This is a genomic window from Nocardia alni (genome assembly GCF_019038435.1).
Classification (GTDB): Bacteria; Actinomycetota; Actinomycetes; order Mycobacteriales; family Mycobacteriaceae; genus Nocardia; species Nocardia alni.
Window position 1 is genome coordinate 1 of record NZ_JAGPOX010000011.1, and the last position, 55,998, is coordinate 55,998.

The 55,998-nt window shown below is 65.5% G+C and carries 59 protein-coding genes, 1 tRNA gene and 2 pseudogenes (1 of these 62 only partly in view); 28 read left to right on the plus strand and 34 right to left on the minus strand.

What is annotated here, in order from left to right; genetic code table 11:
• Positions 1-227 precede the first annotated feature (227 nt).
• From JZ791_RS06640 to JZ791_RS06665, 6 genes are all read right to left on the minus strand, one after another.
• Complete coding sequence (locus tag JZ791_RS06640) at positions 228-1,271, minus strand: zinc-dependent alcohol dehydrogenase (RefSeq protein ID WP_216893292.1); 1,044 nt, start codon at positions 1,269-1,271, stop codon at positions 228-230.
• Between the two features lie 38 nt (positions 1,272-1,309).
• Positions 1,310-2,083, minus strand: coding sequence for an SDR family NAD(P)-dependent oxidoreductase (locus JZ791_RS06645; RefSeq protein ID WP_216893293.1), 774 nt, complete (start codon positions 2,081-2,083; stop codon positions 1,310-1,312).
• Positions 2,084-3,145, minus strand: a complete 1,062-nt coding sequence (locus tag JZ791_RS06650) for an NAD(P)-dependent alcohol dehydrogenase (protein WP_254205310.1) — start codon at positions 3,143-3,145, stop codon at positions 2,084-2,086. It abuts the gene before it with no gap.
• A 250-nt stretch (positions 3,146-3,395) separates the two neighbouring features.
• Positions 3,396-4,553, minus strand: coding sequence for an LLM class flavin-dependent oxidoreductase (locus JZ791_RS06655; RefSeq protein WP_216893294.1), 1,158 nt, complete (start codon positions 4,551-4,553; stop codon positions 3,396-3,398).
• 156 nt (positions 4,554-4,709) lie between these two features.
• Positions 4,710-5,939, minus strand: a complete 1,230-nt coding sequence (locus JZ791_RS06660) for an acyltransferase (protein WP_216893295.1) — start codon at positions 5,937-5,939, stop codon at positions 4,710-4,712.
• A 346-nt stretch (positions 5,940-6,285) separates the two neighbouring features.
• Positions 6,286-6,804 carry a helix-turn-helix domain-containing protein gene (locus JZ791_RS06665; protein WP_216893296.1) on the minus strand — a complete coding sequence of 173 codons (519 nt, stop codon included), beginning with the start codon at positions 6,802-6,804 and terminating at the stop codon, positions 6,286-6,288.
• A 64-nt stretch (positions 6,805-6,868) separates the two neighbouring features.
• Between JZ791_RS06665 and JZ791_RS06670 the strand changes: the two genes are divergently transcribed.
• On the plus strand, positions 6,869-8,179 hold the full coding sequence (locus JZ791_RS06670) for an alpha/beta hydrolase (protein ID WP_216893297.1): 1,311 nt from the start codon (positions 6,869-6,871) through the stop codon (positions 8,177-8,179).
• A gap of 158 nt (positions 8,180-8,337) precedes the next feature.
• Here the strand turns inward: JZ791_RS06670 and JZ791_RS06675 are convergent, their stop codons facing one another.
• From JZ791_RS06675 to JZ791_RS06685, 3 genes are all read right to left on the minus strand, one after another.
• Positions 8,338-8,664 carry a type II toxin-antitoxin system VapC family toxin gene (locus JZ791_RS06675; RefSeq protein WP_216893298.1) on the minus strand — a complete coding sequence of 109 codons (327 nt, stop codon included), beginning with the start codon at positions 8,662-8,664 and terminating at the stop codon, positions 8,338-8,340.
• Positions 8,661-8,933, minus strand: coding sequence for a type II toxin-antitoxin system VapB family antitoxin (locus JZ791_RS06680; protein WP_216893299.1), 273 nt, complete (start codon positions 8,931-8,933; stop codon positions 8,661-8,663). The genes JZ791_RS06675 and JZ791_RS06680 overlap by 4 nt, the downstream gene beginning before the upstream one ends.
• A 94-nt stretch (positions 8,934-9,027) precedes the next feature.
• Positions 9,028-9,975: an AraC family transcriptional regulator gene (locus tag JZ791_RS06685; protein ID WP_216893300.1), complete on the minus strand. Its 948-nt coding sequence runs from the start codon at positions 9,973-9,975 to the stop codon at positions 9,028-9,030.
• A gap of 88 nt (positions 9,976-10,063) precedes the next feature.
• On the opposite strand from JZ791_RS06685, the gene JZ791_RS06690 reads away from it, so the two are divergent.
• From JZ791_RS06690 to JZ791_RS06720, 7 genes are all read left to right on the plus strand, one after another.
• Positions 10,064-10,384 carry an EthD family reductase gene (locus tag JZ791_RS06690; RefSeq protein WP_216893301.1) on the plus strand — a complete coding sequence of 107 codons (321 nt, stop codon included), beginning with the start codon at positions 10,064-10,066 and terminating at the stop codon, positions 10,382-10,384.
• A gap of 146 nt (positions 10,385-10,530) precedes the next feature.
• Positions 10,531-10,794, plus strand: a complete 264-nt coding sequence (locus JZ791_RS06695) for a hypothetical protein (protein ID WP_216893302.1) — start codon at positions 10,531-10,533, stop codon at positions 10,792-10,794.
• Positions 10,794-11,741 (plus strand): FAD:protein FMN transferase, encoded by a 948-nt coding sequence (locus tag JZ791_RS06700; protein ID WP_216893303.1) that lies wholly within the window; start codon positions 10,794-10,796, stop codon positions 11,739-11,741. The genes JZ791_RS06695 and JZ791_RS06700 overlap by 1 nt, the downstream gene beginning before the upstream one ends.
• Positions 11,738-12,301, plus strand: coding sequence for a ferric reductase-like transmembrane domain-containing protein (locus JZ791_RS06705; RefSeq protein ID WP_216893304.1), 564 nt, complete (start codon positions 11,738-11,740; stop codon positions 12,299-12,301). The genes JZ791_RS06700 and JZ791_RS06705 overlap by 4 nt, the downstream gene beginning before the upstream one ends.
• Positions 12,298-13,539: an NADH-ubiquinone oxidoreductase-F iron-sulfur binding region domain-containing protein gene (locus JZ791_RS06710; protein ID WP_216893305.1), complete on the plus strand. Its 1,242-nt coding sequence runs from the start codon at positions 12,298-12,300 to the stop codon at positions 13,537-13,539. The genes JZ791_RS06705 and JZ791_RS06710 overlap by 4 nt, the downstream gene beginning before the upstream one ends.
• The gene (locus JZ791_RS06715; protein WP_216893306.1) at positions 13,536-13,787 is read left to right on the plus strand and encodes a ferredoxin; all 252 of its coding nucleotides are present in this window, start codon (positions 13,536-13,538) and stop codon (positions 13,785-13,787) included. Before JZ791_RS06710 ends, JZ791_RS06715 begins: the two co-directional genes overlap by 4 nt.
• Before the next feature lie 28 nt (positions 13,788-13,815).
• Entirely contained in the window at positions 13,816-14,448 is a 633-nt protein-coding gene (locus tag JZ791_RS06720) for a DUF6461 domain-containing protein (protein WP_216893307.1), read from the plus strand.
• Between the two features lie 7 nt (positions 14,449-14,455).
• On the opposite strand, the gene JZ791_RS06725 is transcribed toward JZ791_RS06720, so the two are convergent.
• Entirely contained in the window at positions 14,456-14,896 is a 441-nt protein-coding gene (locus JZ791_RS06725) for a nuclear transport factor 2 family protein (protein WP_216893308.1), read from the minus strand.
• A 61-nt stretch (positions 14,897-14,957) separates the two neighbouring features.
• Here JZ791_RS06725 and JZ791_RS06730 point away from each other — a divergent pair, with 61 nt between their 5' ends.
• Entirely contained in the window at positions 14,958-15,731 is a 774-nt protein-coding gene (locus JZ791_RS06730) for a TIGR03084 family metal-binding protein (RefSeq protein WP_254205311.1), read from the plus strand.
• A gap of 16 nt (positions 15,732-15,747) precedes the next feature.
• Here the strand turns inward: JZ791_RS06730 and JZ791_RS06735 are convergent, their stop codons facing one another.
• Together JZ791_RS06735 and JZ791_RS06740 are read right to left on the minus strand one after the other, a co-directional pair.
• Positions 15,748-16,188 (minus strand): DUF6924 domain-containing protein, encoded by a 441-nt coding sequence (locus tag JZ791_RS06735; RefSeq protein ID WP_216893309.1) that lies wholly within the window; start codon positions 16,186-16,188, stop codon positions 15,748-15,750.
• Between the two features lie 76 nt (positions 16,189-16,264).
• The gene (locus tag JZ791_RS06740) at positions 16,265-17,254 is read right to left on the minus strand and encodes a helix-turn-helix transcriptional regulator (protein ID WP_308162805.1); all 990 of its coding nucleotides are present in this window, start codon (positions 17,252-17,254) and stop codon (positions 16,265-16,267) included.
• A gap of 93 nt (positions 17,255-17,347) precedes the next feature.
• On the opposite strand from JZ791_RS06740, the gene JZ791_RS06745 reads away from it, so the two are divergent.
• Together JZ791_RS06745 and JZ791_RS06750 are read left to right on the plus strand one after the other, a co-directional pair.
• The gene (locus JZ791_RS06745; RefSeq protein ID WP_216893310.1) at positions 17,348-17,746 is read left to right on the plus strand and encodes a VOC family protein; all 399 of its coding nucleotides are present in this window, start codon (positions 17,348-17,350) and stop codon (positions 17,744-17,746) included.
• A 97-nt stretch (positions 17,747-17,843) separates the two neighbouring features.
• A complete protein-coding gene (locus tag JZ791_RS06750; protein ID WP_216893311.1) occupies positions 17,844-18,659 on the plus strand; it encodes an SAM-dependent methyltransferase in 816 nt (271 codons plus the stop codon).
• A gap of 11 nt (positions 18,660-18,670) precedes the next feature.
• Here JZ791_RS06750 and JZ791_RS06755 read toward each other — a convergent pair whose 3' ends face one another.
• The gene (locus JZ791_RS06755) at positions 18,671-19,474 is read right to left on the minus strand and encodes a S1 family peptidase (RefSeq protein ID WP_216893312.1); all 804 of its coding nucleotides are present in this window, start codon (positions 19,472-19,474) and stop codon (positions 18,671-18,673) included.
• Positions 19,475-19,581: 107 nt separating this feature from the next.
• Between JZ791_RS06755 and JZ791_RS06760 the strand changes: the two genes are divergently transcribed.
• Positions 19,582-21,357 carry an alpha/beta hydrolase domain-containing protein gene (locus JZ791_RS06760; protein ID WP_216893313.1) on the plus strand — a complete coding sequence of 592 codons (1,776 nt, stop codon included), beginning with the start codon at positions 19,582-19,584 and terminating at the stop codon, positions 21,355-21,357.
• A 231-nt stretch (positions 21,358-21,588) separates the two neighbouring features.
• On the opposite strand, the gene JZ791_RS06765 is transcribed toward JZ791_RS06760, so the two are convergent.
• The 4 genes from JZ791_RS06765 to JZ791_RS06780 form a co-directional block, all read right to left on the minus strand.
• Positions 21,589-22,140, minus strand: a complete 552-nt coding sequence (locus tag JZ791_RS06765) for a YbhB/YbcL family Raf kinase inhibitor-like protein (RefSeq protein ID WP_216893314.1) — start codon at positions 22,138-22,140, stop codon at positions 21,589-21,591.
• An 82-nt stretch (positions 22,141-22,222) separates the two neighbouring features.
• Positions 22,223-23,656, minus strand: coding sequence for an MFS transporter (locus JZ791_RS06770; protein WP_438804487.1), 1,434 nt, complete (start codon positions 23,654-23,656; stop codon positions 22,223-22,225).
• A gap of 7 nt (positions 23,657-23,663) precedes the next feature.
• Complete coding sequence (locus tag JZ791_RS06775) at positions 23,664-24,878, minus strand: cytochrome P450 family protein (RefSeq protein WP_216893316.1); 1,215 nt, start codon at positions 24,876-24,878, stop codon at positions 23,664-23,666.
• Between the two features lie 42 nt (positions 24,879-24,920).
• Positions 24,921-25,487 carry a YbhB/YbcL family Raf kinase inhibitor-like protein gene (locus JZ791_RS06780; RefSeq protein ID WP_216893317.1) on the minus strand — a complete coding sequence of 189 codons (567 nt, stop codon included), beginning with the start codon at positions 25,485-25,487 and terminating at the stop codon, positions 24,921-24,923.
• Positions 25,488-25,567: 80 nt separating this feature from the next.
• On the opposite strand from JZ791_RS06780, the gene JZ791_RS06785 reads away from it, so the two are divergent.
• Complete coding sequence (locus JZ791_RS06785) at positions 25,568-26,023, plus strand: MarR family winged helix-turn-helix transcriptional regulator (RefSeq protein ID WP_216893318.1); 456 nt, start codon at positions 25,568-25,570, stop codon at positions 26,021-26,023.
• A gap of 6 nt (positions 26,024-26,029) precedes the next feature.
• Here JZ791_RS06785 and JZ791_RS45980 read toward each other — a convergent pair whose 3' ends face one another.
• On the minus strand, positions 26,030-26,485 hold the full coding sequence (locus JZ791_RS45980; RefSeq protein ID WP_216893319.1) for a MarR family winged helix-turn-helix transcriptional regulator: 456 nt from the start codon (positions 26,483-26,485) through the stop codon (positions 26,030-26,032).
• Positions 26,486-26,547: 62 nt separating this feature from the next.
• Between JZ791_RS45980 and JZ791_RS06795 the strand changes: the two genes are divergently transcribed.
• A complete protein-coding gene (locus JZ791_RS06795; RefSeq protein ID WP_308162807.1) occupies positions 26,548-27,618 on the plus strand; it encodes a substrate-binding domain-containing protein in 1,071 nt (356 codons plus the stop codon).
• Between the two features lie 57 nt (positions 27,619-27,675).
• On the opposite strand, the gene JZ791_RS06800 is transcribed toward JZ791_RS06795, so the two are convergent.
• Positions 27,676-29,355, minus strand: coding sequence for a purine-cytosine permease family protein (locus JZ791_RS06800; protein ID WP_216893320.1), 1,680 nt, complete (start codon positions 29,353-29,355; stop codon positions 27,676-27,678).
• A 253-nt stretch (positions 29,356-29,608) separates the two neighbouring features.
• On the opposite strand from JZ791_RS06800, the gene JZ791_RS06805 reads away from it, so the two are divergent.
• Both JZ791_RS06805 and fmdA read left to right on the plus strand, forming a co-directional pair.
• Positions 29,609-29,887 (plus strand): FmdB family zinc ribbon protein, encoded by a 279-nt coding sequence (locus JZ791_RS06805; RefSeq protein WP_216893321.1) that lies wholly within the window; start codon positions 29,609-29,611, stop codon positions 29,885-29,887.
• A 17-nt stretch (positions 29,888-29,904) separates the two neighbouring features.
• A complete protein-coding gene (fmdA, locus tag JZ791_RS06810) occupies positions 29,905-31,158 on the plus strand; it encodes a formamidase (RefSeq protein WP_216893322.1) in 1,254 nt (417 codons plus the stop codon).
• Between the two features lie 21 nt (positions 31,159-31,179).
• On the opposite strand, the gene JZ791_RS06815 is transcribed toward fmdA, so the two are convergent.
• On the minus strand, positions 31,180-31,821 hold the full coding sequence (locus JZ791_RS06815; RefSeq protein WP_216893323.1) for a carboxymuconolactone decarboxylase family protein: 642 nt from the start codon (positions 31,819-31,821) through the stop codon (positions 31,180-31,182).
• A 69-nt stretch (positions 31,822-31,890) separates the two neighbouring features.
• Complete coding sequence (locus JZ791_RS06820) at positions 31,891-32,457, minus strand: VOC family protein (protein WP_216893324.1); 567 nt, start codon at positions 32,455-32,457, stop codon at positions 31,891-31,893.
• Positions 32,458-32,523: 66 nt separating this feature from the next.
• Between JZ791_RS06820 and JZ791_RS06825 the strand changes: the two genes are divergently transcribed.
• From JZ791_RS06825 to JZ791_RS06840, 4 genes are all read left to right on the plus strand, one after another.
• Complete coding sequence (locus JZ791_RS06825) at positions 32,524-33,162, plus strand: TetR/AcrR family transcriptional regulator (RefSeq protein WP_216893325.1); 639 nt, start codon at positions 32,524-32,526, stop codon at positions 33,160-33,162.
• A gap of 84 nt (positions 33,163-33,246) precedes the next feature.
• Positions 33,247-33,633 (plus strand): nuclear transport factor 2 family protein, encoded by a 387-nt coding sequence (locus JZ791_RS06830; RefSeq protein WP_216893326.1) that lies wholly within the window; start codon positions 33,247-33,249, stop codon positions 33,631-33,633.
• Positions 33,633-34,814, plus strand: coding sequence for an acyl-CoA dehydrogenase family protein (locus JZ791_RS06835; protein WP_216893327.1), 1,182 nt, complete (start codon positions 33,633-33,635; stop codon positions 34,812-34,814). Before JZ791_RS06830 ends, JZ791_RS06835 begins: the two co-directional genes overlap by 1 nt.
• Entirely contained in the window at positions 34,805-36,190 is a 1,386-nt protein-coding gene (locus JZ791_RS06840; RefSeq protein WP_308162808.1) for a phosphotransferase family protein, read from the plus strand. Before JZ791_RS06835 ends, JZ791_RS06840 begins: the two co-directional genes overlap by 10 nt.
• 317 nt (positions 36,191-36,507) lie before the next feature.
• On the opposite strand, the gene JZ791_RS06845 is transcribed toward JZ791_RS06840, so the two are convergent.
• Complete coding sequence (locus JZ791_RS06845; protein WP_216893328.1) at positions 36,508-38,028, minus strand: long-chain-fatty-acid--CoA ligase; 1,521 nt, start codon at positions 38,026-38,028, stop codon at positions 36,508-36,510.
• A 6-nt stretch (positions 38,029-38,034) separates the two neighbouring features.
• Positions 38,035-38,958 (minus strand): cyclase family protein, encoded by a 924-nt coding sequence (locus JZ791_RS06850; protein ID WP_254205313.1) that lies wholly within the window; start codon positions 38,956-38,958, stop codon positions 38,035-38,037.
• A 491-nt stretch (positions 38,959-39,449) separates the two neighbouring features.
• Here JZ791_RS06850 and JZ791_RS06855 point away from each other — a divergent pair, with 491 nt between their 5' ends.
• On the plus strand, positions 39,450-40,019 hold the full coding sequence (locus tag JZ791_RS06855; protein WP_216893329.1) for a TIGR03086 family metal-binding protein: 570 nt from the start codon (positions 39,450-39,452) through the stop codon (positions 40,017-40,019).
• A gap of 255 nt (positions 40,020-40,274) precedes the next feature.
• On the opposite strand, the gene JZ791_RS06860 is transcribed toward JZ791_RS06855, so the two are convergent.
• The gene (locus tag JZ791_RS06860) at positions 40,275-41,162 is read right to left on the minus strand and encodes a fructosamine kinase family protein (protein WP_216893330.1); all 888 of its coding nucleotides are present in this window, start codon (positions 41,160-41,162) and stop codon (positions 40,275-40,277) included.
• A 59-nt stretch (positions 41,163-41,221) separates the two neighbouring features.
• Positions 41,222-42,175: a glycoside hydrolase family 3 N-terminal domain-containing protein gene (locus JZ791_RS06865; protein ID WP_308162809.1), complete on the minus strand. Its 954-nt coding sequence runs from the start codon at positions 42,173-42,175 to the stop codon at positions 41,222-41,224.
• A 411-nt stretch (positions 42,176-42,586) separates the two neighbouring features.
• Between JZ791_RS06865 and JZ791_RS06870 the strand changes: the two genes are divergently transcribed.
• The 4 genes from JZ791_RS06870 to JZ791_RS06885 all read left to right on the plus strand — a co-directional run bounded on the left by JZ791_RS06870 (position 42,587) and on the right by JZ791_RS06885 (position 45,707).
• Positions 42,587-42,889 (plus strand): helix-turn-helix domain-containing protein, encoded by a 303-nt coding sequence (locus JZ791_RS06870; protein WP_216893332.1) that lies wholly within the window; start codon positions 42,587-42,589, stop codon positions 42,887-42,889.
• Positions 42,886-44,142 (plus strand): type II toxin-antitoxin system HipA family toxin, encoded by a 1,257-nt coding sequence (locus JZ791_RS06875; protein ID WP_308162810.1) that lies wholly within the window; start codon positions 42,886-42,888, stop codon positions 44,140-44,142. Before JZ791_RS06870 ends, JZ791_RS06875 begins: the two co-directional genes overlap by 4 nt.
• Positions 44,143-44,711: 569 nt before the next feature.
• Positions 44,712-44,806, plus strand: a tRNA-OTHER gene (locus tag JZ791_RS06880).
• A 277-nt stretch (positions 44,807-45,083) separates the two neighbouring features.
• Entirely contained in the window at positions 45,084-45,707 is a 624-nt protein-coding gene (locus JZ791_RS06885) for a hypothetical protein (protein WP_216893333.1), read from the plus strand.
• 80 nt (positions 45,708-45,787) lie between these two features.
• Here the strand turns inward: JZ791_RS06885 and JZ791_RS06890 are convergent, their stop codons facing one another.
• The 3 genes and pseudogenes from JZ791_RS06890 to JZ791_RS06900 all read right to left on the minus strand — a co-directional run bounded on the left by JZ791_RS06890 (position 45,788) and on the right by JZ791_RS06900 (position 48,046).
• Entirely contained in the window at positions 45,788-46,885 is a 1,098-nt protein-coding gene (locus JZ791_RS06890; protein WP_216893334.1) for a restriction endonuclease, read from the minus strand.
• Between the two features lie 129 nt (positions 46,886-47,014).
• Positions 47,015-47,204, minus strand: a pseudogene (locus JZ791_RS06895) (23S rRNA (adenine(2503)-C(2))-methyltransferase RlmN); the annotation flags it as partial.
• Between the two features lie 137 nt (positions 47,205-47,341).
• On the minus strand, positions 47,342-48,046 hold the full coding sequence (locus JZ791_RS06900) for a hypothetical protein (RefSeq protein ID WP_216893335.1): 705 nt from the start codon (positions 48,044-48,046) through the stop codon (positions 47,342-47,344).
• 163 nt (positions 48,047-48,209) lie between these two features.
• Here JZ791_RS06900 and JZ791_RS06905 point away from each other — a divergent pair, with 163 nt between their 5' ends.
• The 3 genes from JZ791_RS06905 to JZ791_RS06915 are packed head-to-tail and all read left to right on the plus strand — an operon-like array spanning position 48,210 to position 51,130.
• Positions 48,210-48,770, plus strand: a complete 561-nt coding sequence (locus tag JZ791_RS06905; protein WP_216893336.1) for a hypothetical protein — start codon at positions 48,210-48,212, stop codon at positions 48,768-48,770.
• Positions 48,767-50,101 (plus strand): Dyp-type peroxidase, encoded by a 1,335-nt coding sequence (locus tag JZ791_RS06910; RefSeq protein ID WP_216893337.1) that lies wholly within the window; start codon positions 48,767-48,769, stop codon positions 50,099-50,101. Before JZ791_RS06905 ends, JZ791_RS06910 begins: the two co-directional genes overlap by 4 nt.
• Before the next feature lie 15 nt (positions 50,102-50,116).
• Positions 50,117-51,130 carry a hypothetical protein gene (locus JZ791_RS06915; protein ID WP_216893338.1) on the plus strand — a complete coding sequence of 338 codons (1,014 nt, stop codon included), beginning with the start codon at positions 50,117-50,119 and terminating at the stop codon, positions 51,128-51,130.
• A gap of 31 nt (positions 51,131-51,161) precedes the next feature.
• On the opposite strand, the gene JZ791_RS06920 is transcribed toward JZ791_RS06915, so the two are convergent.
• The 6 genes and pseudogenes from JZ791_RS06920 to rlmN form a co-directional block, all read right to left on the minus strand.
• The gene (locus JZ791_RS06920) at positions 51,162-51,764 is read right to left on the minus strand and encodes a potassium channel family protein (RefSeq protein WP_216893339.1); all 603 of its coding nucleotides are present in this window, start codon (positions 51,762-51,764) and stop codon (positions 51,162-51,164) included.
• A 50-nt stretch (positions 51,765-51,814) separates the two neighbouring features.
• Positions 51,815-52,138 (minus strand): annotated as a pseudogene (locus JZ791_RS06925) (hypothetical protein); the annotation flags it as partial.
• Between the two features lie 117 nt (positions 52,139-52,255).
• The gene (locus JZ791_RS06930; RefSeq protein ID WP_216893340.1) at positions 52,256-53,032 is read right to left on the minus strand and encodes an alpha/beta fold hydrolase; all 777 of its coding nucleotides are present in this window, start codon (positions 53,030-53,032) and stop codon (positions 52,256-52,258) included.
• Between the two features lie 82 nt (positions 53,033-53,114).
• Positions 53,115-53,255, minus strand: coding sequence for a hypothetical protein (locus JZ791_RS06935; protein WP_216893341.1), 141 nt, complete (start codon positions 53,253-53,255; stop codon positions 53,115-53,117).
• A 59-nt stretch (positions 53,256-53,314) separates the two neighbouring features.
• Positions 53,315-55,369 carry an ATP-binding protein gene (locus tag JZ791_RS06940; protein ID WP_216893342.1) on the minus strand — a complete coding sequence of 685 codons (2,055 nt, stop codon included), beginning with the start codon at positions 55,367-55,369 and terminating at the stop codon, positions 53,315-53,317.
• Positions 55,370-55,754: 385 nt separating this feature from the next.
• On the minus strand, positions 55,755-55,998 hold the 3' portion of the coding sequence (gene rlmN, locus JZ791_RS06945; RefSeq protein WP_216893343.1) for a dual-specificity RNA methyltransferase RlmN. The gene runs 866 nt beyond the window's last position; the window shows 244 of its 1,110 coding nt (coding positions 867-1,110); the start codon falls outside the window, past its right edge — the gene reads right to left on this strand; the stop codon is at positions 55,755-55,757.

Consider the following 55,998-nt stretch of genomic DNA (forward strand, 5'->3'; position numbering starts at 1 on the left):
ACCTCGACATGGCCAGCCCGGCAATCGTGAAGGTATACCAGGACCGCCCCGGCCAGACCTATCCGGACATGAACTGGGAACCCAAGGCCGCCTTCACCACCGTCGCCGCCCACTACCGCGACGAGCATCCAGCTCCGATGCGATAGCGCCCCTCGGGCGTTCGGCCCTCGGGACGCGCGAGGCCCCGCGCCGGCGCGGTGGCGACGGGGCCACGGCGCGAGAGTCTTTCACGGAACGGTGATCAGGACCTTGACCTGCTCCGGATCACCGCACGCCGCGAAGGCCCGGTCCGCCTGATCCAGCGGGAAGGTCGCGGTGACCATGTCGGCTACATCCACTGCACCCGATCGGATCAGCTCGAGCGCGGCGCGGAAGTCCTCGCCCACGTACATCAATGCGCCTTCGATGCGAATCTCCCTGTCCTGCACCAGATCCATGCGCACCGAGGTGCCACCCGACGCACCCACGCCGACCACTACGATCTGCCCGCCCTTGGTCACCAGGTCGATCGCCTGGGCCAGCGAGCGTTCGCGGGTCACGCAATCGAATACGACGTCGGCGGGGCCGTCCAGTGCGGCGTGCGCGGCCGCCACCAGGTCCGGATCGTCGGCGGGCAGTGCGGCGTCGGCGCCCATGCGCAGCGCGCGCTCGCGCTTGGTCGCGAGCAGGTCCGTGATCACGATCCGGCTCGCGCCGGCCCGGCGGGCCGCGACCAGCACCAGCAGGCCGATCGGGCCCGCGCCGAGCACCGCGACGGTGCGGCCGGTCAGCGGGCCGGCCTTGCGTACCGCGTGGACGGGGGTGGCCAGCGGTTCGACCAGTGCGGCGGCCGCGTCGGAGACCTCGTCCGGGAGCGGGTGCAGGCGGTCGGCGGCGATGACGAATCGGTCGGCCATGCCGCCGGGCGTCTGACAGCCGAAGACACGCAGCTCGCGGCAGATGTTGTAGCGTCCGGCGCGGCATTGGGCGCACCGGCCGCAGGTCAGGTTGGGTTCGATGACCACTCGCTGCCCGATCGGCAGGTCCGTCACCCCGGGCCCGACGGCCTCGACCCGGGCAACCACCTCGTGACCGGGACGGTAGGGCAGGTCGATGAACGGATGACTGCCCTGCGCGGCGTGCATATCCGATCCGCAGATCCCGGCGACGACGGTGCGCAGCAGCACCTCACCGGCGCCGGGTTCGGGGACGGGCACGATGTCCAGCGTCACATCCTCGAGTGAGCGGACCAGGACCTGTCGCATCGTCTCCGGCACAGTCTCTTCCGGCATCGGTGTTCCAATTCTGTAGTAGTAGACACGGTTTCGTCTCAGAAGACGGTATAGCCGCCATCGATCACCAGCACCGACCCCGTGATGAAACTCGCCGCATCGCTGGCCAGGAACACGACGCTGGGCGCGATCTCCTCGGGCAGCGCGAACCGCTGCTGGGGGGCGTCCTCGAGCCAGTGCCGCCGGAATTCGGGCCGGTCGACCGGGGCCATGTCGGTCTTGACGTAACCCGGAGCGACGGCGTTGACCCGAATGCCTGACGGCGCCCATTCGGCCGCAAGAGATTTGGTGAGCTGATGCACCGCGGCCTTGGACGCGTTGTAGGCGGGCTGCCACTGCGGGCGGTTGACGATGATGCCCGAGATCGAGCCGATATTGACGATCGACCCACCGCCCGCGTCGGCCATGTGCCGTCCGGCGGCCAGGCTGCACTTCCACAGTGCGCGCACGTTGAGGTCGAAGACCTCGTCCCACTCGGCGTCGGTGACGTTCCAGGAATCGTTGTGATAGCAGATGCCCGCGTTGTTGACCAGCACGTCGAGTCCGCCCAGCGCCTCGATCGCCTGCCCGGTCATCCGCTCGACCTCACGCTCGTCGGTGATGTCGGCGGTGATCGGCAGCAGGTTCAGGCCCGCCTCGGCCGCCTCGCGCACCGCCTCGGCGTTCCGGTCCGCGTCACGCCCGCAGAGGGCGACCGCCGCCCCGGCTTCGGCCAGCGCGACAGCGAAAGCCTTTCCCAGGCCACGGTTTCCACCCGTCACCAGGGCCCGCTTACCGGACAGTGAGAATGTGTCGAGAACAGTCCCTCCCATCTAGGCCGGCACCACCATCGTTTTGAGGCTGCCCGGGGTGCCGTCGGCATCCAGCGCCTTGTCGACGTCGTCCAAGCCGAACCGGCCGGTGATCAGCCCGTCCAGATTCACCTGCCCCGATGCGACGAGGCCCGCCGCGGTGGGCCAGGTGTCGGTGTACCGGAACACGCCTGTGACGACGAGTTCCCGATTCTGGATGACCGGGATGGGCAGCGCGATGGTGTCGGCGCCCATGCCCACCAGCACGACCACACCTCCCCCGCGCACCGCGGAGATCCCGCTGACCACCGCCGGGGTCGCGCCCGAGGCGTCGATGAAGGCGTCGACCCCGAGGTCCGCGACGCTCTCGGTGAGTGGGTCGAGAGTCCTTGTCGCGCCGAACTTCTCGACCAGGCCGCGGCGTTCCGCGACGGGATCGGAGACGATCACCTCGACCGCTCCGAACGCGCGGGCGGCCTGTGTGGTGATCACACCGATCGGTCCCGCGCCCGCGATCAGCACCCGGGAGCCGGGCACGACGCGCGCTTTACGACAGGCCCAGATGCCCACGGACAGCGGTTCGAGCAGCGCGGCCGACTCGTCGGAGACCGAATCCGGGACCCGATGCGCGAAATCCGCCTGGATGGTGACGTATTCACAGAAGGCGCCGTCGATCGGCGGGGTCGCGTAGAACCGCATCTCCGGGCACAGGTTGTACCGCCCGGCCTTACACTGCGAACAGACCCGGCACGGACGTTGCGGCTCGATCGCCACCCGCTCGCCGACCCGCCCACCGTCGACATCCGCGCCGACAGCCACGATGCGCCCCGACGCCTCGTGTCCCAGGATCAGCGGCGCGTCGACCACGAAATCACCGATCCGCCCCTCGCGGTAGTAGTGCACATCAGAGCCGCACACACCCACCGCGGCCACCTTGACGAGTACCTCGTCGGCGGCCACGGCGGGAACGGGCCGCTGTTCCACCCCGATCCGCTGCCGACCGGACAGCACACTCGCCCGCATGGTGCTCGGAACCTCCTGCACACCAGTTGAATTCGTGTCATCGATTGATGAATGAGTCATAGATCCTCTCCTCATCGGGTTCGCGATGCGTCCGCACGCGGCATATCCGGTCCGATAAGCATGCGCAGTAAACCCTCAGCGTGCGGCAGGTATGCGAGAACCTCATCAGCGTTCGGTACCTGGCGCGACCGCACTCGCCGTTCCGGATCCGCTCGGTCGTCGCCGCCGTATCCCCGGACGCCACCGATGGCACGGTCGCACGGACCCCTGTGGATCGCGCGCATGACCGAGCACCAGGCAGCCACGCCATCTACGTCTCGGCGCCCTCGGTGCCGACCGGACGGCGCAGTCGTGCGGCCAGCCACAGTACGACCCCATAGCCGAAGGCGAGATCGGCGTTGGACACCATAGCCCCGGACGGGAAAACGATCGCATGTCGCAAGCCCGCGTCGGACAGCTCGCGCAGCCGGGCCAAAACCTGTGCGGGAGTGCCGACCACGAGCCATTCGCGCACCACGTCGTCCGTCACCTGCGCGATCGCCTCGCGGACCTCCGACCGGGTCAGCCGATGCGGCATGAGGTCGACCAGCCCTCGGAAGTCCGGTCCGAAGGGATGTTTCACACCGCAGCGCGCCCAGACCGCCGCCGGGGCGAACAGCGCGGTATAGCGAACCGACGGCGCGCGCAGCAGCCGCCGAATCCCGGCCTCTGTGGGCGCGGTGACCATCGAGACCATCTGCGCCGGCACGATCGCCTCGGGATCGCGACCGGCTGCGCGGGCGGCGTTGCGCACCACCGTAAGTCGCCGTTCGTACTCCTGCGGTGACATCGTCTCCCACGGATACCAGCCATCGGCGTACCGGCCCGTCAGTTCCAGCATGCGGGGGCCGTGCGCACCGAGCCACACCTGCGGCATCCGGTCGGGCGGTGCGGTCAGATCCACCGGCGCTCCGTCGATCCGATAGTGCCGCCCCGCGAAGTCGATCGGTTCGGTCGCGGTCAGGGCGGCGCGGATCACCTGCAGCGCCTCTTCCAGCCGGTCCACCGGACGATCCCATGCGATCCCGTACGGATCCAGATTCTCCCGCTCCCCCGCCCCGATCCCCAGAATGGGCGGCGCCGCGGTCAGATGCGCCAGCGTGAGAAAAGTCTGCGCCAGCAGAGCCGGATGCCGCCGATGCGGATCGGTCACCCCCACGCCCAGCTGCACCTTCCCCGCTCCCGCGGCCAGATGCCCGAGCACCGGCGCGAAATCGAACAATTCGTCCGGACTGCGCACCGCCTTCGCCACCGGCGTGAAATCGGTATCCCACGCCGCCCTCGGAAACACCCCGATCAGATGATCGACCAGCAGCACCGAGTCCAGCCGCCCCATCCGCGCCAGCCGCACCATGAACCGCGCCGCACCCACCGGCGGATTGATCCCCGCCATCGTGCCCACCGCGAAGCTCTTCGAATCACGCACCACGACGGCCTCCTGGAGCCCAGCACCCTGGACCCGATTATCGACCCGCCGCCACCCGATGTCCGGCGAACCACAACAGCCGCAACATCATTGACACAAAGCCCGACCTTATCTCAGCGGTTCTTCAACGCCCCCGACACACAATCACTCCCGATCTGCTCACTCCGCGCGGAATCGCTGTGTGATCAGGGAGAAATCGGTGCGGACCATTGGTCGGCCGGTGAGCCACATGCTGCCGGGGATGCGGCGGACGAATTCGGCCAGGATCAGCGAGATGGCCACCACCCATATGTAGACCACCGCCATCGTCCAGTAGATGCCCAGGGGGTGCTGCATCGGGATGATGTAGGGGGCGATCAGCTGCAATGCCAACGGGTGCAGCAGGAATACCGCGAAGGAGCGGTCCGAGCCCCAGGTGACCGCGCGGGCGACGAACGAGCCGTCCTTGCGGCGCGCATTCCACCAGGTGCACAGTGCGTACTGGCCCGCGATGGTCAAAATGAAGAAGACCATCATGTGCGGCAGGAAGATGTCACTGGCGGTCGAGGGGGGCATGCCGAGGTGGGTGGAGCGCAGATAGTCCAACTCCGTCAGCACGGTGGTCACGACCGCGCCTACCACGAACCACACACCGAACCGGCGGACGATTCGCTGCAGGGTCTCGAAATGCCACGCCGCGACCGCGCCGAGCAGGATGTAGAACTGGTAGGGGAATACCCAGACGTAGAGGTGCACCCACAGGCTGGCGGCCGTGCCGCTGAGCGTGGGCGGGTTGACCCACCAATACAGGAATCCCAGTTGCAGGACCGCGCTGACCGCCAGCACCCAGCGGTGATGCCCCTCGGTCGCGCGCAGCAGCTTCATCAGCAGCGGGAACAGCAGATACACCTGCATGGACACCAGCAGGAAGTACATCTGATACCAGGCCTGGCCGGTGGCGACCTCGAAGACCAGGCGCCACAACGCCCGCCCGACGGGCTCACTCCAGTTTCCGAGGTAGATCGAATAGAGCCAGTAGAACACCGACCAGGCCAGGTACGGGATCCCGATCAGCGTGAACCGCCGCCGCCAGAACGCCACCGCGCTGACCGGCCGGTTCATGTACTGGTAGATCAGCACGAACCCGGTCAGGGCGAAGAACGCCTCGCGGGTGAAGTGCAGCAGCACCTGCAAGCCGTTGGAGACCACATCCTCCGGGCCGGCCGAACCGCTGACCACATGGACCATGATCACGCAGGCGAAGGTGAGGATGCGGAACAGGTCGATCTGATACAGGTACGGTCGCTTGGCCGGCTTGGTCGCCGACTGAGGCGACGGTTCAGCACGGGTAGGTTCGGGATCGGCGACTGTTGCCACAGTCGCTCCGATTCCGCGATCGTCCTGCGTCATGTACTTCCTCGCGTCGGCTGCGACTGATATTCTCAGTCGACCCTGTGAATTTTCTTCACGCAATCTGTGAGCGAACTGCGCTGCCTCCAGGGCGGCCGACGGGGTCCGGTGACAGCCCGTACAGCGCTACCCGATCACGCCGTCCGGCAAACACCCATCTCCCGGCTGCGGGGCCGGATGGAAACTGTTCGGCGACAGCCCGGTTCGGCGGGTAAGAGTACCAGGTCCGCGAGTCGCGCGTGATACCCCGGAGCCTGCCCAGCAACCGGGCAAACAATCCGCCCAGGTAGTCGAGGCTAGACGACACCGGCAGAGCTGATCCGGACGGTGGTGTCGCGCGGCGGTATCAGCTGATCGGGAAATGTATTGGGCTGAGCAGATACTGACGCCGATCCGGCGTCGGTGACTGCGCCAGCCGGGGCATGATCGCCGCCCGCAGGTCGGCGATCAACGCCTCCAGTTCATCCGGACTGAGCCACATCGCGTGCTGCCGGAAACCCACCAGATCTCCGATCGGATCGGCGGCGCCGCGGTCGAGATACGCGTCGAACTCGGACAGCAGCGCCGCCATAGCGGCGACGAACGCACGCCTCCACTCCTCCGGCGTCGTGGACGAATCCGCCGTCACCGCCGCATGTTCGCGTCGCAGACGATATCGGCGCTCGACCGCACCGCGCGCCCGGCGCTCCTGCGCCACCTCCAGCACCCCCGCCTCGGCCAGCCGGTCCACATGCCGGTACAGCCCCGCCTTGGACACGTCCGGCATGCGCTCCCCCAGTTCGATCGTGGTCATCGCCTGCCCGCCCGACAGCGCGTGGACGATGCGCAATCGCACCGGGTGCATCAGCAGTTCCGAAGCGTCCATACGCCTTATGTTCTCATATCTGATACCATTCTCAAATCTGAGATCAATCAAACGGGGTGACGCCATGAGGGATTCGAGTGCAACGACGGCAGATCGTGCCGCGTTCGGTATCGCGGTCGTGGACCTGCTGCGAGCCGGGCGCTTCGCCGAGGTCTACGAGTTGTTCGGGCCGAAGCTCCGCCAGGCGGTCTCGGTGGACACCCTCGGCCTCGCCTGGTCCGACGAGGTGGATAGGCGTGGCCACGTCGTGCGAGTCGAGGACCCCACCACCGAGGCCATGGACGGCGGCCTCGTGCGGGTGATCGTCCCGGTAACCCTCGAACACGGCAGCCTGGCGGTCCGGATGGCGGTCGACGAGCAGGACCGGCTCGCCGGATTCCTGCTCGCGCCGCCCACCGAGCCGTGGGATCCGCCACACTACGCACGCCGGAAGCGGTTCACCGAACAGGACGTGCGGGTCGGCGCCGGGCCCCTCGCGGTTCCCGGCACACTGACCATGCCTCGCCTCGGCGTACTGCACAGGCTGCGCCGGACCGGCGTACCCGGAGTCGTACTGCTGGCAGGCGGCGGTCCGTTCGACCGAGACGAGACGAGCGGCCGCAACAAGCCGCTGAAGGACATCGCGTGGGGCCTGGCCGATCGAGGCGTAGCGGCGCTGCGCTTCGACAAGGTCACGTACACCCACGCCGCGGCGGTCGCCGACATCCCCGGCTTCACCATGACCGACGAGTATGTGCCACATGCCGTTTCGGCCGCGGCGCTGCTGCGCGCCCATCCCTCGGTCGATCCGGACCGCGTATACGTGCTCGGCCACAGCATGGGCGGCAAGGTAGCGCCCAGAGTCGCCGCCGCGGCGCCGGCCATCGCGGGACTGATCGTGCTGGCAGGAGATACGCAGCCGATGCATCACTCGGCGGTGCGTGTGGCGCGCTATCTGGCGGGGCTGAACCCCGCGGCGGCCCCCTCAGCGGATCTCATTGCCGCACAGGCGAATCTGGTCGACAGCCCGAACCTCTCGGCCGACACGCCCGCCACCGACCTACCGTTCGGCTTCTCGGGGTCGTACTGGCTGGACCAACGCGCCTACGATCCCGTCGCACTCGCCGCATCGCTGCACAAGCCGATGTTCATCGCCCAGGGCGGCCGCGACTACCAGGTCACCGTCGAGCACGACCTCGCAGGCTGGCGAACCGGCCTGTCCAACCACCCGAACGTGACGATCCGCGTCTACGACGCCGCCAATCACCTGTTCTTCGCCGGCACGGGCCCCTCGACCCCCGCCGAATACGACCCGCCACAACACGTCGCCCCCACCGTGATCACCGATATCGCCGACTGGATCGGCGCGGTCACCGGAACAGCCACCTCGCACTGACGCGGCCACCACCGTCTCGCTTCCATTGCCGTCACCGGCCGGCCTCTCCCGGCATCCAGGTTCGGGGGACAGCCCTTCGAGGGGCACAGCGAGCCCGCCCGACGACGGTCGTCGACCTGATCACAGCCGCGCGCTGCACGCCACCGCCTACCGATGGACTACAGCTCAACGAGGTCCAGATCTGTCCGCTTGAAATCGTCCCCTATGCACAGCAACAGCTCTCCCGAAGCCCAGGCGACCGCATACGTCAAGCAATCACCGAAGTTCAGCGCAGCAGGATGTCGCCCCTTCCCGAATCTGAGAAACGCAGTCTGAGCCGCGCGCCAATGCTCCACACCGAATGCGACAACATCGAAGTCCCGCTCCTGCAGAAAAGCCGCCAGCAGCGGCTTACCGAGCGGTCCCGCCTTGTTCGTGATGACCAAACCTGTCTCGACGAGCGTGGGCGCACCGATCCGGCACACCTCCGCCTCACCGACGATCACACGTCACCCGGCCCGCACCCGAGAATCTCTTCTATTTCAGCCTTCGAGACCGACTTACGAAACACATCTTGCGGAATCTGCGGCCATATATCGGTTTGCAGAAAACAAACGAACTGCTCCCCTCGAGCCTGCCGATCGAGCGGGCGGCCGAGTCGTTCCAGCGCATCCCGCAAAGCCGTGCGAACCGCCGCCGTCTTACTCACCCCCATCCGAGCGGCAAGCTCAGCCGCAAGGCGCTCCGTCTCGGCATCTTTGATATTCAGCGCCATGGTAGAAGTATGGCAACTCGAAGGAATTACACCAATCGCTATCTGCGTACTCGATCATGTCGCCTGTCAACAATATTCATCGCCGCGCGGGTCGTCAGCCACCGCGCATCTCTCGTCGCCAGCGAGCCGGTGGTGTGCTGTAGCGGTTCTTGAACGCGCGGCTGAATGCCGCCTCCGAGGTGTAGCCGACTTTCTCCGCGATGTGCGTGACCGGGAGGGAGGTGTCGCGGAGCAGGGTGGTGGCGACGTCCAGGCGGACGTGCGCGAGGTAGGTGGCGGGGGGCTTGCCGACGCGTGCGGCGAACCGCTCGGCGAACGACGAGCGCGAGAGGTTGCAGGTCTGGGCCAATTCCTCGACTGTCCAGTCATGGGCGGGGTCTCGGTGGATGGCGCTGAGGGTCAGGCCGATCTGCGGGTCGAAGGCACCGGCCAGCCAGTTCGGTTCGGCGTCCTCACGGGAGGCCCAGACGCGCAGGATCTGGACGAAGATCAGGTCGAGGATGCGGGCGATCATGATCGCTGATCCCTGGGAGGGCGAGTGCATCTCGATGCCGAGCATCTTGCGGGCGACGTGCAGACCTTCGGGCGCCGGGGTGCGGGCGCCGCCCAGGAGGATCACGGGCGGCAGGCTCCCGAGTAGGTGACTCGCCTGCGGGTCGCCGATCGTGAACGTTCCGCAGAGCCAGCGCGCCGGCTCGGCATGCTCACCCGCGTCGCGCAGGTGGTGCGCATCGCCGCGCGGGAGCAGGATGACATCGCCGCGGCCCACGCGCTCGACCTGCGGACTCCCATCGATCCGAAGTTCGAGTTCGCCCTCCTCGACGATGTGCAAGCTGCCGACGTCGGCGAAGCCCATCGAGAACATCGGCGGCGGAGCGTAGGCGACGACCCGTTCTCCGTTCAGCCGCACGCTCCGGAGCAACTCCGAGAGCAGGTCGTGCGCGGGCCCTTCGGCGCCGAGGCCCGGCGCGGCGTCCTCGAGCGCTGGCGAATCATCTTGCGTCGCTGGACGATCGGCAAGGTTTACCGGCGGTTGGGTCATGGTCGCTACCCATTCCTCTGGTTAGTGTCGACAACCGTGAGCGCATGCGCTCACGGATATCAGCCGAGACTAATCAAGAAGGTCGTCCATGACGGAACAAAACAGGCCCACCAAAATCACCTTCGTCTATTCCAACCCCGCCGACCCGGATGCCTTCGAGGCGGCGTACCCCGATCAACTCGCGCTGGCACGCAAGCTCCCCGGACTGACTCGGCTCCAGGCCTCGAAGGTCTGGCCCAAGGAAGACGGCAGCCCGACCCCCGCCTACCGACTGCTGGACCTGTACTTCACCGACTACGTGGCGGCCAGCGCGGCCGCCGCGGAGGCGGGCCCCCTCGTCGGCGCCACCGTCGAACATGCCACCGGAGGCGTGGCGATCGCCTTCGCCGAAATCCTCGAGGACGCGTAGCCGTATCGCACCGCCTCCACCGTGCCGGCGCCCACGGTGAACAGTTAAGCGACGACTACGGAATTCACAGAGCATTCCAATACTGCCTGCGCACTCTGGTCTCCAGCCGGGCGCCCGCCCGGACCCGAACCGAACAGAGCGCGTCCATGAAGCCACTGCATCCCAGCCGCCGGGCGGGGCGTACCGCCACCACCGCACTGGTGGCGGTCGCCGCCGTCGGCACGATCGCCGCCTCCGCGGCCGCCTACAGCGACACCCATACCACCGGTCCCTCGTCGGGCGGCAGCACCGCAACGGAGAGTAACTCCACACAGTCGGCCAACAGCTCGGCTTCGACCGATACCGGCTCGTCCGCCCCGCAGCTGGGATCCGGGTCCGGCTCGGTGCACGCCCAGTCGCAGGGGTCGTGATGAACCCCGCTCGCGATGCCGATCGCACGACCACCGGTACGGCCGAATGGCAGGTGTGGGGAACCACCGCACGCATCGTGGTGACGGACCCGCAGGCGCTGAACGCGGCCCGGGCTCTGGTCGTCGAGCACCTCGACGCAGTCGACCACGCTTGCAGCAGATTTCGCGACGACTCGGAGATCGTCGAGCTGACAGCGCATCCGGGACAGCCCGTTTCGGTCAGCGGGTTGCTCGCCGAGTATCTGCGGGTCGCGCTGGAGGTAGCGAGCGACACCGACGGCGACGTGGATCCGACAGTGGGAAATCTGTTGCGGGCGTTGGGTTACGACCGCGATTTCACGCTTGTCACGAGCTCGGCCGAGCCCATCCCGGTGGTAGTGAGTCGCCGCGCCGATTGGACGCAGGTGCTGATCACCGAGGAGACGGTGACCGTTCCGCCAGGTGTGCTGCTGGATCTCGGCGCCACCGCCAAGGCGCACGCCGCCGACCGGTGCGCACGCCTGGTCGCCGACCGGCTCGGCTGCGGCGTCCTGGTCAGCCTGGGTGGCGATATCGCCACCTCCGGTCCGGCACCGCTGGAGGGCTGGCAGATCCTGGTGCAGGACACACCGGCCGAGCCGCGCTCCCGCGTCCGGCTACCGGGCGGGGCGGCGCTGGCCACATCGAGCACGGTGCGACGCCGCTGGTTGCGCGGCGCGAAACTGGTGCACCACATCGTCGATCCTCGCACATGTGTTGCGGCCGAGCCGGTCTGGCGAACGGTCTCGGTAGCCGCCGAATCGTGTGTGCGGGCCAACGCGGCGAGCACCGCCGCGGTGGTACGCGGCCGATCCGCGCCGGCTTGGCTGCGCGGCTGCGGATTGCCCGCACGTCTGGTCGACAACGACGGCAGGGTCGTCACGCTCGGCGGCTGGCCGGCGGAACTCGCCGACGGGAGCGTTCGATGACGTCGACGGGAATCGACCAGGCGCTGTGGGCATTCGGGCGCGGCAGTGGCATCGCGGCACTGGTGGTGCTGACCGTCGCACTGGCGGCGGGTATCGCGGCCCGCTCCGGCCGCGCGGTACTGCTGCCGCGCACCGGGTTGGCCGAATTCCATCGCGGCGCAGCGATTTCCGCGACCGCGCTGGTGGGCTTGCACGTGCTCAGCCTGCTCATCGACCCGCACGCGCAGCTGCGGCTGATCGACGTGCTCGTACCGTTCGCGGGCTCCTACCGGCCGATGTGGCTGGGACTGGGAACCGTCGCGGTCGACCTGCTCGCGGCGATCATGATCTCCGCGCTGCTGCGCCGCCGCATCGGGCCGCGGGCGTTCAGGCTGGTGCATTGGGCCACCTACCTGCTGTGGCCGGTGGCGCTGGTCCATGCGGTGGGAGCCGGCTCCGACAATACGCAGCCATGGCTGCTCGCCGTGGTCGTCACGTGCGTCTGCACCATCGCCGCCGCCGTGCTCTGGCGGATGAGCAGTGGTTTCACCGAATACCGCCAGCTACGGAGCGCACGATGACCACACATCTCTCACCCGCGCCGGTCGGCACCCGCCGTCTGCTCGCGGCCACCGATCCGAGCCTGCCCGCGCACCTGGCCGGTTATGGTCCGCGGCCACCGGAGCCGGAACTCGGCGGGCTGATCGCGGCCGTCGAGGCGGCCGGGCTCCGGGGACGCGGCGGCGCCGGGTTTCCGGTCGGCCGCAAATTGGCCGCCGTCGCCGAGGGCAGTCGTGCGATCGTCGTGGCCAACGGGGCCGAGGGAGAACCGGACAGCAGCAAGGACGCGGTACTGCTGACGCGCGCCCCGCACCTTGTGCTGGACGGCTTGTCCGCGGCGGCGGCCGCCGTCGGAGCCCGGGAATGCCACCTGTACGCGCCCGCACCGGTGCTCGAACCGATCCGGCGGGCGCTCGACGAGCGCCGGGCAACCGGATACGACACCCGGAACATCGAAATTACCGCTGCCGCAGACAGTTTCCTCGCGGGCGAGAAGACCGCGGTGATCAATCGGCTGGCCGGCCACGCTCCCATCCCCGCCGACCAGTTGATCAGCACCTCGCGAGCCGGGCTACGCAGGCGACCCACTCTGATCCAGAACGTGGAAACCCTTGCGCACCTGGCCCTCATCGCCCGCTACGGCCCCGGCTGGTTTCGCTCCGCCGGAACACCCGACGAACCGGGGACCATGCTCCTGACCCTGTCGGGAACGACCGTCACCGGTGTCGTCGAGGCCGAATTCGGTTGCGGTCTACAGGATGTGATCGAGCAGTCGGGACGGATCGACCGCCGGGACGTCCGTGCTGTTCTGCTCGGCGGATACCACGGCACCTGGATCCCCCGGGCCGCGCTGCACCGGGCAACACTGTCGGCGCAGGCCCTGCGACCGCTGCACGCCCACCTCGGAGCGGGAGTCGTGCGGGTCCTGCCGCGCTCCGAATGCGGCCTGCGCGCCACCGCCGACATCACCGCCTACCTCGCCGCGCAGAGCGCCGGGCGCTGCGGCCCCTGTCGCAACGGACTGCCCGAGCTGGCCGCCCGGATGCACGATCTGGCCTACGGCGCGGGTGGCGACCCTCGGGAGATCACCCGGCTGGCCGGGCTCGTCGACGGCCGCGGCGCCTGCCATCACCCGGACGGAACCGCCCGGCTGGTCCGGTCCGCGATCGACGCCTTCGGCGGCGACCTCACCCTTCATCTGCGTGGCGCCTGCCAGGCCGAACAGGAGCACATCGGCAGAAGGAGGCCCCTGCGATGAGCGCACATCGACCCGAAACCACACGGCTGCACATCGATTGGACCCGATGCGACGGCCGCGGCCTGTGCAGCGAATTACTCCCCGGCCTGCTGGCTCGCGACGACTGGGGCTATCCACTCGCACCCGCCCCCGGTGACCCGGTTCTGCACCCCGACGACATCGAATCGGCCACCGACGCCGCGACCCTGTGCCCGCGCGTGGCACTCACCGTGGTCACCACTCCAGCACAACACAGGGACCTCGGATAATCTCTCGGTGCGCATCGATGATGGAGGCATGACGGTGATTTCAAAAAGCGCAGGCTACTCCTCGGATTGGGTGAGCGAGACCGGACTGGATCTCGAGATCGGCTACTGCATCACGATGGTGCGGGATGTGGACCCGCGAGAGGCCCTGGACCGGTTCGGCGTCAACGACGAGACCATCCGAACCGCCCCCTGGTCCGAGCTGGTCGCCCAGGTCAGCACCCTCGAGCCGCCCGAACATCACGGCGTCACGGCCGCATTCGCCTTTGGCGGGCACACCGTCCTGGTCGAGGATTTCGGCTACCGGGGACGCAGTGCGGAGTGGACCGAGCCGCTGTCCCAGGGCACGGAAGCCGTCAACGTCTACCTCAGCCCGAGCAGCCTCAAGCTGGAACTGACCATCATTCGAGACGGCCAACAGGTGGCCTTCATCGACGGTGACGCGCCGGACGACGTCGACACCGACGATCCGAAGCTGGCCGAATCGCTGGCCCGATTCGCCAGGGCCGCCCTCGCGCCCTGGGACGAGAACGACGAGCCTCCCGAGAGCTTCGAGGACGGCTGGGTCGATCTGCTGCAGGTCGCCTGCGACTATCTCGGACTGCGACCGACGGTGTCGGACATCAGCAGACCGGTGCTGGGCGCGCCCGTACGCGTTCGGTAATCCACGCCTAGAGCCGCATACGCAGGTGGTGGGTCAGGTCCCCGGTCAAGTGCACGCGGACCCGGCGCTCGGCGAATCGCCAGTGTCCGTCACGGCGTTCGAAGCGGTCGCTGTAGCGCCCGGCCGCCACAGGCTGCAGCGGCAGGTCCGGCAGGGCCTGGAAGACGGTGAAGTAGGAGCGCGCCGCCGCGGTATCGGCCGCCTCGCCGAATTCGATGGCGATGTTGGTCGTGACGTGGTGGGTGCGCGGGGTGCCGTCCTCGTAACGAATCACCGTGCCGCGCAACATCTCCTCGACGCCTTCGCGTCCCCGGACCGATCCCCCGCCGCCGATGAACTCGGCGTCCGCGAACAATGTGCCGACACCGGCGAAGTCCCCGTCGTCGACCAGTTCGGCGTACTTCGCGATCAAGTTCGTCACGGCGGTCGTATCGGTGGCTGTGCTCATAGCATGCGAGGATATGCCCGGATGAGCCACCTGCCGTCGATGTGTGTGAAGGTGCTACTGGATGTTGGATTACGGCCTCGATATGTCCGATGTGGAGCGCGATCTCGCTCTGCCCGACCTGGTGGCCGAGGGGGATGAGCTCGACGCCCTGGTATCGGCACACGCCGATTGGTCCGAACCCACACCGGCGGTGGGGTGGACGATCGCACACCAGATCGCACATCTGGCCGCGGCGGACGCGAACGTTCTCATCGCCATACGGGCCCCGGAGGCGTTCGACGACGTGCTGAAGCAGGCGGACGACGCGGGCAGCCGATACGCCGATCTGGACGCCGCCACGGGAGCGGCCGAACCGCGAGCGGTACTGCTGGAACGATGGCGCACCGGTCGATCCGAGGTGGCGGCGGCGCTGCGTGACGTTCCACTGGATCATGGATTTCCGTGGTACGGCTCGGAATTGACAGCGAGGCTCATGGTGCCGCTTCGCCTGATGGAAACCTGGGCCCACGGACAAGACATCTACGACACGGTGGGCATCCCGCACCGGCCGACGGGCCGGCTCCGCCATGTGGCCTCGTTGGGAGTCGTCGGACGAGAGCTCTCGTTCTACGCTGCCCAATTACCTACTCCGACAGAGCCGTTCCGTGTCGAGCTGACCGCCCCCGACGGCCTGACCTGGGCATGGGGACCGCAAGACGCCGGGCAACGGATCCAGGGCAGTGCCCTGGACTTCTGTCTTCGCGTCACCCACCGCAAGTCCCGCGCCGAGACCGACCTCACTGCGATCGGCGAGGATGCGAGCAGGTGGCTGGATATCGCCCGAGTCTTCCTCTGACGAGGCTTGTTCCGAGCTACGCGAAGCCGCGGAACACCTCGCCGTCACCGGCGTGCTGCGCGGCCTTGGCGTAGTCCGCGATGGTGATGTTGCCGTTGTCCACGTTGCCGACCACGTCGCCCAGTTCGCAGGATGCGACTCTTACGGTGGCGCCGCGCTGGTCCTCGAACAGGTCGAGAAGCAGAATGGGGTGCTCGGCACTCGCCATGGTCTCGCGGTCCGCGAGCATGACATACGTGTGATCCGTGTCTTCCAGACTCTCCAGCGCGAGAAGCTGTTCCACGGTGAGGTCGCTGTTCTCGGGATCGTCGAGGATCTCGACGTCCTCCTCGATGCTCACATCGGAAGCCTCCATCGCCGAGGCGTCGATCGCCGACCGGCAGGACTCCCATGCCTGTTGATCGGAGAAGTCCGTGCGAATGAGTAGCGACTTCACGGTTTCGGGCAGTGCGATCACTAGTGCGGTGCCTTTCACAACATCGGGGAAACTGCCTCAATAACAACACATCACCCGCTGACGCGCCCGATGGCCATCAGGTGCAATGGAATCCGGCGCGGTCGGCGAAGCGACCCGCGAACTGTGTGACCAGCGAACGCAACTCCTCGGGACCGTCGATGACGAACGGCCGGTCGAGCGCGGCCAGGATCGGGGGTATCCAGTCGAGTCGTTCCGCTCGGATGGCGACACGGTGCCAGCGTTCACCGGCCGGATCCGATGCGGGGTCGATGGCCTCCACGGTGGCGATGGCCGCCGGGAGTCTGCCGCGGATCCGGGTGATCGTCGCGTTGATGCGCAGGGCCACGTCGTACCGGTATGCCGCGGTGGCGAATCCGGCGAGAAGGGACTGTGCCGGGTCGGTCTCGTCGGTGGGCTCGAACGATCCCGCCAGGGCTCTCGCGTCGGTGATCCGGTCGAGCCGGAATGTCCGATCCGCCCCCGCGTCCGGGTCGGCGCCGGTGACGTACCAGCGTCCGTCGTGCGCGACGACTCCGCGCGGATGGAGTACGCGCCGGCTGTGGTGGCCGCGGCGGTCGGTGTATCTGATCGACACGGGGCGGTGGTGGCGTGCGGCGTCGGTGACGGCGAGCAGGACCGAGGCGGCGGGAGCGATGGTTTCGCCGGACGGTTCGGTGAACGACAGGGATTCCAGAACGGTGGTGAGGCGCTCGGCCAGACGGGCCGGCAGTACCCGCCGGATCTTGGCCGATGCCGTTTCGCTCGCGGTGGCGGCGGCCGCCGTCAGTCCTGTTCGTTGTCCGGCGATCAGCCCGAGCAGCACGGCCAGCGCCTCGTCGTCGCTGAACATCAGCGGCGGCAGGCGATAGCCGGAGCCCAGGCGGTAGCCGCCGTAGCGTCCGCGCACGGTTTCGACGGGCACGTCGAGATCGATCAGGTGATTCACGTATCGGCGCACGGTGCGCGCATCGACATCGAGGTGATCGGCGAGCTCGGCCATCGTCCTGGTACCGCCCGATTGCAGCAATTCCAGTAGCGCGAGCACCCGGACGGTCGGTCGATTCACGCTCACAATCTTACTGCGAATACTGGACCGATTCTGTCCACTATTGCTTCTAGCATCGGAAAGTACCAGTTCAGCGATCTACAGGAGAACATCATGGACTTCATCTCGATCCGGCTCATCACCGACGACATCGCACGCCTGGCCCAGTTCTACGAGAAGGCCACCGGCCTCGCGGCGATCTGGTCGACGGACGATTTCGCCGAGATTCGAACCCCCCGCGCCACTCTCGCGCTGTCCAGCACCCGCACCATCGAAATGTTCGCGCCGGGCGCCACCCGCCCGGCCGAGAATCACAGCGTGATCATCGAGTTCGTGGTCGAGGATGTGGACCAAGTCTTCCGAAACCTCACCGACCTCGTCACCAACGTCGTCAAGGAACCCACCACGATGCCCTGGGGCAACCGGTCGCTGCTGGTCCGCGACCCGGACGGCAACCTGCTCAACTTCTTCACACCGGTCACCCCGGCCGCCGAGGAGCGATTCGCTCGCTGAGCCGATTGCTCGATCACATCTTCCAGCCAACTCTCGCGCCTGATAACGCTGGGAATAGAGCCGGGCGAAAACGGGACGGGTGTTCCATACTGTGCGGATGAGCGTTTCCCTGCCGGATTGGTTGCCGGAGGATATCGACCCCACAACGCCCAGCGTGGCTCGCATCTACGATTACATGCTCGGTGGATTCGCCAATTTCGAGGTCGATCGGACTCTCGCCGACGGATTGGCACGCACGGATCCGGATCTCATCGCGACCACGCGTGCCTATCGAACGTTCCTGCGGCGTGTGGTCACCTATTTGGTCGCCGAGGCGGGGGTACGCCAATTTCTGGACCTCGGCTCCGGGATTCCCACCGTCGGCAATGTGCACGAGATCGCGAACAATATCGCCCCCGGTGTGCGCGTGGCCTACGTCGACATCGATCCGGTCGCGGTATCCATCGGCCGCCGGATCCTGACCGCGGACTCCCGGGCGACGGTCGTGCGCGGCGATGTCACCCGGATCGACTCCGTCCTGGACAATCCGGCCATCACCGGGCTGCTGGACTTCACCCGGCCCGTGGCCGTGCTGATGCTCGCCGTGCTGCACGTCATTCCCGAGGACGCGGGCCCGCGGACGATCGTCGCGCGGGTCCGCGAGAAATTGGCCGAGGGCAGCTATCTGGCGATCTCACACGGTTGCAGCGACGGCCCCCGCCACCTGGTCGACAAGATCAACAAGGTCTCGCAGTCCACGAGCACCGCCGCCGTCATGCGCTCGCGCGACGACATCGCGGCGCTGTTCGACGGATTCGACCTGATCGAACCGGGACTGACCGACCTGCCCCGGTGGCGTCCGGACGAGGTCCCCGACGATATCCCCGCCACCCTGGCCCTCGGGGGTGTGGGCAGGCTCGCGCCCCGGAACTGATCGACCGCAGGTCAGATCGGCCGGAATCCGGCCCCGATTCCGCCGGTCGCGTCGATACCCCGCATGACGCGGTCGATCGGCACGAAGACCGCGGCGATATGCAGCGGAACTTCCGCCGGAATGAACGGCGGCGTGATCACGCCCTCCTGGATACCGACCAAGCGGTCGCCGTCGGTGACCGGCCCGCCGGAATCACCCGGTGCGGAGGTGGCCTTATCGAGAATCCGGTTGCCGATATCCGGTGAGAGCCCACTCCACACCCCATCGCCGCCCGGCAGGGGCGCGGTCAGTCCGTCGAGAACCGTTCTGAACGACCCCAATACGACGCCGCAGTTCGAGCCGGAGGTACGGCCGCTGTGACACACGGTCGCACCCCGTGCGGGAGTGGCGCCGATGGATGAGATCGTCGTACCGCCGACGGTACGCATCGGGGTGACTTTCGCCGGATCGAATTCGATGATCGCGTAGTCCAGCCCCTGCTGGTCTCCCCGGGATTTTCCGGTGGACGACTCGATCGTGCCCACCACTCCGGCGGATACCGCGTTTTCGGCGATGACGGCAGTGCCCGGCGGACCGCAGTGCCCAGCGGTCAGCCCGACCAACCGGCCGGCGCGATCGTGCCCGATGGTCGCCAGCGAGCACACGAATTCACCGGTGTTCGTGATCGGGCCGAGATTCCGCGCGAGTTTCCCGACGATCAGACCCGATCCGCCGCCCAGTGCGACCGGAGCCGGGGCGGCGTGCCCGACACCGGTCGCCAAGGAGGTGCTCAGACCCAGAACACCCAGGGGAAGCGCAAACCAGCGGTATCTCATGACATCTCCTTCGGATGCGCCCCCGTGGTGGTGGTCGCGAATCAAATTACTATGGTGCAGAACTACTTCGAAGGTTCGTACATCACCGGAGTCCGACGAGGAGCGCCATGCTCGAGACCCTGACCGTCAAGTCGGTCGAGCCTTACGAGGATCTTCCCTACGAGTGGGTGAGCGCGACCGCGGAGTTCGCGGTCGACCCCGCCGATCCGGCCAACGCCCGCATCGTGGATCTCGACCGGGCCCCGCGCGGCGCCGACGGGCGAGTCCGGTTCGACGCCGACGTGCGTCTGCTGCGCCCGGTGCGCGGCGGTAACGGCCGTGCCCTGTTCACGGTGCCGAATCGCGGTATGACGATGGGGCTTCCCTTCAACGGCCCGTCCGATACGCTGCTGTCCCCGCTGACATTCGACCCGACGGCAGTGCCGCCCGCCGGAGATGCCTTCTTGCTGCGGCGCGGCTGGACCATCGCCTGGTGCGGCTGGCAGTGGGACGTCCTTCGCTCGTCCGGGGCGCTGGGACTGACCGCGCCGGTCGCCGAGGTGGAGCCCGGGCGGCTGCGGGTGGAATTCCGGCCGGATTTCGATCAGGCCGAACACGCGTTGAGCGACTCCTCGCCGCTGGCCCGCTTCAGCGAGTACCCGACCGCCGATGTGCACGATCCCGAGGCCACCCTCACCGTCCGCACCGCACCCATGGCGACGGCGCGGATCGTGCCCCGGTCGGAATGGCGATTCACCAGCCCGACCAGCTTCGCGATCGATGGCGGTTTCCGCGCCTTTCACACCTACCGGCTGGTGTATCGGTCATCGTTCGCACCGGTTGTCGGGGCCGGCCTGCTGGCATTGCGGGACTTCGGCGCCCACCTGCGTGCCGAGCACGAGTACGTCTTCGCGTCCGGGGTGTCGCAGTGCGGCCGGGCGCTGCGGCAGTTCCTGTTCGAGGGCCTCAACGTCGACGAATCCGGCGCACAGGTATTCGACGGGGTGTTCAGCCTGATCGCCAGCGCGCGACGGGGAGAGTTCAACCAGCGCTACGGACAGCCCGGCCTGACCCATCCGCTGACTCCCGCGTACGGCGCACCGCTGGACACCACGGCGCTGCTGGCCCGCCAGCGCGCGATCGGCGGCACCCCGAAGATCATGTTCACCAACAGTTCCTGGGAGTACTGGCGCGGTGACGCCGCACTGATCCACCAGGACGCCCGCACCGGAGAGGACCTCCCCGAGGATCCGGACGCCCGGGCCTACCTGATCGCCGGTACCGACCACATCGGCCGGGTCCCGGAACTCAAGAAGCTCATGCCGACGGCCAATCCCGGCAACGACCTGGAACCCGCGCTCGCACTGCGCGCGCTGTTCGTCCAACTCGAACAATGGGTCTGCGACGGCCTCGAGCCCGCGCCCAGCCAGGTCCCCCGCCGCGCCGACGGGACCGCCACCACCCGCGAGCACGTCCTCGACCGTATTCGCGCCGCGTTTCCGGACGCCGCGCTCCCCGACGTCGACTACCTGCCGTGGACCCCGATCATCGACCCCGACAGCACCGCCTGTCCGGTCGAACTCGGCGATCCGCTCATCGCGCTGGTGTCGGACGTCGACGAACACGGCAACGAGATCGCCGGTATCCGCCTACCCGACCTCGCCGCCGGAACGGCCGCGTACACCGGCTGGAACCCCCGCGCCCACATCGACGGCCTGCCCGACGTGCTCTACGAGATGATGGGCAGCCACCTGTCGCCCCGGACCCCGGCCGCACCGGATCACTCCGCGATCCGCGACGCCGCCAATGCCTTGGTAGACAAGAGGTTCCTGCTGCCGCAAGATCTCGACCAGGCCATCGCCAACGCGACCGGCCACACACCAGACCTTCCCGGAGCCGAGTGATCCGCTGCGGCGCAAAGCTTTTCACACACGCCGCGCAGGTTGAGTTCACGGTGCACCTGCGAGCAGTACCGAGCGTGCCTCGAACCACATGACGGGAGTGCGCCACCGGTTGCCGTGGTCGGTCCGGACGGGCCTGCGATAACCGGTCGTGTCGGAACCACGTGGGCCACACGCCCCACGGCATTCGAGGGTGAAGCCGGCCGACAGCTGGGTGGCGTGGCCGAGGGGGGTCTACAGTCCGTAGGTCGCGATGAGCTGTGCGGTCGTGATCGTGTGGGCCTTGATGTCCGCGCGTGCCGTCGCGTTGTCGACGCCGTCGGGCAGTCGCAGGGACACGGTATCGAGGGCGTACACGGTCACGACGTAGCGGTGTGGCGGGCCGGGAGGCGGGCATGGGCCGTCGTAACGGGGATCGCCGCCGGCATTGGCGGCCTGCCGGGCCAGCGGGGTGTGCGCGAGCAGACCTTCGGGCAGTGCGGTGACGTTCGGCGCGATGTCGAAGGCCACCCAGTGCCATGCGCCGCCGGGAGTGGGCGCGTCCGGGTCGTGCAGTGTCACGGCATAGCTCTTGACTGTGCTGGGCGCGCCGGACCAGCGCAGGTCGGGCGAGCGGTCCTGGCCGCCGCACAGTGGTAAGCGCTGGGCGGGGCCGACGGTCGACCCGTTCGGCATGGCGGTACTGGTCACCGTCATGGGAGGGGTCGCGGACGAGGGCGCCGCGGTGAGGGGAAACGCGGCGAACGCGATGATGGCCAGTGCGCAGGGTAGACGCCGAGACTTCATGCGGTGACCTCCTGTAGTCGAAATCGATTGCCGTCGTGGTGTTCTCGTCGCTCCGCGAGGCCGAGCCGTTCGACCCCGGCGCTCATCGGGTCGCCTCCATCGCTTGCATCGGTTGCCGGCCGCCGCGTTCGGCGTGAGCCTGTGCCCAGCGACCGGTGGAAATCAGACCGAGCAGCACGGTCGCACCGCCGCAGCAGGCGAGCAGGGTCCAGGCGATATGACTCGCCGAGACGAATCCGGCCGAGCTACCTGCAACGATAGATCCACACACCGCCACACCGATCGCCGCGCCGGTCTGGCGGAAGGTCGAGGCGATCGCACCGGCGACTCCGGCCTGATCGCGCGGCAGCCCCGACAGGGCGGTATTGGTGATCGGGGTGCCGACCAGGCCGGCGCCCGCCCCGTACAGCAGGTAGGCGAGCACGAGATACCAGACGCTCGTCTCGCGGTCGGCCCCGATCAGCAGACCGGTTCCCGCCGCCAGCAGCAGTCCCGCGAATACCAGCGCCGGCCGGGGCCCGCGAGCGGCCACGATACGTCCGGAGACGACCGAGAACACCGCCATCGCGGCCGCCATCGGAATCGTGAGCAGGCCCGCGCCCAACGGACTGTAGCCGCGGATGTCCTGTAGGTAGAGCGTGTTGAGGAACAGGAATCCGCCGAGAGTCATCAAGGCGACCAGCGCGATGAGCGCCGCTCCGGAGAACGCCGGGCTGCGGAAGAACCGGATGTCCACCAGCGGCTCGAACCGCCGTCGTTCGACCGCGATCAGTCCGGCCGCCGACGCCACAGCCACAGCGAACAACACGACGATCAGTGGCGAGCCCCAGCCGTGCCGGGGCCCTTCGATGACCGCGGCGGTGACCGGGCCGAGCAAGGTGACGACGAGCAGTTGGCCGAGCGGGTCGAATCGCTTACCGCGCACCGCCTTGGACTCGGGCACGAACCGCTGGGTCAGATAGATGGCCAGGACACCGATCGGCACATTGATCCAGAAGATGGAACGCCAGCCCAGGCCGCTGATCAGCAGGCCACCGAGGACGGGACCACCGGCCAGGCTCACCCCCGCCACGGTCCCCCAGGCACCGACCGCACGAGCGCGCGCGGCCGGCTCGGTGAAGGTGGTGGCGATGATCGACATGGCGACCGGATTGAGCATCGACCCGCCGACGGCCTGCATCGCACGGCAGGCGACCAGGACCTCGAGGGAGGGCGAGATGCTGCACAGCAGGGAGCCGAGCGAGAAGATCGCCAGGCCGATCTGGAAAATACGCCGCCGGCCGAACCTGTCGGCCAGTGAACCCGAGAACATCAGCAGGCACGCGATGACCAGCGTGTAGGCGTCGATCGCCCACTGCAGGCCGCTGACCGGCGCATGCAGGTCCCGCTGGATCGAAGGCAGCGCTACGTTGACGATCGTCACGTCGAGTCCCGCCACGAACACGCTCAGGCAGCAGGTCAGCAATACAACCGTGCGCCCACGCGGCGACAGTGTGTGCGGAGTTTCCACTGAAATACTCCTGTCAGAGGCGGACGGGTAGTCGCGCCACACCGTGGATGAGCGTGCTCTCCCGCCAGATCAGACGCTCCGGCTCCTCGGCGAGGGCCAGATCCGGGAACCGTTGGACGAGGGTGTGCAAGGCGATCTCACCCTCGAGCCGAGCCAGCGGGGCGCCGAGGCAGTGGTGTATCCCGTGGCCGAACGCGACGTGCCCGGTGGTGTCGCGGGTGATATCCAGTTCGGCCGGCTCGTGGTAGCGGTCCGGGTCGCGATTGGCCGACACCAGCGAGACGAGTACCACCTCATCGGCCGGGATCGTGGTCCCAGCGAACTCGACCGGCTCGGTGGTGTAGCGCAAGGTCGCGAGGTTGACCGGGCCGTCGAAGCGCAGAATTTCCTCGACGGCGCCGGGCGCCAGAGACGGATCGGCGCGCAACGCGGCGAGCTGATCGGGGTGGCGCAGCAGAGCCAGCACACCGTTGCCGATCAGATTGACCGTCGTTTCGTGCCCGGCTACGAGCAGCAGGGACGCCGTCGACATGGCCTCGCCGAGGGAGAGTGATTCACCGTCCTCGGAGGCCTGGACGATCGCCGAAAGCATGTCGTCGCCCGGGTTTTCGGCCTTGTCCTGGACGAGCCGAGCCAGGAATTCACGCACCGCTGCGGCCGCGGCGATGCGCTCGTGCTGCGGCGAGACCGCGAGCAGCGTGTTCGACCAGGCGCGGAAATCGTCGCGCGCGTCCTCGGGTACGCCGAGAAGCTCGCAGATGACGGTCATGGGCAGCGGAAAGGCGAACTCGTCGATCAGATCGACACTGGCCCCACCGGCGCCCTCGCGCGCCATCGAGTCGGCCAGCCGGTGCGCGATCTCCTCGATGCGAGGCCGCATCCGCGCGACCGCCCGCGGCGTGAACGCGTGGTTGACCAGCTTGCGGAGCCGAGTGTGGTCCGGCGGGTCGGTGTTGAGCATATGCCCGGCCATGGAGTCGCCGAGCCTTCCTCCGTCACGCGGGATCGATTGCCGGTCAAGGATTTCGACGTATCTGGCGGCATGCTTGGACAGGCGCGGATCGTTCAGCGCGGGCCGGACGTCCTCGTAGCGGGTGACCAGCCAGGCGGTCAGGCCCGTCGGCATGGTCACCCGCACGACCGGGGACTCCCGGCGCAACCGTTCGTACAGCTCGTTCGGGTCGGTGAAGAATCGGCCATTCAGATCGATGGTCGTTGGGTGCGTCATCGAGCAGCTTCTTTCTCCGGCGGCGTGATATCCGACCGGGCGTCAACGGATTTCGTAGGTCCCCTCCAGCCGGGCGCGACCGCCGACATGGCCCGCCATCGCGGTGATCGCCTGGTCCAGGGTGAACCCGGCCGACAGTCCGGAGGCCTGGTCGAGGGCGAACAACTGGAAGACATAGGCGTGCGGCCCGTGTGATCGAATCGGCATCGGCCCGGCCCAGCCACGCCGGCCGAGCGGGCCTTTGCCGTGCTGGATGCCCGGAACCGGGCTGGGGTCGGCGAGGGCGTTCTCCGGGATGCCGTGCAGCGCGGGGTCGATCCCCAGAGCGAGGGCGTGACTGGCCGGCTTGCCCATAGGGACGTCGGGATCTTGCACGATGAGCACCAGTTCGACGGTGCCGTCCGGTGGCTGTGTCCAGGTGAGGGCGGGTGAGATGTTCGCACCGAAAAGCCTGCCGCGATGCCTGTCCGGTATGGGCGCCCCGTGATCGAAGGCGGGGCTGGTCAGGGTGAAGTTCTCCGGGGCTTGCAGGTCGGGGCGGGCCCAGACCAGGGTGTGGTGGCCGGCGCGCCGGTTACGCAGCGCAACGCCCAGGGGGTTTGCGGGCATGCTTCGTCTCCTTGGTGAGCGATCCATGGTTCAAGCTCTTAGGTATACTAAAGGTGTTCTTTTAGGTATACTAATGAACTATGGAGACGGAGGCAACCGCTGAAAATTCCGGCGTTCTCGACGAGACCGGACTCGGCGCCGAGGTGCGATCGGCGGTGGGCCGGCTCTATCGCCGGTTCCGTAGCGAACTTCCAGCGGGCGAACTCGGCGATACGGCCCTCGAGGTCCTCACCTACCTGCACAAGCGCGGCCCACGAACCCTCACCGAACTGAGCGAAGCCGGTCGCGTCGCCCCCGCGTCGATGAGCCAGACCCTGAACCGGCTCACCTCGGCCGGTTACGCGATCCGCACCCCCGACCCGAACGACCGCCGCAAGGTGCTGTTCCGCACCACCACCGAGGGCGCCACACTCGCCCGCGCCACTCGCAGCCAGCGCAACGCCTGGCTCGATGCCCAACTCGCCGCACTCAGCCCCGAGGATCAGCGCACGGTCGCCCGCGCCTGCGAACTACTCGGCGCCATCGCCGACTCGTGAACTTCCCTACCGCAACAGTGTCGGTTCGTGGGGTTGCGCGGTCGCCGCGATCTGGTCGACCAGTGCGGCAAGGGATTTCGTGATCGCCGGGGACTTCGAGGCGAGGCCGGTGAGGCCGCTGGAGACAAGAGCCTCGGACATGCCCCTGTAGGTGAGCAGGCCTCGGCGGGTCGGGAAAACCAGCACGCGGCGGCGGTCGGTGTCGTCGACCTTGCGATGCACGAGGTTGTCGGCGATCATCGCGTCGATCAGCCGGGTCAGCGTCGCGGAGTTGAGCAGGGTGGCGTCGACCAGCTGCGACATCGACAGCCCCTCGGCCGCGGTGACCGCGTTCAGCACATGCCAGCGGCCGACCGCCGATTCACCCAGACAGGTGGCGATCGCCCGATCCAATTCCTGTGACGCCCGTCGCACGAGCCGAGCGAGATCATCCAGAGCGGTCAGGGCGGTGCTATCGTCCACACCAGCACTGTACAGCGTCGTATGAATTATTTTCATCAGCAAGCATTCGGGTGGTGGTTCCCGTGGCGAACCGGGACCTTCGCGACACGGTCGACATTGCCCTGGTGGTGCCGCTGAGCGGGCCCGCCGGAATGTTCGGACCGTCTACCGAGGCCTGTGCCGAACTCGCACTGGACGATATCAACGCCGCGGGCGGCATCCTGGACCGCCGAGTGCGGCTGCATCCGGTCGACGCGGGTGCGCCGCTGCCGGTGCTGGCCGCGCGGGTCGAGGAGATGGTGGGCCGCGGCCTGGTCGACGGAGTGGTGGGCTGGCATCTGTCCAACGCGCGCAAGGTGATAACGCCGCAGACGGCCGGGCGCGTGCCGTACGTCTACACCACCTTCTACGAGGGTGGCGAGAACTCCGACGGCGTCTACATGGTCGGGGAAACCCCTGAGCAACAACTGTTTCCGGCACTGCGCTGGATGCGCGCGGAACTGGGCGTGCGGCGCTGGTGCGTGATCGGCAACGACTATGTCTGGCCCCGCGAAACAGCGCGGGCGACAATCGAATTCGCTGCGAAAACAGATATCGATGTGGTCGGCTCGGCCTTCGTCCCGCTCGGCGGGCGTGACTTCACCGCCGCATTGGACCTGATCCGCGACTCCCCCGCGCACGGCGTCCTGCTGCTCATGGTGGGTGCGGACGGCGCGGCCTTCAACCGCGCGTTCGCCGCGGCCGGACTCGACGAGCGTCGCGTCCGGCTCAGCATGATGATCGCCGAGGATGTGCTGCTGGCCGGTGGACCCGGAAGTACACATGGATTGTTCACCGCTTCAGGGTTTTTCGAGAGCGTGGTTTCTCGGGAGAGCATGGATTTCGGCAGCCGGTACACGGCCCGATTCGGCTCGAACGCACCGGCACTGAACAACATCGGCGAATCCTGCTACGAGGGACTGCTGCTGTTCGCCTCGCTGGCCAGGCAGGCCGGGAGCCTGAACCTGCGCGCCATCGAGAACACCGCCTCGCACGTCACCTATCACGGTCCGCGCGGCGAGGTCAGGGTGCGCGGAACACATACCACTCAGCCGGTATACGTCGCCGGAGCCGACCTGCTCCGCTTCGAGGTCCGGGCGGAACTGACGGCCTGAGCGCGGGAACGACATCGGCAGCGGACCTCGGGAACCCTGTCCGCTGCCGACCCCTCGTCAGTCCCGCGCGGGCGCCAGGTCGAGATCCTCGGCCACCACCGTGCTCGTATAGGACGGCTTCTGGCACTGGTCGCCACAGTCTTTGGTGAGCGTGCAGGTCAGCGAGGACACCGGCCCGCCATGGAATGGACAGTCGTGCACCATATCCGGCAGTTCGTAGCGCTTGCCGTCCACCACGTCGAGCAGGGTCTGCCCCGCCCACAGCGGTTCCTTCTCGATCTCCTCACGCAGCGGATTCGGCCGCACCAGATAGTATTTGCCGCCGGTGGCCAGCGCGATGACCGGCGCCAGCACGACCGCCACCGCCAGGGCGAGATACGGAGACCATGCCTCGAGGAACGAGCCGAACGCCCCGAAGTAGGCCGCGATCGATAGAGCCGACCCGGCCAGCATCGAGACGAAACCGACCGGATTGATCGCGTAGAGGTACGCCCGCTTGAACTCGATATACGGCGGACTGATCTTCAGAATCCCCTTGTTGATCACCAGATCCGCGACGATCGCGCCCACCCAGGCGATCGCGACGTTCGAGTAGAACCCCAGGATCGTGTTCAAGACCGTGAACATATTGCCGAGCATCAGCGACAGTGCGATCGCGATGTGCAGCGCCAGCCACACCACCCGCCCGGGGTGGATGTGCAGTACGCGGCTGAAGAAGTTCGACCACGACAGCGATCCCGAATACGCGTTCGTCACATTGATTTTGATCTGCGACAGCAGCACCATCACCGTCGCAACGGTCAGTGCCGCGGCGTGACTGTGCAGGAGCGAGCCGTAACCGCCGAGGAACTGCTCGATCGGCTCGGTGGCCCGGCTGAAACCGACCTGTCCTGCCACATAGAAGGCCAGGAACGCGCCGCACAGCTGTTTGGCCGCACCCAGGATCACCCAGCCCGGCCCGGCCGCCAGGACCGCACCCCACCAGCGCAGCGGCGGTGTCTCCGACTTCTCCGGCATGAATCGCAGATAGTCGACCTGCTCGCCGATCTGGGCGATCAGCGACAGCGCCACGCCGGCGCCCGCACCGACCGCGACGGCGCTCACCCGATGACTGCCGCCGTTCCCGGCCCATGCCAGAAACCCGTGCACGCCATGCGGATCGCCGATGGCGATCATCACCAGCGGCGCCGCGAACAGGATCAGCCACAGCGGCTGGGTCCACACCTGGAACTTCGCCAGCGCCGACATGCCGTACAGCACAAGGGGAATGATCAGCAGCGAACCGATCACGTAGCCGAACGGAAGCGGAATGTGGAAGGCCAGCTTCATGGCCTGAGCCATGATCGATCCCTCCAGCGCGAAGAAGATGAAGCAGAAGCTGGCGTAGATCAGGCTGGTCAGCGTCGAGCCGAAGTATCCGAAACCCGCTCCGCGAGTGAGCAGGTCCATGTCCAGGTTGTACTTGGCGGCGTAATAGGCGATCGGAATGCCGGTGAGGAAGATCGTCACGGCCGCCACCAGGATCGCGATGACGGCACTGGCGGATCCGTGCGTGACCGCGATGGACGCGCCGATCGAATAATCGGCGAGGTAGGCGATGCCGCCGAGCGCGGCGACCGCACAGGCCATCGGGCTCCAACGGCGGAAGGACTTCGGCGCGTAGCGCAGTGAGTAGTCCTCGATGTTGTCGCGTGCGGCCCACTCCTGGAACCGTCGCCATCGGGTGGTTGTGCTCATGATGCCGTTCTCCTAGCAGTCGGGGGGCTGGTACAGCCCGCAGGACCCAACGAGAACCGACCATAGGGTCAACAGTTTCAAATGAATATACTTCATTTGAATATTTACTTGCCGGATACGGGACGCTGATCTCGTAACTCGTACTTAATGCAGCCGTTTCGCATACGAGACAGGTGAGCATTTTCATCATAGTCATCTGAAATATGCACAAATGAAAGTAATATCGAGGCGAACCCGAACCAGGAGTTGCGCAATGCCCTACTACGAGTTCGCCTGCACCGCCTGTGGCAGCTTCGACCGCTTCCACCGCATGGCGGAGGTCCCCGACACCGTTGCCTGCCCGGGCTGCACCGGCGCCGCGCGGCGGCGCATGACCGCCGGGGCGCTGCTGCACACCGGCTCGACCGCGACGCGCCTGCTCGACGCCACCGCCGGCACCGCCGACCGGCCCGCCGTCGTGAGCGCCCCGCCCGGCGGCGGGCGCGTTCGGACAACCCGAAACCCACTGCACGCCAAGCTCCCCCGTCCCTGAGTCCCGAGGAGGCACCGATGCCCGAACTGCTGTACCCGCTCGATTCGGCCAAGAAGTTCACCGACCAGAAGCTCGTCGGCCACAACCGCTGGCATCCGGATATCCCGCCCGCCGCCACCGTCACCCCGGGCACGGAATTCCGGGTCCACGTGCGCGAGTGGTTCGACGGCGCGATACACAACGACGACTCCGCCGAGGATGTGCGCGACGCGCCGCTGTCCACCGTGCACTGCCTGTCCGGTCCGTTCGCCGTCGAGGGGGCAGAGCCGGGTGACCTGCTCATCGTGGACATTCTCGACATCGGTCCCATCCCGCAGGAGGATTCCGGCCCGCTGGCGGGCCAGGGCTGGGGTTACACCGGCATCTTCCCCACCGACAACGGCGGCGGCTTCCTCACCGAGCACTTTCCCGACGCGTACAAGGCCATCTGGGATTTCCGCGGCCACACCACCAGCTCACGGCATATTCCGGGCGTCCGGTTCACCGGCATCACACACCCCGGCCTCATGGGCACCGCGCCCTCACACGAGTTGCTCACCACCTGGAACACCCGGGAGGCCGCGCTGATCGCCACCGATCCGCAGCGGGTGCCGCCGCTCGCGCTGCCGCCCGAACCGCGAGACGCCGTGCTCGGCGCGCTGACCGGCGACGACCACGAACGGGTGGCCGCACAGGCGGCACGCACCGCTCCGCCCCGCGAGAACGGCGGCAATCAAGACATCAAGAACCTCACCCGCGGCAGCCGCGTGTTCTATCCCGTGTTCGTCCCCGGCGCCAACCTGTCGGTCGGCGATCTGCACTTCTCCCAGGGCGATGGCGAGATAACCTTCTGCGGCGCAATCGAAATGGGCGGATTCATCGATCTGCGGGTCGATCTGATCAAAAACGGTATGGAGCTGTACGGCGTCACCGAGAACGCGATCTTCCAGCCCGGCAACGAAGGTCCGGTCTACTCCGAATGGCTGGCCTTCTCCGGCACCTCGGTCACCCTCGACGGCGAACAGCGATATCTGGACTCCCAGTTGTCGTTCGAGCGCGCGTGCCTGCACGCCATCGACTACCTGAGCAAATTCGGCTACAGCCGCGAGCAGGCCTACCTCCTACTGGGCGCGGCGCCGATCGAGGGCCGCTTCTCCGGCGTGGTCGACATCCCGAACTCCTGTGCGACCATCTACATCCCCACCGCGATCTTCGATTTCCCGATCACGCCGACAGCCGGCGGGCCGGTCCGGATCGATCCGGGCCCCGGCGCACCGCACGCCGCCCGCTGATGGGCGGCTGTCACCCCCGCTTCACTGTCCCCCGGACAGATCGGCGGACAGGTCGCGCACCTCGACGCCCTCGGGAATCTGCACCTCCGCGACAAGCTCTGGGCGGTCGTCGAATTCCAGGCGCAGCGCCCGGCAGATGGTGGCGTGCATGTCGTACATCGTCGTGATGTAGGTCAGCTCCAGGATTTCCGGGTCGCTGAGGTTCGCCTTCAGTACCGCGAACACCTCGTCCGGCACCCGGCCGCCGTCGTGGACCAGGCCGTCGGTGTAGGCCAGTACGGCGCGTTCGAGTTCGGAGAAGTTTTCGCTGAGTTGCCAGTGCGGGATCGCGGCGATCTTCTCCTCGGGCACGCCGAGCGAGCGCATCTGCTTACAGTGCTGCGAAAAGACGAACTGACTGCCGCGGGCATATCCGGCCCGGCACTGACCGAGCTCCCGCAGCGCCGGATCCAGTGTGGCGTTGCGGTAGACGCCGAAACCCCGGACCGCATGGCGGAATACGTCCGGCGATTGGGCGAATACGGTCCACCAGTCGCCGGGGGTTCCGTGAATGGTGCCGTGGTCGACGGCGGGGTCCTTGTCGGGGCCGAACAGGCGATCGTAGAAGGACAGGATCCTCTCGTCGGTCACTTCGGCGCGGGGCACTTCACGTAGACGCGGCATGGCGCGTAATCCTCTCGGGTCGTGGCGATTTGGCCGCGCACTCACGGCACGCGGCAGTCGCGGATCGTGCTACAGGCCGGCCGACACGCGGCGATCGGCGGCGGTCTTCGGCTCGTGGGATACATCGGCGTCGGTGAAAGTGCGAGTCCAGCACGCGAATTCGAGCAGTATCCCATCGGGGTCCTGGAAGTAGAACGAGCGCACGAACGTTCCCGCGTGCACCTCGCGCGAGACGCCGGAGCGACTGTCGTCGTGGTTGAGGATCCGGCTGACCTTGATGCCGTCGGCCCGGACCCGCTCGTAATACTCGTCGAACCGCTCCGGCGGGACCGCGAACGCCACATGGTTCATCGACCCCACCCCGCTGAGCAACTCGCCCTCGTCGGGCAGGCCCTTCGGCGCCGCGAGCCCCGGACTCGCCTCGGGCGCGTCGGCGAGCCAGAAGAAGGCGATGCTGTTTCCGCCACCGCAGTCGAAGAAGAAGTGCTGCCCCAGATCACCGGGCAGTTCGATAGTCTTGACCAACGGCATGCCGAGTGTCCCCGAATAGAAGTCGATGGTCCGCCGCATATCGGAACAGACCAGCGCCAGGTGGTTGATCCCGCCCAGTTCGTATTTCGGGTTGGAGGCGTTCATGGGTAATCCTTCCACTGCCCATAAAATGACTTGACAGTCATGTCATGTTATTGGATAGTGTGGTCCGTGGCGAAGTCATCTGTCAATACCGCTCCCCCCGCCGCAGCCGACACTCTGACACCGCGGGGCCGCCGGACGCGCGAGGCGTTACTGGATGCCGCCCGGACGGTCTTCGAGTCCGCCGGATTCCTCGATACCCGAGTGGAGCAGATCTCCCAGGAGGCGGGCGTCTCCTACGGAACCTTCTATCGCTACTTCGAGTCCAAGGAAGATGTCTTCGGCGAGTTGAGCACGCGGCTGTTCGAGGATATGCACCGCCGCGACCCGGCCGCGGCGGATCTGTCCCCGGCCGCCAAATTGATCGCCGCCAACCGCTCCTACTACCGGGCGTACCGGCGCAATGCCCGGATGATGGCGATCGTCGAGCAGGTCGCGACGTTCAACGAGGAATTCCGGCAGCTGCGGCACGAGCACCGCCGCCAGTTCATCGACCGGACCGCGCGGGCCATCGCCCGCTGGCAGGGCGAGGGCCTGGTCCGCCCGAAACTCGACCCCGAGCTGGCCGCTCGCGTCATGGCCGCGATGGTCGATCATACCCTCTACCTGTGGCTGATCCAGGGCGAGGACGCCGACGAGGACGCCCTGCTCGACACCCTCGACCGGATGTCGGTCGGCGCACTCGGACTCGACCCGGACGAGAAGTAACACGAGACCGGCCACGTGCGGCAGCCATCGGGCGCCCGCCACGACGCACGAACGAGAATTCACCCCCGGAAGAGGTTCCCCCGCATGGACGACCTGGCCGATCGCTTCTTCGCCGCCGTCAGCGCCGGCGACGCGGCGGCGCTGACCGACATGTACGCACCCGACGCGCGCATCTGGCACAACGACAAGAACTCCGAGGAGACCGTCGCGCAGAATCTGCGGGTGCTGCGCTGGCTGTCGCGAACCGTGGAAAACCTTCGCTACGAGGATATCCGGCGATATCCGCTGCCGGAGGGCTTCGCACAGCAGCACGTCGTACGCGGTCATCTGCCGGGGCACGGCCCCCTGGAGGTGCCCGCCGGATTGTTCGTGCAGGTGCGGGACGGTCGCATCACCCGGATCGACGAGTACGTCGACTCCGCCGCGATTCGGCCGCTGTACGCGGTGTCCGCCTCGGCCGGGGAGCGGTGATGACGACCGACCGACCCGGCCCCATCGCCGAATTGACCTCGCAGATGCGGACATTCATCGACGAGGAGGTCATCCCGCAGGAGGCCGCACTGATCCGGGACGACGATGCCGCCCGCGCGGCACTGGCCGGGCTGCGCGAGCGCGCCAAGGAACTCGGCCTGTGGGCACTGGGCCATCCGGCCGAAATCGGCGGCGGCGGAGTGCCGTTCCTCGATTTCGTCTACCTCAACGAGATCATCGGCCGTTCGGAGTTCGGCCAGCTGGCCGTCGGTTCGGTCTCCATGCAGGACACCCTCATGCTGCACCGGCACGGCACCGACGAACAGCGCCGCCGCTGGATCCCGCCCATGGTGACCGGCGATATCCTGCCGTCGGTGGGACTGACCGAACCGGAGGTCGCCGGCTCGGATCCCACCCTCATCGCCACCCGCGCCGAACTCGACGGCGACACCTGGATCATCAACGGGCACAAGTGGTTCACCACCGGAGTCGCGCAGGCGGCGTATTGCACGGTGTTCGCCAATACCGAATCCGACTCCGTGCCCAGGCATTCCAGGATCAGCGCGATCATCGTGCCGACCGATACGCCCGGCTTCGAGATCGTCCGCTCCATCCCCACGATGGGCCACGACCCGAGCGATCATTACGAGGTGCGGCTCACCGACGTGCGTGTCCCGGCCGCGAGCCTGCTGGGCGAGCGTGGCAAGGGCTTCGCCGTAGCACAGGATCGCCTCGGCCCCGGCCGGATCTTCCACTGCATGCGCTGGCTCGGACAGGCGCAGCGAGCCTACGAACTGATGTGCGCACGGGCCAACACCCGGTACGCGCACGGCTCCCTGCTCGCCGAGAAGGGCGAAATCCACCGGTACATCGCCGAATCCGCCGCCGAGATCCACGCCGCCCGGCTGATGACCCTCGACGCGGCCCGCGCGATGGATGCCGGGGAGGACTACCGGGTACGGGTCGGACTGATCAAGTTCTGGGGTGCGCGCATGCTGCACAACGTCATCGACCGCGCCATCCAGGTGCACGGCGCGCTCGGCCTGACCGCCGACACGCCGCTCGAGCGGATGTACCGGCAGGCCCGCTACGCCCGTGTCTACGACGGGCCCGACGAGGTGCACCGCATGTCCACCGCGCGCCGTCTCCTGAAGTCTCCCGAGTCCGCGCCATGGCTGTGATGCCGGAATCCCCTGCGTCCGAAACGATCACGCTGGCCGTTGGCGTCGGCACGGTGCTGGGCGCCGTGACCGGACACACCATCACCGACGTCGATCTACGGCAGTTCACCGGGGGCGCCAGCAAACAGGTCTACGCCGTGAACGCGCGCGACCCGGCGGGCGCTCCCGTGCGAGCCGTGCTGCGCCGCGATCCGCCCGGACACGGTGATCCCGCCCGGATGCGGGCCGAGGCAGCCTGTTTGCGGGCGGCTGCCGTGGCCGGTGTCCCCGTCCCGGCTGTTCTGGCGACCGGCGACACCGCACCCGGAATCGATGCGCCGTATCTGCTGATGGACATGATCGAGGGCGAGTCGATTCCCCGTAAGCTGCAACGAAATCCGGAGTTCGAGCCGCTGCGTACCCACCTCACGGGTGACCTGGGCCGGGTACTCGGCCTGATCCACCGCACCGCGCTGGACACACTGAGCCTGCTCGACGACCACGACCCGCTGGACGCGATCGAGCAGATCTATCGTGATCTCGACGATCCCCGTCCGGCCGTCGAAATGGGCCTGCGCTGGCTCCGCGATCATCCGCCCGTTCGCCGCCCGACCGCTCTGGTGCACGGCGACTTCCGGCTCGGCAACTTCCTCATCGCCCCGGACGGCATCCGCGCGGTATTGGACTGGGAACTGGCGCATCTCGGCAATCCGGTCGAGGACCTGGGCTGGTTGTGTGTACGCGCCTGGCGCTTCGGCGCACCGGCGCCCGTCGGCGGCCTGGGCACCCGTGACGAACTCCTGGACGGCTACGAACGATCCACCGGCACCCGGCCGACAGCGGAGGAACTGCGGTGGTGGGAGGTCTTCGGAACACTGAAATGGCTGGTGCTGAGCAGATTCCAGGCCCAACGCCACCTCGGCGGGTCCGAGCGCTCGCTCGAACTCGCCGCCATCGGGCGGCGGGTCTGCGAATCCGAGTACGACCTGCTGGCCGTGCTGGGGCTGCTCGACGAATCCGTGTGCGTCCCAGCGCCGTCGGATCCGGCCCCCACCGTCCACGATCGTCCCGGCATCACCGAGATACTCGATCTCGTCGGCGAAACACTCGGCGAGGAGATCGGCCCCACACTGACAGCGGACCAGCAGCGCCAGCGATTCCTGATGCGCATCTGCGCCAACCTGCTCGGCACCGCCGCCCGTGAGTTGCGCGCCGGAACCGCGCCCGCCGACGAGGTCGGGCGGTTACTCGGTGCGGTGGGGTGCACATCGGAGGCGGATCTGGCCGCACGCCTGCGTGATGGGTCATTGTCGTACTCGGACAACGATGTTCGTCACGTTGTCTCCCTCGCGGTCATCTCCCGTCTAGAGGTCGCGAATCCCCGATACCTCGGGTAGTCCGGTCGAGCCCTCACCTCGGCAACCTTCACCCACCCGGCGTGAGCCCACACCATCCTCAGTGGCCCCGGCGCTCCGAGATGGCTTCCGTCATCCCCACACAGTGCGGTGCCGTCATCCGCCGTGCCGAGACCGTTATCCCGACGTGCCGAGATCCCGTCGTTCTGGCGGGATTTTGGCTGGGATCCATCGTGCCCCGTTGGCCCCGGTGGATTCCGGCCAAAGCACGCCGGAACGACGATGGACGACAATGCATACCTGCGTCTGCACGAACAACGCCCGCCCGCAGGGACGAACGTGTCCGCGCAATCGTCACATCACGAGAACTGTTCACGCAGTTCGCGTTTGAGCACCTTCCCGGTCACATTCTTCGGCAGCGACTCCACGAATTCGACCCTACGAGGCACTTGGAACCCACCGAGGTGGTCGCGGCACCCGGCGATGATGTCGTCCGCCGATGCGGCGGCGTCCTCGCGCAGCACGACCACCGCGCACACCACCTCACCCCAGGTGTCGTCACGCACACCGATGGCTGCGGCCTCGGCGACGGCCGGATGCCGGTACAGGGCCTGTTCGACGGATAGCGAGGCGACGTTCTCACCGCCGCTGATGATGAGATCCTTCTTCCGGTCGACGATGTAGACGAAGCCCTCCTCGTCCTGCCGGACCAGGTCGCCGGTGCGGAACCAGCCATCGGTGAACGCGTCCGCGGTCGCCTGCGGATCCTTCCAGTAGCCGACGGTCACCTGATCGCAGCGCGCGATCATCTCCCCGATCTGCCCGGTCGGCACATCGGTGAAATCGTCGTCGACGATGCGAATATCGGCCAGCCGCATGGGCTTTCCGGCCGAGGCGAGCAGTCCGGTCTCCCCGTGCGCCGCCCGGCGATGCGCGGCCTGATCCAGATGCAGCACATTGCCGGCCAGTTCGGTCATGCCCATACCCTGATAGAAATCGCAGCCGAACCGCTCGAGCCCCTCGCGCAGCACGGCGGCGGGGATGGCCGACGAGCCGTAGCCGACAGCCTCCAGGGTGTCCAGGGAATGTTTGTCCAGCTCCGGGTCCTGTAGCAGGAAGTTGATCATCGTCGGCGCCAAACCCGTTTGGGTGACCTGCCATTCGTCGACCAGGCGCAGGAAGGTCGCATTGTCGTAGGACCGCAGGATCCCGACGGTAGCGCCGATCAGATGGTTGATCAGGACAACGTAACCGCCGATGTGACATAGCGGGAAGCAGAACAGGAACACTGTCTCCTCCGGTATCCCCCATTGCAACGCGGAGGACGTGACGCCGGCCAGCAGATTCCGATGGGAGATCATCACCCCCTTCGGTGCGCCGGTCGTCCCGCTCGTGTACACCAGCCAGGCCGGATCGTCGGGGTTCGGCCGTCTCTCGGGCGCCTGTGCCGAAGCGCCCGAGACGAATTCGTCCCAGCCGACCGTCCCGATGGCCGCACCGATCGACACCACCGTGCGCACCGACGGGATGCGATCGCGGATGCGGTCCACGACATCGGCGAACTCCGGCGCGACGATCAGCACCCGGGCCTCGGAATGCTGTACGAGAGAGACGATCTGGTCCGGATGCAACCGAGCGTTGAGAATCGTCAGCGCCATGCCCGCCATAGGGACGCCGTAGTAGCACTCCAGATACTGCGTACAGTTCCCGGACAGGATCGCGACCCGGTCACCCGGCGCCGCGACGCCGAGCAACGCATTGGCCAAGCGGCGGCAGCGATCTCGCAGTGCCCGATAGTCGACCTGTTCCTGTTCGAAGCGCACCGCGATCCGGTCCGGGTGTTTGCGCGCGCCGTACTCGACGATGTCACCGATCAGCATCGGATATCACCGAATCGCCATCGGATTGACCGGTGAGCCGACACCCCGCGTGAACGGCAGCGGAGGTCCGGCGTAGAAGAAATCCCATCGTCCATCGGCCGCGCAGGCTTGGGAGAGATCCTCGAAATCCAGCATTTCCGCGAGCGTCACGCCCATATCGCGGATGAGCACCATATGCAGTTCGAACGCGCTGCCGGGATGCTCCCCGGGCATCACCTCGACCGCGAAGTTGTCCGAGCCGACGACCGCGACGTCCTTGTCGCGCAACCAGTTCGCGCACGCCAGGCTCAGCCCCGGCTCACCGGCCATGAAGCCGTGCGGGTCGCGCTCGACGAGGAACTTCTTACGCCAGCCCGTCCTGATCAGCAGGATGTCGCCCGCACCGATCTCCACGCCCTGCGCCGCGGCGACCGCGTCGAGTTCGTCGGGCCCGATCGCGACGCCCGCCTCGAGCCAGTCGACACCCTGCGCACGAGCTATGTCCAGTAGCACACCGCGTCCGGCGATTCCGCCTGCCTGCGTGTGGATTCCGCACTTGTCCGCGCCCTTGACCGTCAGCCCGGCGCCGGGATGCCCGTTGTAGAGCTGATCGTCATAGTGCACATGCGCGAGCGAATCGTATTGCGACCCGGCCTGCAACGGCATGAACACGAAATCGTCGGCCCACTTGAACCCGCCCGGCAGCACCTGCTCCTGCCCGTTCTCCGACATCAGCCGGATCGGATTGATCCGCAGACCACCCGGCTGCGGCCCGTCGCCGTCGAGCGGAATGCCCAGCGCGAAGGTCTCACCGGTCCGAATCAGCCCCGCCGCGGCCAGCACCCGCTCGGGCGTGAGCAGATTCGTGGTCCCACGCTCGTCGTCGCTCCCCCATCGCCCCCAGTTACTGACCTCCCGGCCCAGTGCGCGCATATCGGGAACTTCAGGCATCGCTGCCTCCTCGCCTAACTAAATGACGTGACAGTCATGTCAACTTTTCCGCTCAGTGTGATCGACGGCACTATCGGTGTCAATAGAGCGACCGCGGAAGCCTGGCAAGGACGATGCCACCGGCTCGACAACGCCGGAGCCGATGGCGTCCCCACCGGCCAATCAGCCCGCCGAACCGCTGAACAGCTGCTGCGGAGACCCCACAGGAGGGGCAGGCGGCCGTGAGCCGTCCGGTACCGCGCGGGTGTACTGCGCCGCGGTAACCGAACCCGGCGTGAAATCGCCGGGCACCCAACGCGGCGCCGGGTACGCCCCGAGACAGACGTCGCAGGCGGCCGACATCGAATTCCACGCTCAGCACCGAGTACGCACGCCCACTCGGCGTCCCGATCGGATACATCCTGAGCCTGGCCCAGGCTGTCTGGTCACTCGGACATGCCTGCGGGCGGGCCCCGTTGGCAGACTGTCTCCTCGCATGCCAGACTCCGCACATGACCGAGGGGATCATCGGCGCGCTGGCTATCGCCAGGGCGGAGTTCGAGCGCAGGCTAACCGCCGTCACTGACGCCGACTGGGGTCGGCCGACACCGTGCACGGAGTGGAATGTCCGCCAATTGGTCAACCACATCGTCAGCCATGAGTATCGCTACGCCGACAACCTCGCGACAAACAACTCGGAGTACTACGTGGCCGCCCGCGACGACGACTTCCTCGGCGACGACCCGCACGGCTCCTGGCTCAGGGGCGTCGCTCTTCTCGATGAGGCAATAGCCAGGCTGGACAGCCTCGACACGACGATCAATTTCCTTCTCCCGCTGCCCGCCCGAGACGTACTACTCGTCCGTGTCTTCGAAGCCGCCGTGCACACCTGGGACCTCTCACGCGCAATCGGTTTCGACGAACGAATCGACGAGCGCCTCGCCATGCTGACATACCCACTATTGGAACGGATGATCCAAGCGCCGGCCACTCAGGCGTTCTTCGCGCCCCCGCAGGGCACCCTCCCGAGCACAGCAACGCCTCGAGATCGCCTACTGCACCTGGCAGGCCGCAAACCCTGATGCGAGCTCCAGTTCGCACACACCGATCCGGCCAAGCTTCACCGCGAAGACGACCGTGATGGATAGTATCTGAGGCGCTCAGTATGCCAGTGCTACAAGGAGACTCGAACGGATTGCCGACGCCTGGACTAGCCGGCACGGCCGCGCAGTGGGACCGCTGATCCGAGAACCATCGGCACGACTACTGCTCGCACAAGACTTCCCGGCGGTATACGCGATAGGCGGCTTCGGACGAACCGCGGGCGCCTACCACCCTCACCGGCTCTTGAAGTACTGCCCGGTCGGCGCGGCGGCGGTACGTACCAAGTCGGCGTACACAGATCCGGCAGTCGCCGTATGAACCAGCGCCAGATGCAGTTGGTGCACTCCGATTCGTTCCTCCCAGCCTGTCGCGAGCGGATGAATTTCCTGATAGCCGGCGATTATCCGGTCCAGGTACGGCGTGCCGCCGAACAGGCGCAAAGTGGCCAGATCGGTTTCCCGATGTCCGCCATGGGCGGCCGGATCTACCAGCCATACTCCCCCGCGACCCCAGAGCAAGTTGCCCGGATGCAAGTCGCCGTGAATTCTGGCCGGACTCTCGACCGGCGAGTCGACTCTGTCCAGAGCCATCTCGACGGCAGCGACGTCATCGGCGGTGAGACTGCCCGCATCCCTGGATTGGCGCAGATAGGGCTCGATTCGGCGCAGCCGGTACCAATCGAGCCACGCAGTGGTGCCGCTGGTCGGCGTGTTGTCCAAGGTTTCGGTACCGATATAACCAGCCCAATCGGCGCCGAAGTCCGGGCAGGGGGCCCGATGTAGCACAGCCAGTCGCCGACCGAAGTCCTCGGCACTCGCTGCAGCCGGTTCACCCTGATCAATCCATTCCAACGCGATTGCGCGCGAGTCCACCGCGATCACCCCGGGCAGCGGCGGTCCGCCCGGCACCGCAAGCCAGTGGAGCCCCGCTGCCTCCGCGGCGAAGAAGTCCGTGTGCGGCGTCACCGACAACCGTTTGGCGAACAGCTCACTGCCATCGTCCAACGTCAGCCGCTCCGCGATGCACACATCGCCGCCGGACACCGGAGTCACTCGAATTCGCTGATGCTCGAGGAACATTCCCAAGTGGCGCGGGTTGGCGCGAAGCCAATCGAGGTCCATCGGCGCGATGCTACGCCACTACCACCACACCTCCGGCGTGATCCAGTCCGGGCACGCCTTCAGCGCAGCGCCTGCGCCGCCTCTTTGCCCTGTTCGATATCGCGAGAAGAACAGCACAGCAGATCTATCCCGGCCTGATTGGCGGCAACCGCCCGGTTGCCGGTCGATCCGTAATGCGCGAGCGCTCCCGCCTCGAGTGCGTCGCTGACGACCAATCCCCGGAAACCGAGTTTCTGCCGCAGGTAATTCTGCACGATCACCGGCGACATACCCGCCGGACGGTTCGGATCCAGCGCCGGATAGATCGCCCAGGACATCATGACGTGCGCTACGCCCGCTTGAATCGCCCGAGTGAACGGGACCATATCGATACTGGTCAACTCCTGTGCCGACAATGTGATGGTGACGGGCACTTCGTCGGTATTCGCCCCCGCCGGCGCGGCCCCCAAGCCGGGAAAATGTTTCGCGCAGGCCGAGACCTTATTGCCCTGCAAGGTCCGGATGTACGCCTCCGCGCAGTCGCCCACCACCGCCGGGCGGTTGGAATAGCTGCGCTGATACTGATCGTCGAAATCCCCCGGCCTACGGTACACATCGAGCACGGGCGCAAGATTGGCATCGAGATTCGCCGAGGCCAGCACATGAGCGGCCGTGACCGCCTGGGCATCCGCAGCGCGCGAGACATCGGCGGCGGCCCCCACCTGCTTGGCGGACTGAGCCGGCCCACCAGGCAACCGATCGACCTGCCCACCCTCCTGATCCGTGGTCAACAACAGCGGCACCGGCGAAGCCTTCCGCAGCTCCGCGGCAACCTCGGCAAGCTGCTGCGTGGACGTAATATTGTCGGCGAAAAAGATCACACCCCCGACCTGGCTCTGCGAGGCCAGCGTGAGCAACTCCGCCGGAGGCGTGGGCCCCTTGTACGAATAGATGATCCGTCGCCCAGCAGGCAGAGTCGCGGCACCGGCGCGCATCGCCGGAAGCGCCGCGAGGCCGAGTGTGGCAGCAGACACCGAGGTCAAAAACCTTCGCCGGGCGAGCATACGTATCGTTCCGTTCGTTGGGCAGAATCGGATGAGGCGCCACCCACGGTAACCGCCACTCGGCACGGGCCAACGCCCGGTCGGCACCGCACCACTCACCCGCTGCTACATCCGACACCAGCCAATGAGCGCGTTCGTTGGTTCGTTCGAGTTCCGAGGCGATGGAGGCAGAGGTAACGCATCCAAGTTCAGGTGAGACGAACGTTCGCTACCACGATTAACGTTGCTATCACAACGATTAGATCCACTCGCCGTCCAGAATCCTGAACTCGGCGTGCTATCATTGCCATAGCAACGTTAATGTCCAGAGCATGGATTAATCGCGGCCCTTTGCAGCGACACAGACTCGGTAACGCTGCGATAGCAACGATAGGAGCGTCGATGACCAGGCCGAAACCCCGTCGGCGATCACGAGACGAGACAGGCCCCCTCAATTCCTTCGGAACCTACATCGCAGATCGGCGCCGCACTCTCGGACTGACCCAACTCGATCTCGCCGACCTTGCCGACGTCGGCGTCTCATCGGTGCGCACTTTGGAGGCAGGGCAGATGACACCAACCCTCGCCATCACTTTGCGCATCCTGGACGCCCTCGGGCTGGCACTCGTGAGCATGCCCTATGCGGATGCTTCGATCCTCGGCAACAGCACCGTTGAACTGCGCACCACAAAGGTCGATCAGTGACCAGACCGAGTGACATCACCCATCTGCGGACCGTCGAGGAAGCCGACGTGTACAAAGCCGGCATACTTGCCGGGCACCTCCGCCGCGAACGCGACGATGTCGTGTTCACCTATATCGACCATTATCTCGACGATTCCGCAGCACCGCCTGTCGCGTTCACCCTGCCGAAGCGAACAGATGCCTTCAGAGCAACTGGCGGGTCGGTCCCGCCCTTTTTTGCCGGCCTGATGCCAGAAGGCCTGCGCCTTACAGCCATTACCAGGGCCGCTCGTACCAGCGAGGATGATCACTTCAGCATTCTTTTGGCCGTCGGTGCCGATACCATCGGCGATATTCAGGTATTATCCACCGGAACAATCCCTGCGGACCCTCAGCCTCTGTTCGATCAATCCGACACCACGAGTGCGGACTTCACGGCACTGTTCACCCGCGCCACCTCCACCAACGCTGAAGAACTCGACCGCACTGCGCTGCCTGGAGTGCAAATCAAAGTCTCTGCCCAAATGATCTCGACACCGATTTCCGGTGCACGTGGACCGGCCATCCTCAAGCTCAACCCACCCGAATACCCACTCTTGGTCGAGAATGAGAACTTCTTTCTCGACATGGCTCACGAGTGTGGCATTCACGTTCCCAACCATCAACTCGCCGCTGACAGAAACGGCCGTACAGCACTGTTCGTCGATCGATTCGACCGCATCATCGAGCACGGCGAAGTTCGCCGCCTAGCCCAAGAGGACGCCTGCCAGGTCCTTGGCCGCTACCCTGCCGCAAAGTACCGGATCACGTTACAGGAAGCCATCAAAGCTCTCGCCGACGCGGTCACGACAGGCCGCGGCTCACATCTTGTGGCCACTCTCCAGATGCTCGAAATTGCAGCATTCAGCTACCTCATCGGCAACGGTGACCTCCACGGCAAGAACCTGTCGATCCGGCAAAACCCCGCCGGTACTTGGGAAGTCACACCGGCCTACGACCTGCTAACCACACAGCCCTACATGAGCTGGAACGACCCCATGGCCCTGTCGCTCTACGGACGCGATGCGAAACTCGCCTACCGCTGGTGGGCCGAAGCAGCCACCCGCCTCGGCATCAGCATCAGGGCCATGAATCGCAGCCTGACACGGATCCTCGACGCATCGGAATCCTGGACCAACCGAGTCGCCGAGATCGGGTTCGACGACAAAATCACTCACCGTCTCACAACATTGATCGCGGAACGGCGCGAACAACTCCGACCATCTAGAGTGTAATTGTCAGCGCGAAACCGCACCAACTTCCGACAGTGATCCTAGGCTCCAGATCGACCGTCGAGACCGTAGGGAAGCCAGAGACAATGCACGACCAGGCAGAATATCTAAAACCTTTCGTCATACCCGAGAACCAGCGGTTACTCGTAGGCCCGACCAGCGGCATCGTTAACCTTCCGACATATCTCGACTGGTCCGGCCACGCCAATTACGACCTCGATCGCCCCCGCAGAGTTGTCGACTTATACCGCACGGTGATCAACGAAGCCGCTAGCCCGACCGACCTGTACTCCTACCTCGACAATGCAGTTCTCAAACGACTCTAGCCCTATATCTATCTTCCTCTGCAGACCAAATGCGTCTGGGAAGATCGGTTCCCCGAACTCACACAACCAAACACTTCCAGCAAGAAATACGGTAATTAACCAGAAATGAGAATCAAGCTACACTGATCAATATTGCCGAACAGCCTGCCGATTCGGCATTACATCGTCAGGGGCGCGACGCGAAGACGCGGGCTGCACGCATCGCTTCCTTGACCGAGCCTTGGCTCTGTGGCATAGTTCTCAGCAGCGCTTGAGGTCAGTTGGATAAGACGCCCGCCTTCAATAGGCCTTTCGGGGTCTCCTTAAAGCGGGAGGTGTCCGTTCGAATCGGACCAGGCGTACATGGAAAGACTCCCGCTCACCCTAACGACGTCCCCAGCTCGACGCCAATTCAAGAAATTGGTGGGGAACAACAACCACTTGTTAATCACTATATTGATAGGACTGCACGGCGTCGGGTCAGGAGAATTGGCAGCAGGGGCTTCCTTCTCAACATCGTGGGCTCCCCAGGACCCATATGCCTCTGCGCAGCGCAGTCGGGAGTACGCACTGAAAGCCCAGCTTGCTTGGCTAACTGATGCGCTTGATTCATACCGCCGCTTGGTTAGCGAGCCGCCCGTGCGATTATTGAATGACGACATGCTGAATCAAATCAGCGACCAAGATGGTCTCGCCGAGAAATTAAATGCACTCAACGTCGCAAGCGGCGCAGCGGTAACAGCCGAGTCGGCACTGGTACAGATGGCGGTAGTATGGCGAAACAAGATCATCCACTCTCGAGCCAGATCCAAACTCGAACCGAGGTGGCAAAAAATACTACGAGATGCGAAACCGTATATTCAGGAAAGATACAGCGGCCTGGATATCGATAGAACATTATCCAGCATGGCCAACAATCAGGCTCCCAGATTCAAAGAAGTAACAGCATTTGTAAGAGCATCTCAAACATTCGTGCAACAAATCGATGAAAAGCTCACAGAAGCTGCAGATCTGGAACTCTACCTTACAGACGCACTGAAAGAATATGTTGGCGGCACACCGGGGGTTGCCCCCCTCAGTAGGGCACAAAATCTTTGGGGAAAGGACCGAGGCCATCGAGTAAATTCGTTTATTCAAGTGGCTACGAGCATGGGAATGAGCATGGACTCAAACGCATCGGGGATTTCTTCGGTTGACATCGATAAAATGCTAGAGTGGACTCCCCGACAGGCGGTAAAAAATCTCTTTCCAGAGATTGATTGAGCCTGCCGCATTTCCGCTGCGTGTACACACGCATACGCTGACGGATATGCTTGCCCAATTACCTAGCGGATACAGATAGCTCAGTAGCGATTCTGGCCATAGAGCCGCAGAGCGTTAGCAATTTCACATCGTCTGGCACGCAACGGCCCGAGGGGACAAAGTGCAACAGCTCCGAACGACGGAATGTAATGCGGCCCCCGGCCAGATTCGCTGGTGGTTGGATACGAATCGGCAAACTTACTCCAAGCAACCACCGCAAGATTACCGTTCACACGGACCACATCGACACGGTCGATCCGCTCCCAGGGCATCCATGCGGTATCCCGGGGAAAAAATGCCTGGATACCTATCTGACCGATCTCCAGCCGGATAGGTTGCATGGCCATACGCCAGAATCCTGAGACAAGAAGAAGTTCGAAGCCAACGGCAACGATAGCAGCAACTCGTCCAAGACCATGATCTCCAATCGCTATCACTGCTGTCGTGGCCACAAGAAGAAGCAGGATCCCAACAAGTAACCAGTAGATGGCTTGGTAGCCGTTGAATACAACGTATTGACCAGAAGGATTCCCACGCAGCGCCTGCTGGGGATTCCAGGACGATGAACCGTCACGCCGGACTGGTGAGACTGGTCGAATCTGACTCATCGGCGGGATGGCTGTCCGTCCGCCAACACGACGCAGGTCAGCCATCGTCGTGTACGGCTGGCCGGTGAACGATGCTTCGTCTCGCAATCGAGACAGCAGTTGCACCACGCTGATCTCTCCACTGAGCACGGCTTCTATGTGGCCTCTGTCCAACAGAATCAGCTCAAGCCGGTCACCATGAACCAGATCTTTCAGCGCCTCGTCAGAGTAGCCAGCCATCGCAACGAAAACACCATAAGTGCCAGAGAGGCGCTGCCGCACTCGTTTTTGCAGCTTGGCGAGTTGCCCTGTATCCGCCTTCGTCTTTGACCACTTTGCTTCCAAAATGTAGCGCACATCGCCGATCGTGAAGACAACATCGATCTCTCCAGCAGAGCGCTGATTGGCCGCTGCATCGATTCCGCCAGCTCGCAACAGATCTGCCAGCCATCCATTGAACTGCTGCCCACGAGTCTGGGGCGTCCAACCGTCGAGCCGCTGCATTGCCTCATACGTTATCCGCAAGTCCTCATACGCGTCGGCCATCGACATGGGGGTGATGTTACCGGCTGATCGCTGAATGAAGTCGCCGTCGAATTGTGCAGCCTATCCGTACAAGTGAGGCAGCTCCTTACGGATCAGCGACGCACATCGACACAGACAATCCTCAGCCCGCAATCACTACCCCTCGGCGGCAAGCTGCCCGCATGCGGCCGCGATCTCCTGCCCCGCGTGTCGCGCACCGTACACGGCACACACTGCGCCTCCACCCACCGAACGAGCTCCCGTTCAACAGGTTTCGGGAACGTATCCCGGCTTCGAACCCAGCATCGGGCAAGGGAATCAGATTCACCCGCACGCGAGAACCGAGAGCCTGGCAATGCCCCCGCAGACGTGTGAGGATCGCCGCCTCTGAGCCCAGGCGCGTACCTTCGACCGTCATTCGATCAAGCAGGGAGTCAACCGGATTCATGCTTCCGGCGCGGTTGCCTGTGCCCGTCAGCACTTTCATCCGGTGAGTGCGTAGCCGGAGTCCGGATCCATCGCCGCCGCAGGACCGGAGCGAACCAGGATCAGAACGCTGACGATGAACACCCACGCGGGGAACACCAGCGTTGCCCATTTTGTGGTATCGCCCCCGATCAGCAGGGCCAGGGCCAGCAGATAGGTGAGGCCGGCCAGCAGGCGTGGCATCAGTCCGGTCTTCAACCAGATCGTGCCCAGCGAGATCATGAACACCGCGGCCATCCGGAGCGCATAGGTCTGACTCGTCGAGACCACGATCATTCTGCCGAGTTCGATGACCTCGGGATGGGCGGCAGGGGCCGTGAGGGTGTTGCGGCTCGAGACCAAGGCGGCGGCGACGGCGGTCGCGGTGAACATCATCGCCAGGAACAGCAGGCCACTGCCCAGGAATACCGACACGAAGAACCGGTCCTCGTAGCGGCCGAAACCGTCGCGCACGACGCCGATGAACCACAAGAAGCTGATGCCCGCGAAGGGCATCAGGATCGCCGCGGTCGTGATGGTGCCGTGCTGGCTCTGCAACCAGCGCGTCGCGTCCGCGCCGCGTCCGGGCATCCTGATCCGGACCAGAACCAGCGTGATAGCGAACAGGATCGCGAAGACCACTCCAGCCAAAGCGGCGGCGCGTGGTGTGGACAACCGGCGCGGGGGCGGCTCGAGCCTGGGAGGGTCGGGTGACGTCGACATAATGGCATCCTGTCTCGGATATTACTAGCGGCAAAAGTATCCTTCATCAGGTGCCGAGTGAACCCGTCCCGATTACCGTTTAATTCGTGGTTGTGACGTGTCCCACTCGCATTATAAGATCACAACCGTCCGGCTTACTTCCCTGATCGAGGTAGGTACCGATATGTCAGATCCTGAACCTGTCTGGAACAGACCCGCAGCTGTAGCCATTCCAGCGGAGGGCTATTTCGAGTTACAGCGCGGCCGGTACGGCCCGATTTATCCGAGAACACCGGCGTGCTACGGGTTCTCGATCATCGCGAAGGTCAAACCCGGTCGGGAAGAGGCGATTCGAGCATACGGCAAGCAGATCGAGGAGGCAATCGCGGCCAGTCCGGACGTGCTGGCTCCGCTGCGACTACATTATCTTCGGTGGCTGCTGTTCGACGTCGGCTCGGGGCTGCATTTCCAGTATCAGGGGATCTTCGATACCGATTTCGACAAATACACCGAAGACGCCGTGACACTGTTCAGCCAGACCGGCATAACGACCGTCTTCACCCATCTCGAAGGATTTCCGGAGGATTGGAAGGAGATCCCCCGGTCGTTCATCGAATTCGTTCGGGCGCACCAGTGCCCGAGCTTTCTCGAATACGGCGAATACCCCTATGTCACCGCGGACGAGATCAAGAAGGCGCTGCGGGCGAAGGCGGCGTTCTCCGACATGCTCGACCAGATGCAATGAGTGCCACCGAGGCCCTGGACCTCGACGACATCCAGCACATCCTGCTGACCCGCACGCCCGCGATGACAGGCCGCTACGAGTTCCTGTCCTTCGACGACCCCGCCGGTGGTCGGGCATGGCTTTCCGCTCTGCTGGATCGGGTCCAATCGGCCGCGGACGCGCGCGCCACGCTGGATACCTCGCAGCGCTGGATCACACTGGCGTTCACCTGGACCGGCCTGCGCGCACTCGGCGTACCCCAGCGCACACTGGACAGCTTCCCGGACGAGTTCCGTGAAGGGATGGCCGCCCGCGCCGACATCCTCGGCGACACAGGGGCGAACCATCCCGATCATTGGTTGGGCGGGCTTGCGCAGGACGATTTGCACGCCATCGCAATCCTGTTCGCGCGCAACGACGCCGAACATCGGCGCGCAACGCAGGCGCACCGCGAACATCTCGCCCGCTGCCCGGGCGTGCGCGTCTTGTCCTACCTGGACCTGAATGCCACCCCGCCGTTCGACCACGCCCACGACCACTTCGGTTACCGGGACCGGCTGTCCCAGCCGGTGATGGAGGGATCCGGCGAGGAACCCACACCGGGCTCGGGAGCACCGCTGAAACCCGGTGAATTCATCCTCGGCTATCCCGACGAGGAAGGCCCGCCCCACGGATTGCCACAGCCGGAAGTGTTGTCCCGCAACGGCAGTTATCTGGCCTATCGACGGCTGCGCGAGCATGTGGGCGCGTTCCGGCACTTCCTACGCGAGCAGGCAGACAGCCCCGACGGGCAGGAGCTGCTCGCGGCGAAACTCATGGGCCGCTGGCGCAGCGGTGCGCCGCTGGTCCTGTCCCCCGATCACGACGATCCACAGCTGGGCGCAGATCCTCTGCGCAACAACAATTTCGATTACTCGCAGATGGACCCACACGGCTACGCGGTACCGCTCGGCGCGCACGCCCGGCGTCTCAACCCCCGTGATACGGCGGTGAATATGAACCGGCGCAGAATGATTCGCCGCGGAGCCACCTACGGTCCCGCGCTCGCCGAGGGCGCGGACGACGACGGCGTCGATCGGGGCATCGCGGCATTCATCATCTGCGCCAGCCTGATCCGGCAATTCGAATTCGCGCAGAACGTCTGGATCAACGACCCGAACTTCCACGAACTCGGCAATGAACATGATCCCATCTGCGGCGCCCAGGACGGCACCTTGGACTTCACCATCCCCAAGCGGCCCATCCGCACCGTGCACAAGAGGCTACCGGCCTTCACGACCCTCGAGGGCGGGGCGTACTTCTTCCTCCCGGGCATCAGGGCACTGCATTATCTGGCCACACTCGACGAGTGAAGGGCGGTCACACGCATGAGCACGCCACCCTCGGCACGCACCTACAACCAGGACCACATCCCCCGCTCACCCGACGGACGGCGGCGGATCAGCATCTACTGGACCTGGAGCTACCCGGCGGAAGCCCAGCGCGATCCCGCCGAAATCTACAACCGATTCTCCACCATCACCGAAGTCCGCAACGCCGTATGGCCGGCCTACGAGACCCCCGACTACGACCCGGCGTACTTCCTCCAGGGCATCGCCGGCACGCTCGAGTTGTTCCATCGCTCGACACTGTCGTTCCAGCACCTGGCCGGTGCGGCGACCGGCCACCCCGTCGCGGTCTTCCAGCGCGTCGACCAGGCCGGTTACCGGCTGCCGATCGATGAACGAATCCTCGCCGACACCGACACGCTGATGGTGTTCGGGCTCGACCACCTGCTCTCGGACCAGCAGGCCGCGCCCGAGGAGATCGAGGCGATCCGGAACTGGCTGCACCGCGAGGGCACCTGCCTGCTGCTCGCGCCGCACCACGATGTGGGCTTCACCGACGACTACACCCAGCGGCAGACCGAATTCCGCCATCACGGCGACCCGTTGGTGCCCCGGCAACAGCGCTTCAGCGGATACACCCGCTCGCTGATGGCCGCGCTCGACGTGCCCGTCCACAACATCTGGGGGCTGCGGCCCGCGGTCGTCGACGGCACCACCGAGATCGCGCCCCTCACCCGCTTTCCCGATCTGGACGGCCCCCGGCTGCTGGACAACGTCACCACCCTCAACTTCCACCCGCACCTGCCGCACTACCAACTCACCGCGCCCGAAGGCGAATCCCTGCGGGTGCTCGGCCGGCAACGCGTCGACCCCACCCGGCCGCACCCCTTCACCGACGCGGGCAATACCGAATTCAACGCTCTGATCTGGATGCCGCCCATCAATACCCGCGCCGGTGACATCGTGCTGGTCGACTCGACCAACTTCACCACGCTTTTCGGCGGCACCGACAGCTTGAAGAACCTCTGGCACAACCTCGCCACCATGAAATGACAAGCATGCCCGGCTCTTTCGGGAGTCGCCCCTACGATCGGATGCGCGGAGACCGCGCGGGGGCGGATTCGGTGAAACGGGTCACCGCAATTACCAGCGCCACACCGAAATACAACAGGTCGAGCACCATCTGAATGCCGACGATGATCCTCGCCGGATCGCTGATCGGGGAGATGTTGCCGGTGCCTGCGGTGGTCAACATACCCAGCGCGAAGAACAACGCGCCGACATGCGACAACGGCTCGGTGAAGTGCTCGGTGGTACCCGCGTCGTAATAGAGCTTCGCGAAGGTGACCAGGATGTCCAGACCCGCGATCATGATCACGATCACGGTCCACAACCGATCCCGGAGGGCCAGTACCGCCGCCACCGCACAGATCGTTATCACCGTGGGCGGCACACAGGCCAACAGAACGCTGGGCGCGGCCGGACCGCTCCGGTCGGAGCCGGCCCAGTAATAGCCCCAGAACGCCACGTGCACCGGAATCAGCACCGCCAGAGCCACCTTGACACGACGAGCCGCCCCGGAGCGCCCGCCGCCCTCATCCTCGTTGACCTGGTCGGCATCGGGGGATGCGCCGCGATCGCCCCCTGGCACTCCATCCCCGGCAGCGGCCTCGCTCGACTCGCGCATGACGGCAGTCTACGGATCGAAAGGCCCCGGTCCTCGTAAGGCGCCCTCTTTCATGACAAGAATCCGCAACCAGATCCACTCGCGGACCCGCACCAGTGGATTGTCCAACGCTCGGCGGCCAACTGACCGCACGCGGCAGCGATCTCCTGCCCCCGCGTATCGCGCACCGTGCACGGCACACCCTGCGCCTCCACCCGCCGAACAAACTCCCGCTCAACAGACTTCGGCGACGCATCCCACTTCGAACCCGGAGTCGGATTCAACGGGATCAGGTTCACGTGGACGCGGGAACCTAGGGGGTTATACAGCTTGGAGCCAAGCATGTCCGCACGTCACGGGTGACCGTTGGTGTCCCGGAACAAGGCGTATTCCACACCCGACTGGCATCGTAGAGCCGCCTTCAACGCCGCGGTTGACGCCGTTATCACCGCTCTCGAAGAACACGGGATCGGTGCTCAGTGTTCATTCGGCCGCGTTGCTCGGTAAACAAGTCACAGTGCCGGACATGATCCACCCGCGTACCGCAGTTGCGCGGAAGGGATTGCGACCGGCCGCCCATCGCAAGCGGCGGCGATCACCGCGCTCACGCAGCCCGCGACCAACTCGGGCTGATCGGTGGCGACGTGGTGACCGGCCCAGTCAGCCACCACCAGCAACGCACCCAGCTTCTCGGCCAATCGTCGCTGCCCTTCCTGCCATTGCCGATCGAGCTGCTCGAGAGTCAGAGGCGCGTACTCGGCCGCGTCAGCAGGCGCCAGGCGTGTCCATCTCCCGGGCGCGCTCGCTAGCACGACTGCCGGAAACGGCTGCCACACCGCAGAATTCAACTCGGCGATCGATCCCGGAAGATCCAGCATCGATGATCCGCGATTGTCGTCTCCCCCCTCACGCAACGGCCAGCGAGCGTCCGCCAAATGGCGCTCGGTCGTGCAGTCCACCAGCACCAGCCCAGCCGTATGTAGGCCATGACGTGCGGCATAGATCATGGCGATCAGGGCACCCATCGAATGCCCGACCACCACGTGCGGCGAGTCGATCGCAAGTTTGTCGATCACGGCGCGCAGTTCATCGGCAAACGCCCCGAGCGTACGTGGCCGATCAACCAGCTGTGGTGGCAGCGGATCACTACTACCGATGCCCGGACGGTCGTAGGTGACAGTGGTGTGCAGATATAGCCTCGGCAGAACCTGATCCCACTGATCCTGCGCCGTGCCGAGGGCACTGACGTGAACTACGGGCACCGGACCATCGCCGGATGCGACGGACACGGCCAGCTCATACCCGACATCAACCTTCTCGAATCGCCGCACCCACAACAGATACCACCGAGATGCAGCCTGGGAGGCACGATCACGGCAGCCGGTAGCTGGTGATCATCTCACCCGGATACGTCGAGTCGATCATCCACCCGCCCAGGACGGTGGTAAGCATGCGCATCAGCTGGCTGTCGGTGACGCCGCTGAACTTTGCCCGGTTGGCGGCGTTCAGCAAGAGGTACGCGATGCGATAATAATATTGATATTGCCGTCGGCGGCCGCGCCCGGGACAGATCAGCTCGACGGTAGGCCGAGCTTGTCGAAAAACGCCCGGTTGCGTTCGGTGGCGGCGTTCACCAGCTTGTCGAACGAGATGACCTCAACGTATGCCTGGCTCGACACGTTGAAACCGAAGTAGCCCATACCGTCCTGGGTCCGTTGCAGATTCGCACGCTTGCAGCGGCGCACCATCGTCGGCGTCAGGTCGGCGAGAATGTAGCAAAAAGCTGGCAATTCCGGCGAAGGCGGAATCGGGCGTCCCGCTGCCGTCGTCACACCACCGCTGCGGATACGATCCACGTATTCGAGCGACTGATCAATTGGATCCTTACCCTCGCTGGCATCGTTACGCATCGGACGCTTGATCTCGACGACGACAATCGATGACAACGGCAACTTCTCACCATTCGCCGCGAGAACCGGTATGTCAGCGAGCCTGGTCGAAAGGATGTCGGGCTCTTTCGTAGAGCCGGAGCCGGTGATGGGCATGCTTTTCAGCGTCTTATCGGAGGCGAGATAGTCGTGGAATGCCAGCCGCTCATCGATGATCCACAGGTTCGCAGCGTCAGTTCCTATCTCGTTCGAATCGGTGCGCATAGGCATCAGCAGCGAGTGAACGGCGTTCTCTGGAACATATTTTCCCTGGTCGTTCAATTTGATGAACTTATCCAGGAGATCGAGAACGACTCGACGACGCGACACGTATGCGGCGAGGTCGGATTTGTTGATGTCATTGATCTTATCGAGATACTCGGCAAGTTCTTCGTCGTAATTCTCGAATACGGCAGAACCGGATTCCGCGAAGATCCGCTGACCTTGGGCCAGAGCATCCGCCTCGAGCTGTTGCAGCCTACGATGCAGGATCACCTCCAACTCGGAATCTTTGATCGACGGGTCCACAGTGATGCCGAGCTTCTCGAGTCTCGAGAGGACCGGGCGGTATCGGGGAGCACTGTTGCTGACATAGTCGTTCACTCGCGATCTGCCTTCCGTGCGTGCCGCGTCAAGCGGGGCAGCAAGGATCTTTTCGACCTCGACCAGAACCCGCGAGCGGATGGCGTCGAGCGAGATATCGAGCGAGATATCGTCACCGGGGGTGTCCTCGGTTGATCGTTCGGGCAGGTCGAAGGCAGTTCGATCCGAGCGGACGTGCGCGTCGAGATAGTCGGACGACAGGTAGCAGACGTACGTGAACTCGGCCGAACTGTCGTCCCTCAGCCTTCCGTAAAGCCCGGGGATCTTACCGGTGATGTTCTCCTCGAAGACGACACGATTCGCCGCACACCAGTTCAGCCGGGGTGTCAGATTCCGGTTCGACGACTTCAAGCAGAGGTTGACCATGTCGAACTTCTGGCCACCGACCTCGACCGTCGTCGGCTCCATATCCGAGTACAAGAAGTCATCCAGCAGCTTCAACAGCGAGATTGTCTCGTCTTCATCGATGATGATCACGTCCGCCGCACCGCCGGGACGGATAAAATACCATATGCAGTGCTCGAACACCGCGCGAGCTATCACCGCAGCCGTCTTCGGCGCATTACGTTGATAGGCCTTCTTGAAGCCGCTCAAGCATACTCGACTGCCACTGTCGGAGTGGCGCATAAAGTCCTGGTCGTGTTCGACACCGCGCTCTATCGAGAAGCTGAACTGCACCCCACAGAGGTTCTGATCGTCGCCATGATAGGTGCTGCGAACCTGAATCCTGCCGAAAGCCTTGAGCCACAACAACCGACCAACCCCGCGGCAACCGATATCCGCTTTGTGGTCGCTGTCCAACGTCTCGAACGACTTCATGTTCGCCGGGGTGAACCCGACACCGTTGTCTTCGACCACGAAGCCGACTATCGGCTTGTTCGCCAGCCGGCCTGCACCGCCGATCCCCAGGTCGAACTCCCCTTGTTCGCTACGCTCGATCGTGATCGTCAGACGTCCATCGGTCACATCCTCGCCGAACCGTACGTCAATTGCCTGCAGCCCATTGACAATCGCCTCCAACAGGGGCAAGAGGGAATGACTCTTGGGGAGACTGGTGTTTCGCACCCGCCCCGCCAACGATGTGGTCAGCGCCATCGTTTCCTCGTCTCTTCCGTCGCAATTCCCAACCCTAGCGAGCACAGCCGAATACATACCTGGGATAAGAGCGTTTCCAGCGCTCCAATTGCTATCGAGCTGCCGTTTGATCCCGATCCGCCCCACCGCACCCGGCTGGATGTCTCTTCCCCATCCAGCCACCGACAATTCGTCAGCCTACCCCTACCAACGCTGGACACTCGCCAACCCGTCGCAGACGCACACAGTACGGTCAGGGACGCAGTGTTATGGAAGCGCCGAGACCCCAACTCCGCGAACCCGGTGTATCTGTCGTTGGGCAGCCCACATCCACCACGGAACCTGAACTGTCGGCGACTCAGCTGCTCGAGAGGTCCAGCGCCCGGCATGGCCGCCGCACCATTCGCTACCCTTCTGCCGCCAGCTGCCCGCACGCGGCGGCGATCTCCTGGCCGCGGGTATCCCGCACCGTGCACGGCACACCCTGCGCCTCCACCCGCCGAACGAACTCCCGCTCAACAGGCTTCGGGGACGCATCCCACTTCGAACCAGGAGTCGGGTTCAACGGGATCAGATTCACGTGGACGCGAGAACCAAGAGCCTTGTGCAGCTTGGAACCCAGCATGTCCGCACGCCAAGGCTGGTCATTG

Bases quoted from the DNA above. Each gene is read 5' to 3' on its own strand.
- JZ791_RS06640 (WP_216893292.1), bottom strand. From the start codon at position 1,271: ATGCCGGAAGAGACTGTGCCGGAGACGATGCGACAGGTCCTGGTCCGC.
- JZ791_RS06645 (WP_216893293.1), bottom strand. From the start codon at position 2,083: ATGGGAGGGACTGTTCTCGACACATTCTCACTGTCCGGTAAGCGGGCC.
- JZ791_RS06650 (WP_254205310.1), bottom strand. From the start codon at position 3,145: ATGACTCATTCATCAATCGATGACACGAATTCAACTGGTGTGCAGGAG.
- JZ791_RS06660 (WP_216893295.1), bottom strand. From the start codon at position 5,939: ATGACGCAGGACGATCGCGGAATCGGAGCGACTGTGGCAACAGTCGCC.
- JZ791_RS06665 (WP_216893296.1), bottom strand. From the start codon at position 6,804: ATGGACGCTTCGGAACTGCTGATGCACCCGGTGCGATTGCGCATCGTC.
- JZ791_RS06670 (WP_216893297.1), top strand. From the start codon at position 6,869: ATGAGGGATTCGAGTGCAACGACGGCAGATCGTGCCGCGTTCGGTATC.
- JZ791_RS06680 (WP_216893299.1), bottom strand. From the start codon at position 8,933: ATGGCGCTGAATATCAAAGATGCCGAGACGGAGCGCCTTGCGGCTGAG.
- JZ791_RS06685 (WP_216893300.1), bottom strand. From the start codon at position 9,975: ATGACCCAACCGCCGGTAAACCTTGCCGATCGTCCAGCGACGCAAGAT.
- JZ791_RS06690 (WP_216893301.1), top strand. From the start codon at position 10,064: ATGACGGAACAAAACAGGCCCACCAAAATCACCTTCGTCTATTCCAAC.
- JZ791_RS06695 (WP_216893302.1), top strand. From the start codon at position 10,531: ATGAAGCCACTGCATCCCAGCCGCCGGGCGGGGCGTACCGCCACCACC.
- JZ791_RS06700 (WP_216893303.1), top strand. From the start codon at position 10,794: ATGAACCCCGCTCGCGATGCCGATCGCACGACCACCGGTACGGCCGAA.
- JZ791_RS06705 (WP_216893304.1), top strand. From the start codon at position 11,738: ATGACGTCGACGGGAATCGACCAGGCGCTGTGGGCATTCGGGCGCGGC.
- JZ791_RS06710 (WP_216893305.1), top strand. From the start codon at position 12,298: ATGACCACACATCTCTCACCCGCGCCGGTCGGCACCCGCCGTCTGCTC.
- JZ791_RS06715 (WP_216893306.1), top strand. From the start codon at position 13,536: ATGAGCGCACATCGACCCGAAACCACACGGCTGCACATCGATTGGACC.
- JZ791_RS06720 (WP_216893307.1), top strand. From the start codon at position 13,816: ATGACGGTGATTTCAAAAAGCGCAGGCTACTCCTCGGATTGGGTGAGC.
- JZ791_RS06725 (WP_216893308.1), bottom strand. From the start codon at position 14,896: ATGAGCACAGCCACCGATACGACCGCCGTGACGAACTTGATCGCGAAG.
- JZ791_RS06730 (WP_254205311.1), top strand. From the start codon at position 14,958: ATGTTGGATTACGGCCTCGATATGTCCGATGTGGAGCGCGATCTCGCT.
- JZ791_RS06745 (WP_216893310.1), top strand. From the start codon at position 17,348: ATGGACTTCATCTCGATCCGGCTCATCACCGACGACATCGCACGCCTG.
- JZ791_RS06750 (WP_216893311.1), top strand. From the start codon at position 17,844: ATGAGCGTTTCCCTGCCGGATTGGTTGCCGGAGGATATCGACCCCACA.
- JZ791_RS06755 (WP_216893312.1), bottom strand. From the start codon at position 19,474: ATGAGATACCGCTGGTTTGCGCTTCCCCTGGGTGTTCTGGGTCTGAGC.
- JZ791_RS06760 (WP_216893313.1), top strand. From the start codon at position 19,582: ATGCTCGAGACCCTGACCGTCAAGTCGGTCGAGCCTTACGAGGATCTT.
- JZ791_RS06765 (WP_216893314.1), bottom strand. From the start codon at position 22,140: ATGAAGTCTCGGCGTCTACCCTGCGCACTGGCCATCATCGCGTTCGCC.
- JZ791_RS06775 (WP_216893316.1), bottom strand. From the start codon at position 24,878: ATGACGCACCCAACGACCATCGATCTGAATGGCCGATTCTTCACCGAC.
- JZ791_RS06780 (WP_216893317.1), bottom strand. From the start codon at position 25,487: ATGCCCGCAAACCCCCTGGGCGTTGCGCTGCGTAACCGGCGCGCCGGC.
- JZ791_RS06785 (WP_216893318.1), top strand. From the start codon at position 25,568: ATGGAGACGGAGGCAACCGCTGAAAATTCCGGCGTTCTCGACGAGACC.
- JZ791_RS06800 (WP_216893320.1), bottom strand. From the start codon at position 29,355: ATGAGCACAACCACCCGATGGCGACGGTTCCAGGAGTGGGCCGCACGC.
- JZ791_RS06805 (WP_216893321.1), top strand. From the start codon at position 29,609: ATGCCCTACTACGAGTTCGCCTGCACCGCCTGTGGCAGCTTCGACCGC.
- fmdA (WP_216893322.1), top strand. From the start codon at position 29,905: ATGCCCGAACTGCTGTACCCGCTCGATTCGGCCAAGAAGTTCACCGAC.
- JZ791_RS06815 (WP_216893323.1), bottom strand. From the start codon at position 31,821: ATGCCGCGTCTACGTGAAGTGCCCCGCGCCGAAGTGACCGACGAGAGG.
- JZ791_RS06820 (WP_216893324.1), bottom strand. From the start codon at position 32,457: ATGAACGCCTCCAACCCGAAATACGAACTGGGCGGGATCAACCACCTG.
- JZ791_RS06830 (WP_216893326.1), top strand. From the start codon at position 33,247: ATGGACGACCTGGCCGATCGCTTCTTCGCCGCCGTCAGCGCCGGCGAC.
- JZ791_RS06835 (WP_216893327.1), top strand. From the start codon at position 33,633: ATGACGACCGACCGACCCGGCCCCATCGCCGAATTGACCTCGCAGATG.
- JZ791_RS06840 (WP_308162808.1), top strand. From the start codon at position 34,805: ATGGCTGTGATGCCGGAATCCCCTGCGTCCGAAACGATCACGCTGGCC.
- JZ791_RS06845 (WP_216893328.1), bottom strand. From the start codon at position 38,028: ATGCTGATCGGTGACATCGTCGAGTACGGCGCGCGCAAACACCCGGAC.
- JZ791_RS06850 (WP_254205313.1), bottom strand. From the start codon at position 38,958: ATGCCTGAAGTTCCCGATATGCGCGCACTGGGCCGGGAGGTCAGTAAC.
- JZ791_RS06855 (WP_216893329.1), top strand. From the start codon at position 39,450: ATGACCGAGGGGATCATCGGCGCGCTGGCTATCGCCAGGGCGGAGTTC.
- JZ791_RS06860 (WP_216893330.1), bottom strand. From the start codon at position 41,162: ATGGACCTCGATTGGCTTCGCGCCAACCCGCGCCACTTGGGAATGTTC.
- JZ791_RS06870 (WP_216893332.1), top strand. From the start codon at position 42,587: ATGACCAGGCCGAAACCCCGTCGGCGATCACGAGACGAGACAGGCCCC.
- JZ791_RS06890 (WP_216893334.1), bottom strand. From the start codon at position 46,885: ATGTCGATGGCCGACGCGTATGAGGACTTGCGGATAACGTATGAGGCA.
- JZ791_RS06900 (WP_216893335.1), bottom strand. From the start codon at position 48,046: ATGTCGACGTCACCCGACCCTCCCAGGCTCGAGCCGCCCCCGCGCCGG.
- JZ791_RS06905 (WP_216893336.1), top strand. From the start codon at position 48,210: ATGTCAGATCCTGAACCTGTCTGGAACAGACCCGCAGCTGTAGCCATT.
- JZ791_RS06910 (WP_216893337.1), top strand. From the start codon at position 48,767: ATGAGTGCCACCGAGGCCCTGGACCTCGACGACATCCAGCACATCCTG.
- JZ791_RS06915 (WP_216893338.1), top strand. From the start codon at position 50,117: ATGAGCACGCCACCCTCGGCACGCACCTACAACCAGGACCACATCCCC.
- JZ791_RS06920 (WP_216893339.1), bottom strand. From the start codon at position 51,764: ATGCGCGAGTCGAGCGAGGCCGCTGCCGGGGATGGAGTGCCAGGGGGC.
- JZ791_RS06940 (WP_216893342.1), bottom strand. From the start codon at position 55,369: ATGGCGCTGACCACATCGTTGGCGGGGCGGGTGCGAAACACCAGTCTC.